Genomic DNA, 57,671 nt, shown 5'->3' with positions numbered 1-57,671 from the left:
TGACCAAATTATCTGCCGATGTTTTCCAGGCGAACTGGCTTGAATTCTATGGCTTACCGTCACCCGGGAATCTTGGGAACGCTTTTCGATTGGAAGAAGGGGGCGAGATAGGCAATTTCTTTGGTAAACGTTTTGCCGGGCTTACGGATAATGGTAAATGGCTGTTTTACAAAGCGGATGGAAGCACTGGGTTGGCCGGTGAAATGAATGATAATGACCTAGCCGTAATTGGTAATGGGGTGCCAAAATACCACGCGTCGCTGAGCAACACGTTTATATACAAAAACTTCGATTTAACCATATTTTTCAGGGGTAAATTCGGGTTCGATATCCTCAATACACAGGATTTGTATTTTGGTAACAAGAAATGGCTGCCCAATAATTTGCTGCGGAGTGCCATCACGACGCATGACCAATTGGATGATGATCCCCAATACTCGGATTACTACATCGAAAAGGGCGATTTCGTGAAATTGGACAACCTGACGTTGGGGTATAATTTCAAACTGAATTCTTCCTATATCCGTAATATGCGGGTTTATGTGACCGGGAGGAACATCGCCACCATTACCGGATATAGTGGTATTGATCCCGAATTGCAGGATACTGGCTTTGAAACCGGTGTGGATGCCAGGGGTTTTTACCCTCGCACACAATCGTGGGCCATTGGATTGAATGTTGGATTCTAAAAAAAATTGAAGATGAAAAGTTACATAAAGAAAGTATTGTACATCACCGCTGCCGGCGTACTGGCAAGTGGAATAAATGCCTGTACAAACTTGGATGAGTCCCTGTACAGCGAATTGAATAAAGATAGCTTCTACAGCTCAAAGCTTGAAGTAATGCAGGCTGCCCTCCGGCCCTTTACGCATATGCAGGCCTGGATGGCGCCAACGGGGGGAAATGGATATTATTATCATGCCGAACTCTCTTCCGATCAGCTGGCATGGCCTCAAAAGGGGCGGCATGGGTATGACGGCGGTGATCATTTCCGGCAACATTACCATACATGGACGGATAATGAAGGCCGGATGCGAACAGCTTGGACGCTGATATGGACAGGGATTGGCTATATCAATTCGGCAATAGCCGACTTGGCGGAAGTGGAGTACGCGTCGTTGGACATTAGTGATGCAGAGATGGCCGCCATATTGGCGGAACTACATGTACTACGGGCCTTCCATTACATGAAAATCATGGAACTATGGGGGAATGTGCCGATTTCCACTGAGGTGGCATCCGAACCGACCAACCCGCCTACGCAACCCCGTGCAGAAGTCTTTGAATTCGTAAAATCGGAATTGGAAACTTATGTACCCCAATTATTGCCGTATGCTACGGAGTTGGTGGGGCGTGTATCAGCCACCGCTGGATATGCCATGTTGGCCGAACTATACCTCAATGCGGAGTACTTCATAGGTACACCGATGTGGGATGAGTGTATCGCAGCCTGTGATATGATTATCAGTGGAGAGGCTGGAGGACTGCAGGGGACCCCCCAGTTGGCCAGTAACCTGACAGAAACCTTTAGTAATACCAACAAAAATGCGTCTGAGTCCCTATTCCAATTTGCGTATAGCCGACAGGGCGGTTTCGTTTTTGACTGGGGCGGTTTTTTCATGGGATATGATTACATGAGGGAGGTGTTGGACGTAGGGTATGGGGGATGGAATGCCTTCGTTGTTGTCCCTTCTGCTTTTGATGCCTATGCGGAGAACGATCTGCGCAAAGAAGAATGGTTCTTGTTTGGTTCACAATATAGATATGGAACAACAACTCCGGTATTGGGTTCAGAGGAGTGGAGCGGCAAACCCATCGTGTTTGTCAATTCGATCCGCAGGGAGAGTGAGGGTGACCTCACCGGGCCCGGAAGTATGGCCGAAGGTGAGGAGAATAGTGGGGCCAGGTTCAATAAATACAAGAGCGGACGGCTAAATGATGTTAATTACCGAGAAAACCATTATATTCTCTATCGGCTCACGGAAATTTATTTCAACAAAGCCGAGGCCATCATGCGCAAGAACGGAGGCACAGCTACCCAAGAAGCTGTTGACTTGATTAATGCCAGCCGTGAACGGGCATTTAGTCTTGCCGACTGGCCAGCAGCACGGTACACCACAGCCACGTTGACTATGGATGAGCTGTTGGAAGAACGTGGCCGCGAGTTTATTTTCGAAGGGAAGCGACGTACGGACCTTATCCGGTTTGGCAAATTCATCAACGGTACATGGTGGGATCATGAGCCTACCAACGACCCGAATAAGGAGCTATATCCGATACCACATACACAGATTGCTATTAACCCTAATCTTACTCAAAATCCGGGGTATTGATATTTCATGCCGGCAGGGATATGCCTGCCGGCAATTATTTGTATATTAGCACTGTAAAATGAATCAACATATAAACAGCAATGAAGGATAATAAAAACAAAATTGGATCGTCCCGTAGGGAATTTATCAAAACCGGTGCCGCAGCGGCAGCTGGTTTTATGGTTGTACCACGGCATGTATTGGGTGGTGCGGGCTTTATTGCCCCTAGCGACAAATTGGTTGTCGCGGGTATCGGCGTGGGAGGCAAAGGTGAATCCGACCTTAGAAGCTTCTATGATAGTGGCAAGGCGGAGATTGCTTATCTATGTGATGTAGACGATCGCCGTGCGGCAGGTTCAGTAAAACGTTTCCCCAAAGCAAAATATTACAAAGATTTTAGGGAAATGTTGGATAAGGAACACAAGCATATCGATGCCGTGTCTGTCTCGGGGCCCGACCACAACCATGCCATCCATGCACTTCCTGCCATGCAGCTGGGCAAGCATGTATATGTGCAAAAACCATTGACCCATGATGTGTATGAAGCGCGTGTACTCACAGAGGCAGCCAAAAAATATAAAGTAATAACCCAAATGGGCAATCAAGGGGCATCAGGAGATGGTGTACGCATCTTACGCGAGTGGTTTGATGCAGGCCTGATTGGCGATGTGCATACCATTTACACTTGGACGAATAGGCCGGTGTGGCCACAGGGAATCCAATGGCCCGAACAAAAAGCCGATATCCCGAAAGAGTTGGATTGGGACCTTTGGTTGGGCACAGCTCCTTATAAGGATTATGTCGATAAACTGGTGCCTTTCAACTGGCGTGGATGGTGGGATTATGGTACGGGTGCCCTTGGTGATATGGGGTGCCACATCATGGAAGCACCGTTCAGTATATTGGGACTCCAATACGTGAAGGATGTGCAGGCCAGTGTAGGTTCGGTATATGTTGATGAATTCAAACGCGGGTATTTCCCGGAAAGCTGTCCCCCTTCGAGCTATGCCGTGCTGACTTTCCCGAAATCTGCCAAAACCAGTGGCGACGTAACCATCCATTGGATGGATGGTGGGATTCAGCCCCAACGACCTGAGGAATTAGGCCCCAATGAGATGTTTGGCGATGGCGGTAATGGTATTCTCTTCATTGGCTCGAAAGGTAAGATGATGGCAGATACGTATGCTGAAAATCCTCGGTTGTTGCCTACCTCTTTGACCGAACAGCATAAGCTACCTGTGAAATACGAGCGTGTACCCAGTAGTGCATCGGGGCACTATGCCCAATGGGTAGAGGCTTGTATCGCCGGGTATGGCAATAAGGAAGTAAGTGCCCCTTTTGAAATATCAGGCCCATTGACAGAGGCCTTGTTGATGGCCAATCTGGCCATTCGTGGCTCAGATCTACGCATCGAAAACAATTATCCGGGCAGAAACCTCAAGTTGATTTGGGATAACGACAACATGAAAGTGACTAACTTTGATGAGGTCAATCAATTTGTCAAACGGCAGTACCGCCAGGGATGGGAATTAGCGGTATAAACATCATTCCTGTTGATTAAATAAAGAGAGTCAGGGCATTTCGAAAGGGATGCCCTGATTTTTTTATGATTACGCGATACCATTGTGAATCAAACGGCACGGTACATGAAGATGCCAAAAAAACACCCAGCCAACCAAGTATTACCGATGACCCGGTAGCCGTCTCCTATGCCAATACAATTGATCGTCAACGAGGAAAATTAATATTAAATAATTTAGACTTATTATAAATAAGTATATATATTTGCCTCACTTAATCTTAAATATCATGAATACATTCAAAACGATCGTAATGCTTGTGCTGTTTGCATCGCAGGCGACTCAATTATCAGCACATGCACTCTGGATAGAGACAGCGGCCTTTGGAAAGCGTGGGGTGCAGCAGCATGTCAAGGTTTACTATGGAGAACCCGGAGATGAAAAGCCAGATAAAGTGGCTGATTGGTGGTCTGATGTGAGTACGTTTACCCTATGGTTGCATCTTCCCAATGGAAGCAAGCAGGCATTGCCGGTGAATGCTGCCGATGACCATTTTACGGCAACATTTACCCCTGAGACAGATGGAGCCTATACATTGACTATTGCTCATAAGGTCAAGGATTTGGTGGATGAGACCCAATACCAGTTCAATAGTACGGCAGTTGTGCAAATAGGCAAGCCTATCCAGACTTCGGTGCCCATTGTTGATGGAGAACTACATGTGCTGCAAGAGCGCACAAGTGAGTTAAAGCGCAATAAGCCCATCGGAAATTTGGTGCTGTTCGGGCAAAAGCCATTGCCGGAGGTTCAGGTCGAAGTGTTCGCACCAAGTAGGTGGAGCCAGCATGCCGAAACCGATGAATTTGGAAAGGCTGGATTTGTTCCGGAATGGAAAGGGCGATATCTTATAGAGGTCATTCATACCGAACAAGTAAAGACTGATAACTATAAGCAAATTGTACGGATTGCAGCCACATGTTTGCGTGTTCACTAATAATAAATCCTTAAGGATAAAAGTTAAACAAACTCCAAATCTTTGAACAACTAAATGAGAATATCAATTATACTATTTTGCGAAGTGCTGTTATTAGGCCTGATGGGTTATGCAACGGCGAAGAGCCAACCTCAAACCGTAGTCAGTGGATATATTACTACAACAGATGAAATACCCGTCGAGCAGATGTCCGTGAAAGTAAAAGGAACATCGATAGGCAATAAAACAGATCAAAGGGGCTTTTACGAGCTGGTACTCCGCAGAGGAGGACAATATACAATCCAAGTTAGTGGAGTAGGCATTATGCCGCAGGAAAAAGTGATTCTAGTTTCCGAAGGCGTCAGTCAAAGCGTGAATTTCGTGGTATCCCTGACCAACCAGCAACTCGATGAAGTGCTGGTATCGGCCAATAAGGCCCGTTACAAGGTGGATACACTATCATCTAGCCTTCGGTTGGATATCCCCTTACTGGAAATCCCACAAAATATCCAAGTGGTAACGGCCAAGGCCATGGAAGACCAACAAATTATCAGCATGAGTGATGGCCTGGTGCGCAACGTCAGTGGAGCCTTGAAGTTGGAGCACTGGGATGAGCTTTATGCCCGGATCAACATGCGTGGATCGCGGGCTTCGGCCTTCCGCAATGGCATGAACGTGACCTCGCAATGGGGCCCGCTCGATGAAGACATGAGCATGGTAGAAAACATTGAGTTTGTCAAAGGTCCAGCTGGATTCATGATGTCAAATGGTGAGCCCAGCGGCATATATAACGTCGTAACTAAGAAACCTACAGGACAGACAAAAGGCGAAGCCAACATTACAATGGGAAGCTTTGATTTATATCGAGCAACATTGGACCTCGATGGAAAACTGGCATCTTCCGGAAAATTGCTTTATCGCTTCAATGTGATGGGACAACGCAAAAATTCGTTCAGAAATAACCAGTTTAATCACCGTTATAGCATTTCGCCGGCCATTCGCTATTTGATAGATGACCAAACAGTGCTCACGGCGGAATATAACTACCAGCATGCACGAATGGCTAACGTAGGATCTTCCTATACGTTCGCGCAAGATGGGTATGGCTCCTTGCCACGTGATTTTACATGGTCAGTACCTCAATTGGAGCCCACAGTAATCAAAGACCATAGCCTATTCCTCCATGTAGAACATCAATTCAATGACGACTGGAAACTAACAACACAGGCAGCGTATTTCAATTATGACCAGGTGGGTAGTTCATTCTGGATCAATGCCTATGATATAGGTGGCGGACAACGATCGGCCATCGACGACGAAGGGAACATCATACGCAATGTGAGCATTTGGGATGCCGTAAACGAGTCGACCTTCGGACAGGCTTACCTCAATGGAACGGCATACACTGGACTAGTGAGACACCGGATAATGGGAGGTATTGACCTAGGGACGAAGGACTATGCTGCCGATTGGTCACAAGGGCATGCACTGGATACGGTGGGTGGATTTTTCAATATTTATGCGCCACATTACACCCTACCTGCCAATGGCCTCCCGAATTTCGATCGCTCGATAGCGATACGTGAACGTGCTACAGTGAGTACGCTTACCCAGTCCTATGTTGGCGTATATGTACAGGATGAACTGGGATTTTGGGAGGACCGTATACGGCTCACGCTGGCTGGAAGGTATACCTACGTGCGTCAATCCAGGTATGGTACGGCCATGGATGGTAACCGTTTTACACCCCGTGTGGGCATCAGCGTATCGATAGATGAACGCACTGCGGTATATGGCTTGTTTGACCAAACCTTCGTGCCTCAAACAGGCCTGCTGCGTGGCGAAGACTTGCCCAAACCGATTACGGGCAACAATATCGAGTTTGGAGCCAAACGCAATTGGAACGATGGCAAGTGGAGTAGCGGCCTATCGGTATACCGTATATTGAAAAACAACCAATTGGTGACCGACCGCGATACCAGCGGAGGTAATAGCAATTTCATCTATTCATTGCAGTTGGGACGGACACGTACGCAAGGCGTAGAAGTTGATCTGAAAGGCGAAATCGTTGAGGGGTTCAATATCATCCTGAACTATGCCTACACGGATGCGCAGGTGAGTAAAAACCCTTATCCTGATCAGGTTGGAAATGTGGTGCCCGGATATGCCACACATGTAGGTAATGGCTGGCTGAGCTATCGTATGCAGCGTGGTCCGTTGAAGGGGGTAGGCCTGTCGGGCGGATTCTCTTATCAAAAGGATCGAAAGACCTGGGGTTGGGATACTGAAAATGAGAAAAACCTTCCCGATTATTTCCGGTTGGATGGAGGTGTTTCCTGGCAGAATAAGCGGGTAATCCTTGCCGCCAACGTATTCAATATCTTGAATGAATACCTCTATTCTGGATCGCCTTACAGCGATTTTTATTATTGGCAATCGGAGCCACCACGCAATTTCAGAGTGAGCTTAGGTTATCGGTTTTAATAGAAGCGTGGCGTTTTCCACGACGGAAAACGCCACGCTTCTCATTTAAAGAACCATGCTGGTATCCATCACAAAATCCTCATCCCTCAGGTGTACAATTCCAGTAGACTTCTCATAGTTGGTTGANACCCCCCCCCAAACCCCCCACGCTTCTCATTTAAAGAACCATGCTGGTATCCATCACAAAATCCTCATCCCTCAGGTGTACAATTCCAGTAGACTTCTCATAGTTGGTTGATTTCTTGGAAAAGAAATCATGTTGTGTTGTTTCTACGTTAAGACCATTCAATACAATGGGATTTACATTCTTGACTTCAAAGATCGGTTCGAAACCAAGATTCATTAAGGCTTTGTTGGCATTATACCGTACATATTCCTTCACTTCAGAAGTAAGCCCCACATCCGTGTATATCTCCTCCGTATATTTCAATTCATTTTCGTATAATTCATTGAGCAATGCAAGGAGTTTTTCTTTGCTTTTCTCGGGTTTCTGTAATTTTTTGTAAACATTTTGGGCCAATAATCCTACAAACACACCGTGGATGGATTCATCGGCTACGATTTTCTTGATGATATCGGCACTGGCCACCATGTGTCCCTGTCCACACAACCATAAAGGGATGAAAAAGCCACTGTAAAATAAGAATGATTCCAAAAGCACCGAGGCGGCCAAAGCCATGAAAAGCTCTTCCTTACTGATGTTGGCCTTATCGATGGCACGGTAATATTTGTCGATGGTGGATGCCTTGAATTGCAAGTATTTGTTTTGTTGAACCCAAGCAAAAATATCATCGATGTCTTGGGTTGTGGCCACCGTCGTGAAAATGGTAGAATATGACTTAGCATGTATGGCTTCCATCATGCACATATAAGAAAGTACCGCCTTATTCTGCAGGGAATCGATGTGGTCGATAATTTTGGGCATCCCGGTATGGCTTTGCAGGGTATCAAGCAAGGTAAGCCCACCCAACGCCTTTTTATAGCATTCGCGCATCTCCGGGGAGAGGGCTTTCCAACTATCTATATCCTTGGAGGGGATGTATTCGGTATCAATCCAAAACTGCTTGATATTTTGTTCCCAAAACATCAAAGCATAATCGTTATCCGGGGTGTTCCAGTTTACTGCACTATATTGCTTCATTGTCCACTAAGATTAAATGGTATTTACTATGTTCTTTTAGACAAGAATACGAAGCGATTCTTGGTATCCCAAGTATGCGCTTCGCATTCGCATCTCGTATGCTAACCTAATTGCTGGCAGCTGACTTTTTTAAGCCGAGCACGACACGCATTCGTCTATGGTCGATTTGCGTGTACGGGTATAATACAGGGATTTCAATCCCATTTTATGTGCGAAGATGTAATACTTCGCTAAATCACGAGTAGAATCTTTCGAGTTGGTATGCAGTATGGTGGATATTCCCTGGTCTACATGCCGTTGGATGACCGATACAAGGCGCAACACTTTCATCTGGTCCATGTCATATGCCGATTTGTAGTAGAAGTAGTTGTCATTGGTGAGGTATGGCATGGGGTAGTAGGTCGTGCTGTCACCATATTCACGCACTTCGATGATATCCACGATAGGCATTACGGAAGCCGTGGCGTTCATGATGTATGAAGTGGATTGGTTTGGTGCGATGGCTTGGCGATACGCATGGTACACCCCGTGTTCCTTCACTTGGTTTTTGAGTTCTTCCCAATCGGCACGAGTTGGTATCCGGACACCTTCAAACAGCTCAGCTACTTTGTCATATACGGGCAAGTAATCTTTATCCAGATACTTGTCGAAGTAAGAACCGTCTGCATATGCAGATTTTTCAAAGCCCAAGAATGTGGTTTTCCGTTCACGTGCAATTTCCATGGAAGCCTGCAGCGAGTAAAAGTTGACCATCATGAAGAATACATTGGCAAAATCGAGCGCTTCGTCACTCTCATACATGATGAAATTCTTGGCAAGGTACCCATGTAAGTTCATGGCACCCAAGCCCACGCTGTGCAGTTCGCGGTTGGCTTTTTGGATCGAGGGTACCATGGCAATGTTCGTCACGTCCGATACCATCGTCAGGGCACGCATAGCCGTTTTAACAGCTTGTTCCACCCTTTTGTTATCCATTACGGTGGCGATGTTGAGCGATCCCAAGTTACAGGAGATACCATAGCGTATGGTATCTTCCTGACCGTAAATATTAATGTCAGACACTTCGGAAACCTGCATGATTTCCGTACATAAGTTGGAAAATTTGACTTGACCGATGCCATTTAGCGCATGCTCGCGGTTGGCATTTTCCTTGAAAAAGATATAAGGATATCCACTTTCCTTCTGCGTCTGTGCGATTTTGACCAACAGATGGCGGGCATTGATTTTTTTCTTCTTGATTTTGGGATTAGTAATCAGTTCATCATACATCGCATCCATATCCACTTCATCGAGGTACTTGCCGTATTCCTGCATCACCGTATGTGGGTGGATAAGGAAACAAGGTTCGTCGTTCATGGCCAGCTCCATGAATTTATCGGGAATAATCACGCCTATCGAGAGCGACTTGATGCGGACTTTTTCATCCACATTGATTTTCTTACAATCCAAAAACTCCTCGATATCCGAGTGGAAGATATTGAGGTATACCGCACCGGCTCCTGGGCGTTGGCCAAGCTGGTTGGCATAGGAGAATGTATCTTCGAGGATTTTCATGATGGGAAGCACCCCGCCAGCGCGTCCTTCTACACCTTTGATGGCTTCGCCACGGGCACGGATTTTGGAGATGTTGAAAGATACTCCACCACCGATTGACGACAGTTTCATGGCTGAGTCTATGGCATAGCCGATACCATTGAGGTTGTCCCCGATTTCGTCAAGGAAGCAGGAGACCAATTCTCCCGAGCGCTTTTTCCCTGCATTGAGGAATGTAGGTGTAGCGGGCTGATACTCTTGGTTAATCAACAATTCGGCATATTGAAAAGCTTTGTCAATGCCCTCATGGCGAGCAAGAAACAATGACACGGCAACCACACGGTCTTCGTAACGTTCCAAAAACTTTTCACCAGAGTCATCGCGAAGTGCATAGCTTTGAAAAAACTTGAATGCACTCATGAATGAGGAGAAACGGAATTTTTTAGCAAATACATAGTTATACACCTGCTCCATTTCCTCAAATGTGAACCATTCGTAGAAATTGATGTAGTAATTATGTTCAACGAGGTAATCGACTTTTTCTTTTAAGGTATAGAAGAAAACCGTGTTTTTATTCACATAATCCAAAAAATAAGAGCGCACGGCTTCTTTGTCCTTATGCAGGCTATATTCGTCATCATGTTTGGTCATGATTTCGTTATTGAGCAAAATCCAGCTCTTTGCTACCTCGTTCGTTACCATAATATTTTTTTGCTGTTATAATATCTATAAATTCTTTTACATCCTCCATGGTGCCGGAGAGTTCAAACTTCAATGCCAAAGGCAAGCCGTATTCCGATGCAATCTTGTCTCCAGCCAAGGCGAAATTTCTTCCCCAATTGCGGTTTCCACTCGAAGATACTGAGTGGAGGTATGAACTTGCATATTGCAGGAAGTTTTTCGTTGTTTCCGGTATCTCGCCAAACCGGGTGGTAAATGTCACCAAATGGCCATCATGTCCTACCTTCATCCCCGGTTGGATTTTTCGAACTGCCCATCCCGTCAAATCCGCCACCTTCTGCATGAATCGCTCCACGTTGCCCGTTTTGCTATCGTAATAAATCCATTCCATGCCTGTGTCCTTTTTAGCTGATGAACCCCCAAATATTGGGGCCTCCAATTTTTTCTTTTTTCTTTTGAAGTTTAGTTTTTGTTTTCGACTTTACTGTACGATCAATGCCGATAGCTCTTCCGGTTTGAAACCAATGATGCGCTGGGTTTCCTGATTTTGGTTCAATACAATGACCGTAGGTACGGTACGAACTTTGAATTGAATGGCCAACTCCGGTTTGTCAAAAGGATTCACTTTTTCATAGTCGATGCCCTTGCGGTCGAGGAATTCAGATACTTGATTGCAAGGAGCGCAATCGTTTTTTTCGAATTTTATGATTCTGGTCATGTGTAGTAAGATTTTAATGTTCAACAATAATTGGATTCCCAATGTTTTCCGGTAGATTTCCCGGTAATTTTTGTTGTTGGGGCCGGTGATTTTCGGCCTTGAACAAATATCAGCTATTTACTTTGAGTGCGGTAGTAATTGTTATCAACAGATGTTGAATTATTCACAATGTGAATAAGTTTTGTGAGGTATTTAATGTTTAAAATACTGAATATAAATACTTTGTAAGGTTGTTAATATTTTCTTAACGTATAAATGTTGATAATATCGGGGTTATTTCGGTACACTTATTGTATGCGGCAGCCTTGCTACAAAGTGGGGATTGAGGCCGGGGGGATGCATTGGATTTCAATAAAGGGATTACCTAATCAAATTAGGTATTCAAATAACGTTTGGTCACTATTTACTTCTTTAAAATCAAAGCGGTGCTGCCGCATACGATCCACCAATGCGGTATAATCTGAGGCCTTCTGCAATTCAATGCCTACCAGGGCTGGTCCTCGTTCGCGTTGCGTCTTTTTAATAAAATCGAAGCGGGTGATATCATCATGTGGCCCCAATACTTCATTAACAAATAATTTGAGGGCGCCGGGACGTTGGGGGAAACGAACAATGAAATAATGCTTTAGGCCTTCATAAAGTAAGGAAAGCTCCTTGATTTCGCCCATGCGGTCGATATCGTTATTACCACCACTAAGGATGCACACTACCTTTTTGCCCTTGATTTCATCCTGGTAGAAATCGAGGGCAGCCACCGCCAGCGCTCCCGCGGGTTCAGCCACAATAGCGTCTTTATTATACAGTTCGAGGATAGTCGTACATATTTTGCCCTCAGGAATGAGCCGCATATCGTTCAATAGGGGGCTGCAAAGGCTATAGGTGAGATCGCCTACGCGTTTCACGGCGGCACCATCCACAAACCGGTTGATGTTAGTTAACGTAACGGGTCCGCTTTGCTCCAACGCAGTTTTCATGGACGGTGCGCCCGCTGGCTCTACACCATAAAGCATGATTTCGGGTTTGACCGCTCGGAGATATGTTCCTGTTCCTGCAGCCAGTCCACCACCACCTATGGGTATGATCACCATATCTATATCGGGTTCATCCTGCAGGATTTCTACCCCCACGGTACCCTGTCCCTCGATAATGTCGCGGTCGTCAAATGGGTGTATGAATGCCATGTCCCGTTCGGCGGAATAAGCCAATGCCGCATGTTGGCAATCATCAAATGTATCCCCTGTGAGGATAATTTCAATATGGCCATTGCCAAACATTTCCGTTTGGCTGATTTTCTGCTTGGGCGTGGGCTCTGGCATAAATATCACCCCTTTAATGCCAAGTTTTTTGCATGAAAAGGCCACCCCTTGAGCGTGGTTCCCGGCACTTGCACAAACCACGCCTTTTCCTCGTTCGGCTTCGGTGAGTTTGCTGATTTTATTAAAAGCGCCGCGCAATTTGTACGAACGTACCACCTGTAAATCCTCCCTTTTGAGGTATACAGTTGCACCATACATTTTCGAAAGCCTTTCGCTGTATTGCAAGGGCGTATGGTTGGTTACCCCTTTCAGGCGGTCAGCGGCAGCAAGGATGGCCCGCTCCATGTGCTAACTAACAATCAAGTCCGGGAGCCCGATGTTGGCTACCAACCAATCGCCCACCTCGCTGGTTTTATATGCTTTATTGCTTCCTGCCAAGTCTTCGGTCACGATTCCTTCGGTCAATGATTTGTTTACAATCGCCCTGATGAGGGCCGCTTCTTCCTTGAGGCCGAAAGCATCTTCAAACATCATTGCGGCCGAAAGCACGGTTGCCAACGGGTTGGCGATGTCTTTTCCGGCTGCCTGTGGATATGAACCGTGTATGGGCTCGAACAGGGAGGTATGGATACCAATAGAAGCGGAAGGCATCAGTCCCATGGAGCCGGAAATAACGGAAGCTTCATCCGTGAGGATATCACCAAAAAGATTTTCAGTGATAAGCACGTCATAGGAGCTGGGCCATTGCACCAAGCGCATGGCCACGGCATCCACAAACTCATAGCTTACTTCCACTTCAGGGAAGTCCTTTTCCATGTCTTGGACGGTTTCACGCCACAGGCGTGAACTCTCCAACACATTGGCCTTATCCACACAGCAAAGTTTCTTGCGTCTGCTCATGGCCATTTCAAATCCGAGCTTGGCTAAGCGTTGCACTTCCTCACGGGTATACGTACAGGTGTCAAAAGCGGTTTCCCCATTGTCTTTTCTTCCCCTTTCACCAAAATAAATACCTCCGGTCAGCTCTCGGAGAATGATTAGGTCGGTCCCTTCAATCCGCTCCCTTTTTAAGGGAGAGTTGTCTATCAAAGAAGGAAACGTAAAGGTAGGGCGTACGTTGGCAAAAAGACCCAGTTTCTTGCGCATCTTCAACAATCCCTGCTCGGGGCGTACCGGGGCTTTGGGGTCGTTGTCATAACGAGGATGACCGATAGCCCCAAAAAGTATCGCATCGGCCGCCATGCAAATGGCATGGGTCGATTCAGGATAAGGATCGCCCACAGCGTCAATTGCGGCAGCACCTGTTAATGCCGATGTCCAATTTACTTGATGGCCGAATTTCTCCGATATGGCATCCACAACTTTTACGGCTTGGTCAATGACTTCAGGTCCAATTCCATCGCCGGGTAAAAGCGCTATATTTAATTCCATGATGATATACGTTTTTATTGATAAATTACTCTGTAATAGATGCCGCTTCCAATTGGTCTACATTTAACAAAATATTCAGCATGCGTTGGGTGGCTTTTATTGCACTGACGGTTTGATCGGAATCCAACCCCCGAGTCAGAAATGTCTTGTTGTCCGTTTCCCAAGTGATGGTGGTTTCGCATAATGCATCGGTGTTGCTACCGGGCGCAATCCGTACGCTATAATCAACCAATTTGGGCAATTTGATTTTATTTTTGGTGTAGGCCCTTTTCAGCGCAATCATAAAGGCATCAAACTGCCCATCACCCTGCGCATGTTCTTCAAATAGTGCGCCATTTATCCATACCGCAACGGTGGCAGAAGGGCGCAAACCCTTTGAATGGGTCAATACATAAGATTCCACTAAGATTTTTTCTTGAAGCGCTTTGGTTGTCAGTACATCGGAGATGATATAAGGGAGATCCTCTTTCGTAACGGTTTCTTTCTTGTCACCGAGCTCAATCACCCGTTGTGTCACTTTCCTTAGGTCCTCCTCATTCAGTTTCAATCCTAGTTCTTGCAGATTTTTCTCAATGTTTGCCTTTCCTGAAGTTTTTCCGAGGGCATATTTGCGTTTCCGGCCAAACCGTTCGGGGAGGAGGTCGTTATAGTACAGGTTGTTTTTATTGTCGCCATCCGCGTGGATACCGGCAGTTTGGGTAAATACATTGTCGCCCACAACCGGTTTGTTGGCGGGTATCCGCACGCCCGAAAACGTTTCTACCAATTTACTTATGGTATAGATATAGGATTCTTTCACCTTGATTTCCACTTCGGGCAGAAAGTCGTTGATTACGGCTACCGCACTGGCCAGCGGGGCATTTCCTGCCCGTTCGCCCATACCATTCACGGTCAAATGCAGTCCGTTTACACCGGCTTTTACCGCCTCTACCACATTTGCTGTGCCCAGGTCATAATCATTATGTGCATGGAAATCAATATGGGTTTTCGGATAGCGAATCCTTAACGCTGAAATATATTCAAGTGTTTCAGAGGGGGTAAGTATGCCGAGCGTATCGGGGAGCAGGATTCGTTTTATGGGTTGGGTTGCCAAAAAATCCAGGTATTGCAATACGTAATCTGGTGAATGGCGCATGCCATTACTCCAGTCTTCTAAATAAACATTGGTAGCAATCCCATTTCCCTCAGCCAGTTCAATGACAGCGGCTACTTCATCGAAATGCTGTTGCGGTGTTTTCCGCAGTTGGTGAGTCAGGTGGTTTAGCGATCCTTTGGTCAATAGGTTCTGCACCTGTACACCAGCTCGTTGCATCCATGCTATGGATGTGCCATTATCGACGAAAGAAAGCACTTCAACGCGATTTAAACACGAATGGTTGTCCGCCCATTTCGTAATGGCCTTCACTGCTTCAAATTCTCCTTGGGAAACGCGGGCAGAAGCTACCTCCACCCGGTCTACGTGAAGTTCTTCCAGCAGCAATTGTGCTATGGTGAGCTTCTCTGAAACCGAGAACGACACGCCCGAGGTTTGTTCACCGTCGCGCAATGTCGTATCCATGATTTCTATTCTCCTTCTTTTCATTAAAATAAATTGTTCTTTAACGGCAATGAAGCTTGCATGAGCTGTCTTATTTATGTCCTTTTTTGAGCGGTAGCTCATGCAGGTTTCATCAGCTATAAAGGGAGCTTCTTCGCAAATTCCTCAATATCGGATTGTATATTGAGCAAGTAATCGATATCATCAAAGCCGTTCAACATATTGCTTTTTTTATAGCTATTGATATCAAACGACTCCTTGTCTCCAGTTGACAGTATCGAGATGGTCTGCTCGGGCAAATTTACTTCCAACTCGGTGTCGGGGTCGTGGTAAATTGCCGCAAATATTTTTTCCAGGAAACCGGCACTTACCTGCACAGGCAATACACCAATATTCAGGCAGTTGTTCCTGAAGATATCGGCAAAAAAGCTGGATACTACACATCTGAAGCCATAGTCATAGATGGCCCATGCCGCATGTTCCCTGGATGAGCCGGAGCCAAAATTCTTACCGCCTACAAGGATTTTTCCTTTATATACCGGATTGTTCAGTACAAAATCCCCTTTTGGTGTACTGTCCGGATTATACCGCCAGTCGCGGAAAAGATTATCGCCAAATCCGACGCGTTCGGTGGCTTTCAGGAATCGGGCAGGTATAATCTGGTCCGTATCCACATTTTCGATGGTAAGCGGAACCGCTGTACTTTTTAATATATTGAAGCTATCGTATGCCATGTCAAAATTATTGAATGAGTGTTCTTGGATCGGTTACTTTACCGGTTATGGCCGCCGCCGCGGCAACCAGCGGACTGGCCAGCAATGTCCGGGAACCCGGACCCTGTCTTCCTTCGAAATTCCGATTGGATGTACTCACCGCGTATTTGCCGGCCGGTATCTTGTCGTCATTCATGGCTAAGCAGGCTGAGCAACCGGGTTGGCGAAGTGTGAAACCTGCTTCTGTCAGGATGTTAAGCAATCCTTCTTCCTTGATCTGTTGTTCAACAATATGCGATCCCGGCACCAGCCAAACGATTACGTCTTCCGCTTTCCGCTTGCCTTTTACCAAGGAGGCGAAAGCCCGGAAATCCTCTATACGGCCATTGGTGCAGCTCCCCAAAAATACATAGTCGATTTTTTTTCCAATCATTTGGTCTCCCTCATGGAAGCCCATGTAGCCAAGTGATTTTTCATAGGTGGCCACACCACCTTCCACTTGTTTGGCATCTGGAATCTCATGGGTAATGCCTATACCCATACCCGGATTGGTACCATAGGTAATCATCGGCTCGATTTCAGATCCGTCAAAGGAAAGTTCCTTGTCGAAAACAGCGTCATCGTCTGTTTTCAGGGTTTTCCAATAAGCCATGACGTTGTCCCAATCTGCTCCTTTAGGGCTAAACTCACGTCCTTGGATATAATCGAATGTGGTTTGGTCGGGAGCAATCATCCCGCCACGGGCTCCCATTTCGATGCTCAGGTTACACACAGTCATGCGGCCCTCCATGCTCATCTGTTCAAACACGCTACCGGCATATTCCACGAAATAACCCGTGGCACCAGAAGTCGTTAGTTTGGATATGATAAACAAGGCTACATCTTTGGGCAACACGCCTTTACCCAATGAACCATTGATGGTAATGCGCATCTTTTTGGCTTTTGGCTGCATGATGCACTGCGTGGAGAGCACCATTTCCACTTCCGATGTACCGATTCCAAAGGCAATGGCCCCGAAGGCACCATGTGTTGACGTATGTGAATCGCCGCAAACGATGGTGGCACCGGGTTGCGTGATGCCATTTTCAGGACCGATTACATGCACAATACCGTTTTTATTATGGCCCAATCCCCAATGCCTGATGCCATAGGCTGCAGTGTTTTGCTCCAGAGCCTTCAATTGGTTGGCCGACAACGGATCCTCCACGGGTAGGTGCTGGTTGATAGTTGGTGTATTATGGTCGGCAGTAGCAAATGTACGTTCAGGGTATAAAACCTTGATCCCACGGTTCCTTAATCCCAAAAAAGCCACGGGGCTGGTTACCTCATGGATTAAATGCCGATCAATAAATAACACATCAGGCCCTCCTTCAATCTTATGCACCACGTGTGCATCCCATACCTTGTCAAATAATGTCTTACTCATTTTTATAGTTGTTGTTTCGTTTTTTGCTGATTCGTTATTTCGCTTCCGACTTCCGGACTTCGAACTTTCGGACTACTCAAATAAACTTATTCAACGCATCCAGATAAGCGTTGGCAGAGGCCCTTACGATATCGGTGCTGAAGCCATAACCCATGTAGGATTTGTCTTCATACACTACCCGCATATCCACCTTGCTCACGTCGTCACTTCCACCATGGATGGAATGGATATTGAATTCCTTGATTTCAATTTGTTTCCCAATGATACCTTGTATTGCTTTAATGGTGGCACTCACCGGGCCGTTGCCTGAGGCAGTGGCCTCATGTGCTACGCCGTTATAGCTAAGCTTAACGGTAGCTTCCGGCGCTTCTTGGTCGCCTGTGGTCACCTGCAGCGCGTTGATTGCCAATCCGTTTTTGAAGTTTTCTTCGATTTTGGCTCCCATCAGTTGCAAAAGGTCATCGTCTTTCAGCTCTTTTTTGGCATCGGCCAACTCCAGAAAACGTTGGTATACTTGATCCAAATCAATACGTTCCATGGTGTAGCCCAAACGTTCCAAATGGTGTTTCAGCGCATGTCTACCACTTCGGGCGGTCAGTATGATTTCCGATTGGTCAATCCCTACATCTTCGGGATTCATGATTTCGTAATTTTCGCGATGCTTGAGCACACCATCTTGATGGATGCCCGAACTATGCGCAAATGCATTCCTTCCTACGATAGCTTTGTTGGCCTGTACGGGCATACGCATCATGCGACTTACCATGCCACTTAAAGGATACAATTGTTTGGTGTTTATGTTCGTATGTAAGTCCAAGGATTGGTGTGTTTTCAAGATCATGACCACCTCCTCCAGCGACGTATTTCCCGCACGTTCGCCGATACCATTAATGGTACATTCGGCCTGTCTTGCCCCATTTTGCAAACCAGCGATGGTGTTGGCCGTGGCCAATCCAAGATCGTTGTGGCAATGCACAGAAATAATCGCTTTGTCTATGTTCTTAACATTTTCTTTCAGGAACCTGATTTTGGCACCATACTGCTCAGGTAGGCAATAGCCGTTTGTGTCCGGTATGTTCACTACGGTGGCCCCCGCCGCTATCACGGCTTCGATCATCTGGGCCAAGTATTCATTATCAGCCCTTCCGGCATCCTCCGCATAGAATTCGATGTCTTCGACAAAGGATTTGGCATATTTTACCGCTTCTACCGCACGCTCCAGAATCGCTTCACGCGTGCTGTTGAATTTGTATTTGATATGTGTGTCAGACGCACCGATGCCGGTATGGATACGTGGCTTCTTGGCATATTTCAGCGCTTCGACAGCCCGGTCTATATCCCCTTTGATTGACCGCGTGAGCGCGCATACGGTAGGGTTTTTTACTAACTTGGAGATTTCAACAACGCTGTTGAAGTCTCCGGGGCTTGAAATCGGGAAACCGGCTTCAATGACGTCCACGCCCAATGCTTCCAATGCCTCGGCAATGATCAGCTTCTCCGGGGTTGTCAATTGCGAACCGGGTACCTGTTCTCCATCCCGGAGGGTGGTATCAAAAACGTATATACGGTTTGGATCGTGCAACATAGTTAGGATCTTTTTTGTTTCTGTTTAATAAACAAGTTCTGTTATGTCTTGTATGGTTTTAACCTCACCTTTTTCCAATATCATTTTCTTTTCTAAGCAGCTGGGCAAGTGGGTTTCGTAATGGCCAACATAAATCAATGTTTTTCCAAAACCACAGAGCTCATCGACCACTGTATTGAAATGCTCGGTTTGGTCGTGGTCCAGTCCTTGGCAAGGTTCATCCAAAATGAGCAATGGCGGATTTTTGATGATAGTCCTTGCCAGTAATACTAAGCGTTGTTTTCCCAACGGCAGCGTGGTGATCACCCGGTCTTTGTATTCCGTCAGGTCAAAAAATTCCAGCAGCTGATTGACTTTTTGCTGCTTGTCATAGCTGGGTTGCCTGAACAGGCCGATACTGTCGTAGAAACCGGACGCTACGGCTTGCCATACCTTAGCCGTTTTATCAAAATACCAATGGATTTCTGGAGAAATGATGCCTAAGCGTTCCTTGATATCCCAAATGCTTTCTCCACTTCCCCGCCGTTGTCCAAAAAGGTGGATGTGATTGGCATATGCTTGCGGATGGTCTCCGTTAATCAGGCTTAATAGGGTTGATTTTCCCGAACCATTGGGCCCTTGGAGCAACCATTTCTCTCCCGCGCGGATTGTCCAGCTAATGTCCTTTAACACCACCTTGTCGCCATAGCGGACGTGGATATTCTCCATGTGGACCATGACCTCAGCAGACACGTTAGGCTTTTCTTTAAGGAACAAAGGCAACGTTTTTTGGACGCGGCCCGCATCCTTTGATAAATCCAGCACGGAGTCTAATTGTTTTAACCGTCCGTGTTCAATTTCCGCAAATCGATTGATGCAGCCCGGTAAATCCGCATCGTTCGTAATGAGCACGAGATGTACACCTGCTGCCGCCAATTTGTCAAAATAGCCGTTAAGCATTTTGCGCGACGATTTATCCAGCCCGGTGTAGGGTTCGTCAATAATCAGCAGCTGTGGTTTTAGCCACAACGCTTTGATCAATTGTAATTTTTTGTGCTCGCCACTGGAAAGTTCAATTAACTGCGTGTTTTTAAGATCGGCAAAATCAAAAAGGGCTAAGTATTGTTCTACCTCTTCTAACCATAGGTTTTTCGCTTTTGCATAATGTGCCAGTTCGGCATATACCGTCAGTGTATCGTCCTTTTGTTGTTTATTATAACGTTGCTGATAGTAGAAATTACGGTCCCCCTCCAAGTTGGTAAACTGATACCAGTTTGAAACGTATAACGCCCGCGGAGGGAGGGGAGACGTGTTGTCGAAAAATAGCTGTACGATGCCACTCGTTTTTTCAAGTCCTGCCAATGCTCTGGCCAACGCGCTTTTCCCAGAGCCGCTTTTCCCTCCGATGAGCCAATGCTCTCCCCGGTGGATTTGCCAGTTTAATCCATCCAATACGACATGATGCGCATATTGGAGGCTCAATTGGGCGATATGGACGACAGAATGGATCATTACTAGGCAAGCTGTGAAGCCATAATTAACTTGCTATGGCTTTATTAATATCGTGTTTTAATGTTATGCAAACTTATGTAAATTACGGATGATATACAATCGTACCTTACTGGCAGGAATGCTTCCGTTTTCCTAAGCCGTTTTAATGGCTTTCATGGCCGTCATGGCTGTACGGAGTACGGTGCCTACCTTTTCAACAGGATGAGTGCGGATGGCTTCGTTTACGGCAATCAGCTCTTGGTTGTCGACCGCCATGTCTTTACCCTCGTTGAAATCCTTGCCAATAATGTCCGTATCTACCGTTTTCATGAAGTCGGCCAATAATGGTTTACATGCGTGGTCAAATAAGTAACAACCGTATTCAGCCGTATCAGAAATCACACGGTTCATTTCGAACAATTTTTTACGAGCGATCGTATTGGCGATAAGCGGGGTTTCATGCAAAGACTCATAATATGCCGATTCGGGTTTAATCCCGGCCTCCACCATGGTTTCGAAAGCGAGTTCAACCCCGGCCTTAATATAAGACACCATAAATACAGCATGGTCGAAATACTCCTGCTCTCTGATCTTTACATCGCCAGCGGGTGTTTTTTCGAACGCTGTTTCACCGGTAGCCGCACGCCATTCCAATAGTTTTTTGTCTCCATTTGCCCAGTCTTCCATCATCGTACGGCTAAAATCGCCGCTCATGATGTCGTCTTGATGTTTTTGGAACAAGGGGCGCATAATCGCCTTCAGCTCTTCCGAGATTTCGAATGCCTTTATTTTGGCAACATTGCTTAGACGGTCCATCATCGCGGTAATACCGCCTTGTTTTAAGGCTTCGGTAATGACCTCAACACCATATTGAACTAATTTGGACGCATAACCTGGCTCAATACCTTTTTCGATCATTTTATCAAAGGAAAGGATGGAGCCTGTTTGCAACAGTCCACATAAAATGGTTTGTTCGCCCATTAAGTCAGATTTAACTTCTGCGACGAAAGACGAACGCAAGACACCCGCTTTGTGCCCGCCGGTGCCCACGCAATACGCTTTGGCTTCGGCCAGCCCCTTCCCTTGCGGATCGTTTTCAGGGTGAACGGCGATGAGTGTTGGCACGCCAAACCCACGTAAATATTCTGCACGTACCTCAGAGCCCGGGCATTTGGGCGCGATCATGATCACCGTGATGTCTTTACGGATCTGTTTCCCTTCTTCCACGATGTTGAAACCATGTGAATAGGAGAGGGTAGCCCCCATTTTCATTAAAGGCATCACGGCATCGATTACTGAAGAGTGCTGTTTGTCGGGAGTTAAATTACTTACGAGATCAGCCGTAGGGATCAGGTCTTCATAAGTGCCGACAGTAAAGTGATTGTCGGTAGCATTTTTCCACGAATCCCGTTTTTGTTCGATGGCTTCCTTACGGAGGGCATACGAAACATCCAGTCCGCTATCTCTTAAATTAAGTCCTTGGTTTAAGCCCTGTGCACCACAGCCCACGATGACGATTTTTTTACCTTTCAAAGCGCTTACGCCATCAGCAAATTCACTGATGTCCATAAATTCTGCAACGCTTAATTGATTTAATTGTTCTCTGAGTGGTAGGGTGTTGAAATAATTTGCCATTGTTTTTATTTATGTAATTGTCTCTTTTGTTCTTTTACTGCCTTTTTGAGTGCTGTTGCATAACCCAAATGCAAATTATCATGCATCAATGTGCAGGTGATGATCTCATGGATGTTGTTCATCTCTACACCATATGTAGATGTAGCATAAGGTGATATCTCTGCAAATACACCATCTTGGATATCGCGTTCAATCCGTTCGATGGAGGTGAAGGCTTGCGTTTTCAGTGTTTCCAGCTCTTCGGCAGCAATCCATTTTTCAGGTTTCGACCCTTTCTGGTAGGTACCGAAGAACGGAATCTCAATATCTTGCAAGACAATGCCGGTGCGCAGGTAACACAGCGCCTGCGTGCTCACCACGATATGCCCGAAATTCCAACCAATATTGTTCCTAAATCCATTCGGTACTTCATTGATTTCTTCGAGGCTCAATTCTTCCAACAGCCGGACGAATAGTTCCCTGGTACGTTTGATGTAATTAAAAACTGGACTTTGCATAGCGTTACTACCCATTATTACATCGTGAATATTTTATCCTGTTTGCCGAGATACCGATTTTCCACCACTTCGGCTATCGGTTCTGCTTCTTCAAATTCCTTGAGTTTTTTGTGGAACCCTTCGCTGTCTTTGATAATCGCGATACGGGCACTGCGCACAAATTCAATTAGGCTATATTCAGCCAATGCGGCAGTAAGCGCATCAATCTCCTCGCTGTGTCCAGCCGTTTCAAACACGGTATAATCATTGCGTATCACCACGGCACTGGCGCCGTACTGCCGTAATAGGCGCTCCACAGGGGCCTTTTCGGTGACAACTTCCGTAGGCACCTTATATAATGCCTGTTCCTGCCAGATGATCTCGTCATTGGTGTTGTAATAGGCTTTGAGTACCTCTACCAGTTTCTCTATCTGGCGGCAAAGCTTGCGCACCACTTCTTCCGTTTCATGGATGACAAGGGTGAAACGGTGGATGCCTTCCACTTCTGATGGCGAGGTATTGAGGCTTTCGATGTTGATTTTACGCCGCGAAAAGATGATGGAAATCCGACCGATCATCCCGATGGTGTTTTCCGTATAAAGTGTAATGGTATATTCCTGCTTTTCCATGTTCAATTATTTTAATCGAATTTCACTTACACTGCTTCCCTGCGGCACCATAGGGAACACGTTATTTTCCTTGCCCACCATCACTTCCAGAAGATAAGCACCATCGTGTGTGATCATTTCAGTGAGTGCTTGTTTCAAATCCTTACGTTCACAGACGCTTCGGCCCGGAATACGGTAACCTTTGGCCACCGTCACATAATCGGGGCTGGTAATGTTCACGAAGGAGTACCGCTTATCATGGAAAAGCTGCTGCCACTGGCGCACCATCCCCAGGAATTCATTGTTGAGGATGAGTATCTTCACTTTGGCACCAAACTGCATGATGGTCCCCAATTCCTGTATGGTCATTTGGATCCCGCCGTCACCAATGATGGCTACTACAGTTCGTTCAGGTGCACCATACCAGGCTCCAATCGCCGCCGGTAAGCCGAAGCCCATGGTGCCTAATCCACCCGAGGTGACGTTGCTTTTTGATTGGTTGAATTTGGCATAGCGGCAAGTCACCATCTGGTGTTGGCCCACGTCCGTCACAATCACGGCATCGCCATGGGTCAACTCGTTGAGTATATTGATGACTTCCCCCATGGTCATCACGTCAGTGGAGGGATTCAATTCTTCATTGATGACTTCTTTTATTTCAGCTTGCTCCAGTTCACGGAACTGCGCCAGCCATGTCGTGTGCTCCTTGCGCTCCACCAATTCGGTGAGTATAGGGAGGGTGTCCTTGCAATCGCCCCATACCGGTACGGTGGTTTTTACATTTTTGTCGATTTCGGCAGGGTCGATATCGAGGTGGATTACTTTGGCCTGTTTGGCATATTTATCCAACCTACCCGTCACCCGGTCGTCAAAACGCATCCCGATGGCGATGAGCACATCACACGAGTTGGTCAGCACATTGGGTGCATAGTTGCCATGCATACCCAGCATACCCATATGCAAGGGGTGGTCGGTTTCCAAGGCACTCAAGCCCATGACGGTGGAAGCGGCAGGGATTCCTGCCTTTTCGATAAACGCTTTGAGATCGGACTCCGCCTTGCCAAGGATGATGCCCTGGCCAAATATTACGAAAGGCTGTTTTGCTTCGTTGATGAGTGCCGCTGCTTGCTCAATATATTCTTTGCGCACGATGGGTTTCGGGCGGTAGCTACGAATGTGGTTGCAGGGCTTATACCCTTCATATTCAAATAGCTGTAGCTGTGCATTTTTGGTGATGTCGATCAGCACGGGTCCTGGCCTGCCAGTACGTGCCACGTGGAAAGCCTTGGCCAATGCCATCGGAATCTCACAAGCATCGGTCACCTGATAGTTCCATTTGGTCACCGGAGCCGTGATATTGATGACATCCGTTTCCTGGAAAGCATCGGTGCCCAATAAATGGGCAAACACTTGTCCCGTAATACAGACTAAGGGATTGCTGTCAATCGTGGCATCTGCCAAACCGGTAACGAGATTGGTAGCCCCAGGGCCACTGGTGGCAAAGACCACGCCGGTACGGCCCGAGGTGCGGGCGTATCCCTGTGCAGCATGGATGCCGCCTTGTTCATGGCGCACCAAGATATGTTTTAGCCTATCATTGTAATCATACAAGGCGTCATATATGGGCATAATGGCACCGCCCGGATAGCCAAAGATGGTGTCTACACCTTCTGCTAGCAGTGCTTCCAGTACCGCTTGCGAACCGCTTAATTGAATCTTTTTTGCTTCTTCCTGCAACTTGCTGGGGGTGTCTTTCATTGCTTCAAGTGTACTCATGATATTAGTTCATTTGTTCAATGGTTAATGCATTTATTTATTGGCTCAAGATTATGTTTCCACTTCACTCGTCCGTGACGCAGCCTTCCGTTGCGTCAGAAACCGTTTTTGCATATTTATACAACACCCCTTTGCTTACCTTCAATAGAGGTTGTTGCCACTTAGCACGACGTTCGGCGATGGTTTCTTCGCTCACCTGAAGGTTTATGGTGTTATTCGTCGCGTCGAGCACGATTATATCGTCATCTTCCACCAAACCGATAAGCCCACCTTCATGAGCCTCAGGAGTGATATGCCCCACCACAAATCCGTGGGTTCCACCGCTGAAGCGCCCGTCGGTGATGAGGGCTACGCTTTTCCCCAATCCTGCACCAATTAACGCAGATGTTGGTTTCAGCATTTCGGGCATGCCGGGAGCTCCTTTGGGGCCTTCGTTTTTGATGACGACAACATCGCCCGCCTTGACCCTACCAGAGGAGATGCCTTCGATGAGCTGCTTTTCGCCATCAAAGACACGGGCTGGCCCTTCGAAACGTTCGCCCTCCTTGCCCGATATTTTGGCTACGCTGCCTTTTTCAGCCAGGTTGCCATATAATATTTGGAGGTGGCCTGTAGCCTTTATTGGATTATCCAATGTATAGATGATTGCTTGGTCTATTGCATTGATGGGCGTTACATCTGATAGATTTTCCGCCAATGTCTGTCCGGTCACCGTAAGGCAATTGCCATGTAGCAGGCCTTCATTGAGCAGGTACTTCATTACGGCAGGAACCCCTCCATATAGGTGGAGGTCTTGCATCAAGTATTTGCCGCTGGGTTTCAAGTCGGCCAATACAGGCGTGGTGTTGCTCATGCGTTGGAAATCGTCTTGGGTAATCTGAATACCTACGCTTTTGCCCATGGCGATGAAATGCAATACCGCATTGGTACTTCCTCCGAGAACGATAATCAGACGCAGGGCATTTTCAAACGCTTCACGCGTCATGATATCCGAAGGCTTGATGTCGCGTTCCAATAGGATATGGATGTATTTGCCGGCATCGAGGCATTCCTGGTGTTTTTCCTTGCTGATAGCGGGGCTGGAGGAGGAATAGGGCAATGACATACCCAAGGCCTCAATGGCCGACGCCATGGTATTGGCTGTATACATACCACCGCAAGCCCCTGCTCCCGGACACGCATTTTTGACGATTCCAAGAAAGTCTTCATCCGATAGGTTCCCGGCAATTTTCTGTCCAAGTGCTTCGAACGCGGATACGATATTCAGGTCTTGCTCTTTATAATGGCCCGGAGCGATGGTGCCTCCGTAAACCATAATGGAGGGCCTGTTGAGGCGGCCCATGGCCATGATGGACCCTGGCATGTTTTTGTCGCAACCCGGGATAGCAATAAGCCCATCGTAATACTGCCCACCACACATGGCCTCGATACTGTCGGCGATGATATCGCGACTTACCAACGAATAGCGCATGCCATCGGTACCATTGGCCATGCCGTCGCTCACGCCGATTGTATTAAATATCAACCCAACGAGATTGTTGCTCCATACACCGTCTTTCACTACTTTAGCTAGGTCATTGAGGTGCATATTGCAGGTATTGCCATCGTAACCCATGCTGGCGATACCCACTTGAGCTTTTTGCATGTCGTCATCCGTCAGCCCAATGCCGTAAAGCATAGCCTGTGCAGCGGGTTGGGTCTTGTCTTGGGTGAATACCCGGCTGTATTTGTTCAGTTCGTTTGTTTGTTTAGTCAGCATGGTTATATGATCACTTCGTAATTTTCTTTTTCCAATGTAAGATTCTTGTAAGCCCGTTGTATGGTAGAACCAAGTGTATCAGCCCATTCTTCCGAGAAAACAACATCATCTATGGCAGCAATACCCACAATACCCGTAGCCGTACCGGAGAGGAATGCGCTATCCGCTCCTTTGAATTCTTCCAAAGAGATTTGTTTCTCTACGACATCGATGTTGAGCACGTTAGCAAGTTCAAGTACCGTTTGCCGTGTAATTCCTGGAAAAATATGCCCTAAGGACGGGGTAAACAACGTGGTATCCTTTTCGATAAAGAGGTTGTTGCTGGAAGCTTGGGCTACATAGCCCTCGCTATCCAGCAAGATCGCTTCGTCAAATCCCCGTTTGATTGCCTCATTGGTGGCCATGATGGATGCTACATATTGGCCGGATACCTTAGCCTCGGGCGGCAAGGAATTGGGATTAGGCCGCTGATACGGCGATAGGGTTACCCGGATAAGATCAGTTCCCAAGAACGGTCCCCATTCCCATGCGGATATGACAATGCTGGAATCATTGGATGCTGTGAGGTACATGTTGTGGCCAGTGGTTACCAGCGGTCTGATATATGCACTTCGCAAATTGTTCTTGTCCAAAAGTTGGTAGGTCTTGTCTACAAGGAGATCCGTTTTCCATGGGAAGGCAATGCCCACAAGCTCACAGGAATGGCGGAGCCGATCATAATGCTGTTCGGCCTTGAATATGCGCGTGCCATTGTGCGTATTATAGGCCCGTATGCCTTCCAAGGCGGAATAACCGTAATGGAGCGATTGGCCAAACAGGTCAATCCCCGTGCTGTCAGCTTTGACAAACGTACCATCCAAATAAACCCATGTGTTTTTATCGAAATACTTCATGTTTCCTCACCTAAGATTCACCTATTTGCTTTTCATTGAAATGCCTGGATTCTCCCTTAAATTCCCTATAGGTTCGTTGTCTTTTATTTGACTTCATCAAGGTATGATGTTTATTCATAATTGGCAATAGCAAATGAATAGTTTTTTAAATCAGAATATAATTTTACTTTATTAATTATAAAAGAATATAATTTTATTATTATACCTTTTTATGCTGCAATATTTTATTAAATATATACCAAAACCAATTTGGGTATTCGGTTCATTTATTGATTACTGAATGCATCAGTGTCAAATTCTGCGTAAAATAGGGTGCACCGATGAAAAAGTTGACAAAAAAGAAACCCTCGCCGAGTGCTCGGTGAGGGTTTCTTTTTTGCTTATGTTAATTTTGTTGGTTAAGCTTCGAGTATTCCTTCGGCGAGCACGGTGATGTTGTCATGAATCACCTCCACGACACCTCCAATAATGCCAATAATCTCTTCACTTTTACCGTTGCGAATAATCACTTTGCCATTCTCCAATGTAGAGACAATCGGCGCGTGTTTCTCCAGTATCTCGAATGAACCAGCCGAGCCGGGCACGGTCACCGATGTAACTTCCCCATCAAAAACAGGTTTATCCGGTGTGATGATTGTGAGCTTCATTACACAGCCTCCGCTAATAATTTCTTGCCTTTTTCAATGGCTTCTTCAATGGTGCCTACCAAGTTGAAAGCCGCCTCAGGATATTCGTCCACCTCACCATCAATAATCATGTTAAAGCCTTTGATGGTCTCCTTGATATCTACCAACACACCTTTGAGGCCAGTGAACTGTTCGGCTACATGGAAGGGTTGCGATAAGAAACGTTGTACCCTGCGGGCACGACCAACTACCAACTTGTCTTCTTCCGATAGTTCATCCATACCCAAGATAGCGATGATATCCTGCAATTCCTTATAGCGCTGCAGGATTTCTTTTACGCGTTGAGCGGTATTATAGTGTTCATCACCCAAAGTTGCAGCATTCAATATCCGGGAGGTAGAATCCAACGGATCCACTGCCGGATAAATACCCAATTCGGCGATTTTACGTGAAAGTACGGTTGTGGCATCCAAGTGGGCGAACGTAGTAGCTGGGGCAGGATCCGTCAAATCATCAGCCGGCACATAAACAGCCTGTACAGATGTAATGGATCCACGTTTGGTGGAGGTAATTCGTTCTTGCATGAGCCCCATCTCTGTGGCCAAGGTAGGTTGATAACCTACTGCCGATGGCATCCGGCCCAACAAAGCGGATACTTCAGAGCCAGCTTGGGTAAACCGAAAGATATTATCGATAAAGAACAGGATATCCCGGCCAGCACCCTCGTCATCGCCATCGCGGAAATACTCGGCAATGGTCAGTCCTGAAAGGGCCACACGTGCACGCGCACCGGGAGGCTCGTTCATTTGTCCGAATACGAAGGTAGCTTTGGATTCCTTCAGTTCCTCAACATCGACTTTTTCCAAAGGCCATTCGCCTTTTTCCATGCCCTCCATGAACTCCTCACCATATTTGATGATACCGGATTCGAGCATCTCGCGAAGCAGGTCGTTACCCTCACGGGTACGTTCGCCTACACCTGCAAATACCGAAAGTCCTGAATATGCTTTTGCAATATTGTTAATCAGCTCTTGAATCAATACGGTTTTTCCTACACCAGCACCACCGAACAAACCGATTTTACCACCTTTGGCGTATGGTTCCAATAGGTCGATAACCTTGATACCAGTAAAAAGTATTTCTGTTTCGGTAGAAAGGTCTTCGAATTTTGGAGGGTTGTTGTGGATACTGCGGCCGTCGGATTTGTCGAGCTCCTTGATGCCGTCAATCGCATCGCCTACCACATTGAATACGCGCCCTTTGATACCTTCACCTATGGGCATTTTGATGGGCGCGCCTGTATCCACCACGTCCATGCCGCGCAGGAGGCCTTCTGTTGCATCCATGGCAATGGTACGTACGCGTTCCTCGCCTAGGTGCTGCTGAACCTCTAAAACGACACGTTGACCGTTTTCTTTCTCGATTTCCAGCGCATCCAAAATCTTAGGGAGTTTGGCATTTTCGGAGAAACTTACATCGACCACGGGGCCAATGATTTGGGCTATTTTTCCAATATTGGACATATTACAGGAACTAAAATTTTATAAACCAGTGTTATAAAGGCAAAAATACAGGCCTCGAATTCAGACCGCAAAAATACGCTTTAAAGAATTAAAAGCAAATATAATTTTAAGAATTGTTTTGAGCGGTTTCGATCAGCCAATACCCGCCCATTGATTCCCTGCGATGGGCGATTTTAACGTGCTGGTCAAATCAGGGATAATGCCGCCCAATCCGCTCGACGATTTCCTTGCGGAGTTTGAGCGGCTCTATAATGCCCATTTGTCGGTAAACGATTTCACCTTTCGGCGAAATCAGCACAGTATAGGGCAATGCACCCTGCCATTCCTCATCCACTGCTTCGATGAGGTCGTATTTGTTTTCATCGCCAAATAGGTAATTTCGATTGCTGGCGTATTTTTGCTGTAGGAAGGCAAGCACCTTGTCTGCTGATTTCTTTGAATCCATGGACACGGTTATGAAATCAAAATCGCGGTTCCTATACATTTTATCTGTTTCTACAAGCGCAGAAAATTCAGCAACACACGGTCCACACCACGTTGCCCAGAAATTGATCAAACGATACTTCCCCGAATCATTTTTGAGCAATGCCTTTAGCTCATCCAAGGTAACTTCTTCAAGGGCCACAGACTCCTTTTTCCAGTCTTCCGCTTCTTGGATTTTCCAATCTATTTTTGATTTCCATTTTACCGAGCACCCGAACGTCTTAGTGGTGGGGGTTGTTACAGGTTGTCCGGCTAATAATTCATCTACAGCAGCCCTTAGGTCAAATGTTTTAGCCCTGCCCATGTGTTCATCGTCATCGATGCGTCCAACATATTGTAGTATCCGCGATTCATCAAACACAAAAGCATGCGGTGTAACCGCAGGCCCATACTGCTTGGCTACTTCTTGTGTTTCGCCATCATAGAGGTACGGAAAATTATAGCCCTTGTCTTTAGAGCGTATTTTCATCTCCTCGAAGCTGTCATTCAAATCCGAATAACCCAACTCGTCAAATCTGACCGCAGCATCCGAATTTGGGCTGATGGCCACCACCTGCACGCCCGTCGGCCCGTAAGTGCTGGTGAATTCGATAATTCGATCCTCATACGCCTGGGCAGTGGGACAATGGTTGCACGTAAAAATAATGACCAATACCTTGGCCTCCTTGAAACTTTCCAAGGTGTAGGTTTTGTCATCCACACCTTTCAGGCTAAAACCAGGGGCCTTTGAACCGATGCGCAGTGGTTTGTAGTCATCTGCTAGGAGCACATTGGATAATATAAGCAATGTGGCTACTGACAATATCGTCTTTTTAAACACTTCCATTTGCCTACAAGTTTATAATCAAACAAATATAGCCTATCCAAACCGTTTATTTATCTCATCCTGCAATTGCCGCTTGAGTTTCTGCTCTTTTTCCATGGCTTTTTTACGATGTTGGTCAAATTCCATTTGGAGATCCTCGATCGCTTTTTTGGTGTCTTTGGTAACCATATGACTTTGGTTGAAACGGTAAATATAAAACGTCAGCGCAATTGCTAAGGCAAGCACCAGGCTCCACAACAGAATGCTATAAGTAGATTTGTGCATAGCCATGCCTAAAAAAGAGAAGTTATCTCTATGGTCTTTGGCGCTTTGTAGACTCTTATACACCGTTGAAAGGGAGTCACTGAGCAATTCCGTTTTAGCTTGTTGATCTCCTGTTGCTTTGGTCACCTCTATAAGTTGGCCGCGTAGGTCTGACAATGTATCGGCCACATTCTTTCTAATGCGATCCAAATGGGTGCGCCGCACGACCTTATATTCCTGATAATTGTTAGAAACCGCATTGAGGTAAATAAATTGGCTGTCTATGGAACCGCTTGTCAATGATCCTTTCGGCGGTTGCTGTTGGGATGACGGAGCTGGTTGGCAAAAGGCTTGTCCTGCCAATGAAAATGCAATACACAAAATCAAGAGTCTGGTGTTTCTCATACTTTTTAACTATTCTAATTGACGTTTTAATTTAAAGAACACGATATTACGGGATTTATTGTTTAAATAAAAATCGAATGGGAAAATAATGAATAAATGACTTCGTGTAGGTCATCTCAAAAGGTCGGCTGGGCAACACATGACAGCCCATAACAGTTCGATTTTTCATCTTTCCTATCTTGCGACGTTTTTATTAACCAGTTTAGCCATATAAATGATATGCAAGCATTAGCAGGAGTAATTTTCCATTTTATCGGGGGGTTTGCCTCCGGAAGTTTCTATGTACCTTATAAGAAAGTAAAGGGTTGGGCATGGGAGAGTTTTTGGATTATCGGAGGGTTGTTTTCATGGCTTATTGTGCCTCCACTGGCAGCCTATCTCACCATTCCCGGTTTTGCCGATATCATTCGGCAGGCTGATGTCAGCACGTTTGGTTATTCCTACTTATTTGGACTACTCTGGGGCATTGGAGGGCTTACGTATGGTTTGGGGGTAAGGTACTTGGGAGTGTCTTTGGGAAGCAGTATCATCTTAGGGTTAACTATGGTATTCGGCTCATTGGTGCCATCCATATTCTATTATTTCAATGGTACGGAAGGTAAAGATACCATCGATTTGTTTTTCACGACCACTTCGGGTATTACCGTGTTGGCAGGGTTGGCTATCTGTGTGGTGGGTATCTTTTTATGCGGCAAGGCAGGGGTATTGAAGGAAAGGGAATTGACGGGCGCCAAAGCAGATGCAAGTGGAAATCAGGATTACAAGTTTAGACTAGGGCTGGCAGTGGCCATTGTTTCGGGCGTCCTCAGCGCTTGTTTTAATTTTGGATTAGAGGCCGGAAAACCGATGGCCAATGTGGCCAACGACATTTGGAAAGCCACCAATCCCGGGGAGGGCGAGTTCCTGTTCCAAAATAACGTCACTTACGTGGTGGTGCTATGGGGTGGCCTCACCACCAATTTCCTATGGTGTATGTTCCTCAATGCCCGCAATAAGACATTCGGCGACTACGCAAATGCCAAAACTCCGCTTACTAAGAATTACCTGCTTTGTGCACTTGCAGGCACCACATGGTATTTGCAGTTCTTCTTTTATGGCATGGGTGAAAGCAGGTTAGGCAATGGTGCCAGTTCATGGATCTTGCACATGGCGTTCATCATCCTCATCGCCAATTCATGGGGCGTTATATTGAAAGAATGGAAAGGGGTAAGCAAAAGGACTTATAGAACCATTATTGCCGGAATTGCCCTTATTATCCTTTCCATTGTGCTGGTGGGACTTGCCCGAACACTGGAAGAGTAGGTTTTAAGTCGGAAGCTGGGTGCCGATAGCTGATAGTAACAAAAAAACAAAAAAGCAATATAAAAATGTCTGAGATCATTGGAAAAACATCGTTCAAGCATGTAAGCTATTTATGGAATAAGGCCAAAGCCGCCGAACTAGCGGGGGATGAAGTAGCCTTGTTGCTCTACCGTTCCAATCTATTGGGGGCTGATTTGCGCCTCACCAACTATGGAGGGGGCAATACGTCGTGCAAAGCCATTGCCAAGGACCCCCTGACCGGATTGGATACCGAAGTAATGTGGATTAAAGGATCCGGCGGGGATATCGGCACACTTAAGCGCAGTGGCTTGGCAGCGTTATATGTCGATCGCCTCAGGAGCCTTGAACATATTTACAAAGGGATTGAACAGGAAGATGAAATGGTGGAGCTTTTCAATCATTGCATCTTTGACTTGGCGTCCAAGGCGCCTTCCATCGATACACCATTACACGGATTTCTTCCGTTCAAACACATAGACCACCTGCACCCCGATGCGGCGATAGCCATTGCGGCGGCCAAAGATGGTCAGCGCATCACGCAGGAATTGTTCAACGGTGAAGTAGGGTGGGTAGCCTGGCAGCGCCCAGGATTTGACCTGGGGCTGAAACTGAGGCAATGCCTTGATGAAAACCCGGGTATCCGAGGCATCATGCTCGGTTCGCACGGGTTGTTTACCTGGGGCGATACAGCCTATGAAAGCTATGTAAATACCCTTACGGTCATTGAGAGATGTGCCGAATACCTAGAAGCAAATTATGGCAAGAAACACCCAGTTTTCGGGGGAGCGAAGATTCAGGGTATCGCCGCCGAGGGCCGGAAGAAGCAAGCTGCCGCCTTGGCACCTGTGCTCCGTGGATTTTGTTCGTCCGAACGCCATATGATAGGGCATTTCACCGATGATGAGCGGGTGTTGGAATTTATCAATTCCAACGACCTTGAACGCCTAGCCCCATTGGGTACCAGCTGCCCGGACCATTTCTTGCGCACCAAAATCAGTCCACTGGTGTTGGATTTGGCACCTGATGCTGATTTGTTTGATGTGGAGGGGCTAAAGGCCAAATTGGCACCGGCTTTTGAGGCCTATCGGCAAATGTACAAGGAATACTACGAAACCTGCAAGCACCCGAACAGTCCAGCCATGCGCGACCCCAATCCGGTGATTATTCTCTATCCCGGCATTGGCCTCTTTTCTTTCTCAAAAGACAAGCAAACCACACGCGTAGCGGCCGAATTTTACATCAATGCCATCAACGTAATGAAGGGCGCTGAGGCTATATCCGAATATACCTCCCTGCCGCGGCAGGAAGCCTTCGATATTGAATATTGGTTGCTGGAAGAGGCCAAGTTGCAGCGGATGCCAAAACCTAAGCCATTATCGGGCAAGGTAGCCTTGATTACGGGAAGTGCTGGCGGTATCGGAAAAGCGATTGCCAAGAAATTCGTGCAAGAAGGAGCTGTGGTGGTTCTCAACGACCTCCATGCAGAACGGCTAGCGGATGCCGGAGAAGAATTTAAGCGTGAATTTGGTAAAGATGCGTATGCAACAGCCTTGCTGGATGTCACAAACGAAGAACAGATCCAACACACATTTGACGAAGCGGCCCTAGCTTTCGGAGGTGTCGATATTGTCGTGAATAATGCAGGGCTGTCCATCTCAAAACCCATTGAGGGCCATACGAAGAAAGATTGGGATTTGCTTTATGATGTTTTGGTTAAAGGCCAGTTCTTCATTTCACAAGCTGCTGTAACCCTGTTAAAGAAACAACGCATAGGCGGAGACATCATCAATATCGTGAGTAAGAATGCCTTGGTAAGCGGGCCCAATAATGCCGGTTATGGCAGCGCTAAAGCGGCACAGCTGCACTTGAGCAGGCTGAATGCCGCTGAACTGGGGGCAGATAAGATTAGGGTGAATGTCGTAAATCCCGATGCGGTGATCAGCGATAGCAATATTTGGGCTGGGGGATGGGCCGAAGGGCGTGCCAAAGCATACGGCATCACCGTTGAGGAATTGCCTGCATACTATGCCAAACGCACCTTGCTCAATGAGGTCATTTTGCCGGAAGATATCGCCAACGCTTGCTTTGTGCTGGTGGGTGGCCTGATGAACAAATCCACCGGAAATGTGTTGAATGTGGATGGCGGGGTAGCCATGGCATTCGTACGTTAAATTATTCTTTTTTAGCAGAATTGTCAATTAAATCACCCCAATGAGCGCCAATTGGCAATTCTGTATTAACTTTGACAAGAGAACCGATTATGAATATCGATAAAAATCAAATAACAGCACATAACCAACAATTGGAAACGGCCCACCGTCGCAAATTTGCGCAACTGGTGGAAGACCTCCCGAACCATGAAGGGATCTTACAAAAACTGGTCGACTTCCAGGTAGCTATTCCCAGCTGGGCCTTGGGCACAGGCGGCACGCGCTTCGGTCGGTTTTCAGGCGGAGGTGAACCTGGTAACTTAGAGGAGAAAATAGCTGATATCGGCTTGCTCCATGCACTCAACCGCTCCAGCGGTGCCATATCGCTGCATATTCCTTGGGATATTCCAAAAGACTATGCGGCTATTCGGGCATTGGCAAGCCAGCATGGCTTGGTATTTGATGCCATGAATTCCAATACATTCCAAGACCAACCCGGTCAGGCGCTGAGCTACAAGTTTGGCTCCATGCAGCATGTAGATAAGGCGGTGCGCAAACAAGCCGTTGACCATAATATTGAGGTCATCAAGCACGGTGTGGAATTGGGCTCAAAATCGCTGACGGTATGGCTGTCGGATGGTTCATCTTTTCCTGGCCAGCTGAATTTCCGCCACGCATTCCAACATACATTGGAAAGCCTGCAGGAGGTATATGCTGCATTGCCGGATGACTGGAAATTATTTGTAGAATATAAAGCGTTCGAGCCCAATTTCTATTCCACCACAGTGGGCGATTGGGGGCAGTCGCTACTATATGCCAGCAAGCTTGGCGATAAAGCCTATACCTTGGTGGATCTGGGCCATCACCTGCCTAATGCCAATATCGAACAGATCGTAGCCCTATTGCTGATGGAAGGAAAACTTGGAGGATTCCATTTCAACGATTCCAAATATGGCGATGATGACCTGACCACGGGTAGCATCAAACCTTACCAACTATTTCTGATATTCAACGAATTGGTTGATGGCATGGATAATAAGGGCATGAACCATGCCCGTGATTTAGGCTGGATGATTGATGCTTCGCACAATGTCAAGGATCCCCTAGAAGACTTGTTGCAATCCGTGGAAGCCATACTCATTGCCTATGCGCAAGCATTATTGGTAGACCGCGTGGCATTGGCAGAAGCACAAGTTGGCAACGATGTTGTGCAGGCTCAGGAAATCTTGCAACGGGTTTTCCGTACGGATGTGCGTCCTTTGGTAGCCGAGGCACGGTTGCGCGCAGGAGCGGCATTAGACCCCATCCAATTGTTCAGGCAGCTGGATATGCGCGGTGAATTAATTAAGGAGCGTGGAGCAAAGACGGTGGCTACGGGGCTATAAAAGTTTACGATTTTAGATTGTAGATTTTAGATTTGTATATTATCGTCTCAATCTAAGATCGTAAATCTAAAATCGTAAATCTAAGATCGTAAATCTAAAATTATTATGCGTACGCCAGTTATAGCCATATTCGATGTCGGGAAGACCAATAAGAAACTGTTCCTTTTCAATGAGCAGTACAAGATTGTCTTTGAGCGGTCGGCAAGGTTTACGGAAACGGTGGACGAAGATGGCGATCCCTGTGAAAACCTGGAAAGCCTGCGCCTATCGGTGTTCGATTCGTTGCATGAGGTGTTCAGGAAGCCCGAGTTTGAGGTACGTGCCATTAATTTTGCAGCCTATGGCGCCAGCCTTGTCTATTTGGATGAAAATGGCAAGCCCCTCACACCGCTGTATAATTACTTGAAACCTTATCCCGAGGAATTACAGCGAAAATTCTATGAAACCTATAGTGGGGAAGAAACATTTGCTTATACAACGGCTTCCCCTGTATTAGGCAGCCTCAACTCCGGTATGCAACTGTATCGCATCAAATATGAGAATCCGGCGTTGTTTGAGCGCATCCATTATGCGCTCCATTTGCCACAGTACCTAAGTTTTCTCGTGTCGGGCCGTATGTATTCAGACATGACGAGCATTGGTTGCCATACCAATCTTTGGGACTTCACCAAAAACGATTACCACGAATGGGTTAGGCATGAAGGTATCATCAGCAAACTGGCTCCATTGGCACCAGCTGATGAAGTATTTCCTGCATCATTCCCGGGCAATGGCTACGGTGTGGGAGTGGGGTTGCATGACAGTTCATCCGCGCTGATTCCTTACCTGGTTAGTTTCCATGAGCCCTTTGTGTTGATTTCCACCGGCACGTGGTGCATCAGCCTCAATCCGTTCAATCACACGCCGCTCACCAAAGCGGAGTTGGATGCCGATTGTCTCTGCTACATGCAATACAAAGGCGCTCCGGTGAAAGCATCCCGGCTCTTTGCTGGGTATGAGCATGAGCAGCAGGTGAAACGGATATCGGAGCATTTCGGGCAATCCAGTAGTAAATACCGGAGCATTCCTTATAACAAGAATATCGTGGCCAAACTGCGAGCAGAAACCATGCACCCGAAACCGATTGGCGGCAAAGTTTCGGCATTCGCACAACGCCAACTCTCGGCTTTCGCATCCTATGAAGAAGCGTATCACCGCTTAATTATGGATTTAGTAGATTTACAGCGAATATCCACGCAATTGATCGTCACCGGTTCACAGGTAAAACGTATTTTTGTAGACGGTGGATTCAGCAAGAATACCATTTATATGAACCTCTTGGCTGAAGCTTTCCCGGAAATGGAGGTGTTTGCAGCTTCCATGGCACAAGCTACAGCAGTGGGAGCGGCGTTAGCTATTCACGGCGCTTGGAATAATCGGCCTTTGCCGAATGACCTCATCGAATTGCGATTTTATGCACATACGAGTGAAAAGGAAGGAGCCGGTTGAAGATTACAACATATACATGTCCATATAGTTCAACATTGTCATAAATGAACCCCGATTTACTGAAATACAATCCCCAATACCCATCGGTACAAGATCTTAAGAAAAAGGCCAAGCGTCGCATTCCCAAATTTGCCTTTGACTACCTCGAAGGCGGGTGCAATGATGAAGTGAACCTATTGCGCAACGAAGCTGATTTCCATGACATCCTGTTGATGCCTCAGTACCTCAAGAAACATAATGGGGTGGATATGAGCACGGAGCTTTTTGGCCATCGCTATGATGCGCCTTTTGGGATATCGCCCATCGGGCTGCAAGGGCTCATGTGGCCCAATGCCCCGGAAATATTGGCCAAAGCGGCCTTGAAGCACAATGTGCCCTATATCTTGAGCACAGTATCCACCAGTAGTATAGAGCGTATTGCTGAAGTGAGCGAATCGCGGTTTTGGTTTCAATTGTACCATCCTACCGAAAATAAACTGCGGGATGACATCTTACGCCGGCTCGAAGCCGTACAATGTCCTGTACTGGTTGTACTGGTGGATGTGCCTTCTTTTGGACTGCGTTACCGTGAAATCAAAGCCGGGCTTTCCATGCCTCCCAAACAGAATATCCGTAATTTTATACAGGCAGCCATGCGGCCGGCTTGGGCTTTGGAGACACTCCGGGTAGGTATACCTGAATTTGCAACCTTGAAACCATACATGGCAAAAGGATTGGATATGAGTCAATTGGGTAAATTTATGAATGCAACCTTCACCGGACGTGTAGATATAGATAAGATCACAGCCATCCGCGACCTTTGGAAAGGCAAGCTGGTCATCAAGGGAGTGGTGAGTGAGGAAGATACAGAAGCAGCCATCCGTTTGGGGGTAGATGGTATTATTGTATCCAACCACGGCGGCCGTCAAATCGATGCCGGTGAGTCGACCATTAAACCGTTGAAAGGATTGGCAGACAAGTATGGCGATCAATTGAAGGTGATGATCGATAGTGGGCTGCGGTCGGGACCAGATATCGGACGAGCCTTAGCCTGTGGCGCCGATTTTACGTTCATGGGCCGCCCATTCATGTATGGTGTAGCCGCATTGGGCAAAAAAGGTGGTGATCATACCATAGCGATGATGAAAGCCCAATTTAAGCAAGTAATGGAGCAGGTATGCTGTGAAAAAGTGTCTGATTTCCCCAGCACGCTCATCCAATCCCGTTGATCATTATTTTCGGACGCACTAACTAAGATAACCAACATGCTATTCATAAGTCACTTTTCATGCCGAGCCATATTAACTATCCTAACCATGGGATGTGGTATCGCTGTGCATGCTCAATCTGATATAGGCAGCTACGATCTGCGCTGCGAATACCTCGTTAACCCCATGGGCATTGATGTCGAAGCACCCCGCCTCACTTGGAAAATATCCGACACTAGCCAAGGTGCCAAGCAAACCGCATACCGTGTGCTAGTAGGCACGGATTCCATGGCGGTAGCACAAGGCAAAGGCGAAAATTGGGACACGGGCGAAGTACCTTCAGATGCAAATTTGGTGGTTTATAAGGGGACACCACTAAAACCATTTACACGTTATTTCTGGAAGGTGGAAAGTAAGGGGGTGGAAGGGAAAACTTACCAGCCTCGCGAAATAGCCGCCTTCGAAACCGGGATGATGGGTATGGAAAATTGGCAGGGCGCTTGGATTTCAGATAATAGTGATGTGGACCTCAAACCAGCCCCTTACTTCAGGAAGGCATTTGAAATGCCCAAAAAAATAAAATCGGCCCGCGCCTATATCGCTGTAGGTGGGTTGTATGAATTGTATATCAATGGCGAAAAAGTAGGCAACCATCGGTTAGATCCTGTATATACCCGTTATGATCGGCGCACCATATACATTACACATGATGTGACTTCCTATTTGGCCGAAGGCAACAATGCCATCGGCGTGTTGCTGGGCAATGGATGGTACAACCACCAATCTACGGCCGTGTGGAATTTTCATAAAGCCCCATGGCGCAATCGTCCCGTTTTTTGCCTCGATTTACGGATTACCTATGAAGACGGCACAGTAAAAACTATTACTTCCGGAAAGGATTGGAAGACCAGTTTAAGCCCGGTTATATTCAACAGCATCTATACCGCAGAACATTACGATGCCCGATTGGAGCAGCCCGGATGGAATACGGCAGGCTTTGCCGACAGCGCTTGGAAAGAGGTGTATTATCGGTCGGCGCCTTCACGGCATATTGTAGCTCAAGCCATGCACCCCATTCGCAACGTCTTGGAGATACCGGCTATATCGATGAGCAAACCGAACGACAGCACCTATGTATTTGACCTTGGCCGCAACATCTCTGGGGTTAGCCGGATTCGGGTGCGAGGCGAGGCAGGCACGGTGCTTCGGCTCAAGCATGGCGAACGGCTGTATGACAACGGCCATGTCGATCTATCGAACATTGATTACCACTACCGACCCACTGATGATTCCGATCCTTTCCAAACGGATATTTTGATACTGAAAGGGCAGGGAGAAGAAGAATTTATGCCCCATTTCAATTACAAGGGGTTCCAATATGTAGAAGTGACCAGCAGCAAGCCGATAACGCTGGCCAAAGAAAGCCTCACTGGCTATTTTATGCACAGCGATGTGCCGGCCATCGGTAAAATAGCTTCTTCCAATCCCGTATTGGATAAGATTTGGTGGGCCACCAACAATGCCTACCTATCCAACCTGTTTGGCTATCCTACTGATTGCCCGCAACGCGAAAAGAATGGTTGGACCGGCGACGCGCATATTGCTATAGAAACCGGGCTGTACAATTTCGATGGCATCACCGTATATGAAAAATGGCTGGCCGACCACCGCGATGAGCAACAACCCAACGGCGTGCTGCCCGCCATTATACCCACAGGGGGCTGGGGCTATGAATGGGCCAATGGGCCCGATTGGACCAGCACCATTGCCATTATCCCATGGAATATCTATCGCTTTTATGGCGATAGCAAGCTACTTGCCGATTGTTACGATAACATAAAACGCTATGTAGATTATATCGAAAGCATTAGCCCCGAAGGGCTGACCACTTGGGGCCTTGGCGACTGGGTGCCTGTAAAATCCAAATCGCCCGTAGAGCTTACCTCCTCGGTTTATTATTATACCGATGCATTGATATTGGCCAAAGCAGCCAAATTATTTGGCAAGCAGGGTGATTACGAGAAATATACGGCCTTGTCTGCCAAAATCAAGGATGCCATCAATGCCAAATACCTGAACCGAGAAACAGGGATATACAGCAAAGGATTGCAGACGGAATTGAGTGTGCCGTTGTATTGGGGAGTTGTGCCTGATGAACTGGTCAGCAAGGTGGCGACCAACTTGGCTAAACGTGTCGAAGCAGATGGCTTTCATCTGGATGTTGGGCTGTTGGGTACCAAAGCCATCCTTAATGCATTGAGTGAAAATGGCTATGCCGATGTGGCGTATAAAGTGGCGGCGCAGGAAACCTACCCCTCATGGGGCTGGTGGATTGTAAATGGAGCCACCACGCTGTATGAAAACTGGCGCATCGATGCCAAGCGGGATATATCCTTAAATCACATCATGTTCGGCGAAATCGGCGCATGGTATTATAAGGCATTAGGGGGTATCCAGCCTGATGAGGCGCAACCCGGTTTCAAACATTTTATTCTTGAGCCCCACATCGTTGAAGGGCTGGAGCAGTTCGATGTGTCATTTAATGGGCCTTATGGAGCGATACGTTCTTCATGGCAGAAAACCGGTAAACGGGTCAAGCTTTCCGTCACTGTACCACCCAATAGCCAATGCACGTTCCGTTGGGATCGGGATAAATGGGCAAAGGCATCCATCGGCAAGCAGGCAAGCCAAGGGGAAACCATTGAACTTGCGGCTGGCCACCATGAGATTGTATTGCAGTAAAAAGATGTGCTAGCAGTTAATTCGCCGACAACACCATTTCCAGCATGAGTTTCAGTTTGGGTTCAAGGGCTTCCCCTTCAAACCCTTCGCTATGGAAACGAATCTTGAGGTCCCTGTCAATGACAAAGGTAGCAGGAATCATGCTTACACCGAGTTTTCCCGCCATATCGGGGTCGGCATTATAGTAAATAGGAAAATCATAAGTTGCTTGGTTTTTCCATTTTCTGGCGTCATCCAATGTATTCCTTGCACCGGTATTCAAGACCATAAATACGACCGCTTCATTATCCCTGTATTGATCATACACCCGTTGCAGATAAGGAAAAGACTGTAGGCACGGCACGCACCAAGTGGCCCATAGATCAATGACCAACACCTTTCCTTTTAAGTCGGCAAAATTTACTGGATTTCCCTCCAAGTCGGTGATTTTATCCAATGCAGGTAGGGTTTTATCGATCATGAGCGGGCGTAGTTCGTCCTTCATTTTAGTTTGCCACTGCTGATCCAGCTGTTCAAGATAAGCTTGGTACCCTTCGATAGATCCGTTCTTTTCTAGATAGACCGCCTTCAATGTGCTTTTTATCGTATCATCCATGGGAGACTCCACATAACTTTTGGTATACAGATCGAAGGCTTTGTCAAACGATGCCGTCTTCCGGTAATATGCCGCGATATCGAGTATCGTGTTTTTTGATGTAGCCCATCGCGCTGCTTCTTCCATGGCTTCAGCCGCTGCTTTCTTCCGGTCCATTTGATACAATATATCGCCGATCAATGCTTTGATGTCCCCTTTTGTTGATTGTATTTTCTCCGCTTTATCTGGTACATGTGAAGGAATATATCCGGTTTCTGGAAAATACCGTATGATACCTAAAGGGTATTCCGCTGCTTGGGCATATGCCTGCGTTGCATAAACCAACGCCGTATCAAGCCCGAACGCATGATCGGCCAACTGCTGTGCCACGGTCACCAAGGTCCTCGGATGATAGGGGGAGGTGTCGGCAGCGACTACCAGCGACGCAAATTCAAGGGCCTTGGTGGAGTTCTTGTTTGCTGCATAATGCTCAAAAAGCATCCGGTGGATTTGGGAATAGCCTTCGCTGTTGGCGGCTGTTTTGTCCTTCAGGGATTCCTCCAGCATGGCCAACTGTTTTTCGGGATCCTGCTCCTCGGCAATCTGCGAAGCCAGGTAACCCTTGGCAATGGCCGAATGGGGATATTCTTCCAGTATCACATTTTTTATCGAGTCTAGCCTATGCTGCTCACCGATGATGAGGTAGCCCATCGTCACCTTGTTTACATTGCCCATGAATGTTGGGTTCGAATGGAATTTTTCATCGATGACGCGATGGGCCTCCCGCAAGACGTCGTCACGTTTTTCTTGGGGTCCATGTTGCAGCTGATAGTTTAGCAACCTGACTTTGGCTTCATAGTTATCCGGATAGTGCTCCAGCTCCTTTTTGAACATGAGCGACTGTTGAGCCGGCAACGACTCCGATTTACCCATTTGCGCAGTGAGGCTGTAACCCCGGTATAGGAAGGTATTTTCTACCGGTTTGCCATCTTGGTAGACATAGATTTCATAGTGGGCCTGATCTGCTGGTTGCTCAGTAATATCGCCGCTTTTTACTACAAAGGTCGCAAACGTTGCATAGTGAAGTAGTGTGACGGTTTTTTGCCAAACCTGCCCTACTTTTTCCAAGGGTAGTTCATAAGGCAGCTCGTACAGGTTGGAATAGGTAAATTTTAGCATCACCGATGTAGCCGTGTCTGGTATTTTGGCTCCCATTGCACGGGGGTCATAGGTGATGGTTATTTTCTCGTTGCGTTCCGGTCTTTCGGGTGTTATGCGGATTCCGCCCTGCTGTTTGGCGTATACCGTGAAGCCCGCTATAACCAATAGTACGGATAATATAGCCTTCAAATAAGATTTCAATATGTCAATCATTCTGAGTAAGATTAGGATTCGTCAATATGGCTGCTAATGGAATAGGAAACAGGAGGTCTGATGCGGTAAACCCTGTTTTGATTGGAGACAATACATCCACGGCCCGTCCTGTCCGTTTCAAGTCAAACCAGCGGTGCCCCCACTCACCAAGCAGCTCTATCCTTCGTTCCTGTTCCACCGCGGCCAACACACTTGCTTGGTCAAGATTGAGCGGCAATTCTTCGACATCGGCACGTCGGCGCAGTACATTCAGATCCGCTATCGCATTTCCAAGGTCGTTTTGTTGTGCTCGGGCCTCTGCCCGGATCAGATACACTTCGGCAAAACGCAAAACCATGCTGTATTCTACTACAGGACTGGCGGTCCGCCGTTTATATTTATAGGGATAATAGAACGTTTCTGCATTCAGCTCATAGGTTGTCAAGCAATCTTCCTTTCTTTGGTCTCCGGCTTCATAGCTGTCCAAGGCCTCTTCATAGACGTTATAATTGCTCCGGGTGCCCGGGTTAAAGGGAACGATGTTAAATCCTTCCCAGGTATTTACCCCTACGGTGGAGGTATTGGCCGTTTGCAGTTGCCAGATTGCTTCTTTGCTGTCTATCAGGAATACATGATGCAAACTATCGAGGATGATATACCGGCTATCTTGGATAACCTTGGTGGCTTCCGCTTCCGCTTCGACCCATTGCTCTTGGTATAAGTAGGCCCTGGCCAGCATGGTCGAAGCCGCCTTTTTATTTGGGCGAACACGCTCTTGCCCCGTATAGGCATCATCCAGCAGCTGTTCAGCCAATACCAATTCGTCGATGATAAATTGGTTGACTTCGTCGGATGGTGAGCGAGGTAGCAAGGTGTTTTTTTGGTAGTCCGTGTCAACGACTATGGGTACACCATCGAATAGGTTGACGAGGTAGAAATAACAGAACGCCCGTATAAAATGAGCTTCACCGAGCAACTGGTTTTTCACATTTTCGGTCACGCCGTTTGAGGCTTGCAAGCCCTCGATGATTTTGTTTGCATGATTTATATAAGCATAGGGCTGGCTCCAGAACCGATCCAAAAACGATGTATTTGGGCTCAGGTTGTTATCCTTGAAGTCATCGTAGAAGTTAAACGCATAATAGAATTCATCGGCACTCATGGCCGTCAGGAAAGACAGCAGCCCGTTTGCGAACTGATTGTTGTAAGCGTTCATCTGGCTGTACATGCCCAGTACGGTAGCCGTGGCCACTTGGTCATCCGCGAATGCAACCTCTGCCGCCAATTGGTCTTTCGGTGGAGGAACATCCAGAAAACTACTACAGGAATTTAGGGAAACAATTCCGATGAATAGGACAATATATATATTAATTTTTTTCATAACTGCTAAGTGTTAATTATTATCACCAACTTATATTATAAAGCGAGCTGAAGGCCAAATGTGTACGTCCGCAAGGTAGGCAGGGCCGCCGAACGTACCGCACCAAAAGGATTTACTTGGGATACGATGCTGCGATCAAAACGCGGTGTTTCGGGATCCAACCCACGGTATTTCGTAAACGTCAGTAGATTCTGACCCTGGAAATAAATGCTCAATTGCTTGATGTTCAATTGCCTCACCAAGGACGAGATGTCGTATCTCAGCGAAAGGTTTTTCAGGCGTACATAGGAAGCATCTCCCCATACAGCACTTGAATACCGGTAATAATCTCTGAAATTCCCATAAGCATCACTGCTTGAAAGGGCTGTTGCCCGCGGTATATCCGTGATATCCCCGGGAGCCCGCCACCTGTCCAGCGCGCTCACATCCACATTGGTTAGGGCACCGTATGGAAAAGCCTGCGGCCCATAGTTGAGGTAAGGGCCTTCTTGTTTGACAAATTGAAACAGGAAGTTTAGGGAAATATTCTTGTAGCGGAGGTCGTTGCTCAAACCACCGTAGAAATTAGGCATCAGGTTCCCCAGGGTGATGTAATCGCCCGGTGCGGATAACGAACCATTGCCATCCACATCCCGATATTGGCCAATCCCCGTTTGGGGATCTACCCCAGTAAAATCGAAGCCCTTTACAATACGGATGGATTCTCCAACCGTGTAGCTGTTTGCATCCGGCGAGCTTTCGAGGTTTGGAAATTCCAACAGGACGTTTCTGGGGATGGTGAGGTTAAGTCCCGACGACCAACTGAAGTGGCCTTTCGAAAAATTGGTGGAGTTGATGTCAAACTCCCAGCCGGAGTTTTCTACCAACGCAGGCTGGTTGGCAATATATGAGGTAAATCCGGTTTGCGGGGCAAGGCTTACCCCCACCAATTGGTTGTCTGATCGGTTGTTGTAATATCCGGTGTTGACAAGCAAACGGTCATTGAAAAAGCCCAGTTCTAAAGCGGCTTCAAATTTTCTGTTTTCTTCCCATCCATAGTCTGGGTTGTACACCCGCGCTGGATATTGCCCACTGATTCCTTGGTAGGCAAATCCCGAACTCCACGTATCCAAATATTGATAGTTCCCGATCTGATCATTGCCCGTGATGCCATAGCTTGTCCGCAATTTTCCAAAGCTGAGGAATGGCAGGTGGTCAGTAGCAAAGTCTTCACTTGAAAATACCCAAGCAAGGCCCAGTGATCCAAAGTTGCCATAGCGTCTTCCCGGGCCGAAACGTGAGGATCCGTCCCTCCGCAAATTGATGTTGGCCAAATATTTATCGGCTAAGTTGTAGTTTATCCTGCCAAAGATCGCTTGATATCGGTAATCTGAGGCGTTGAAATTCCTTACTATCAAACTACCTGCAGCCTGCATGTTGTCCAGCTGCGCATCACTGGCATACGATGTGCCATATAAATAATGCCCTTCATTGACACTTTGCTGCCATGTGCCGCCCAGCAAAAATTTGAATGTGCTCCGGTTGACGTTTACGAGGTAATTCAGCTGTGGTTCTACAATGTATGACTGCATGTCCGAAAAACCATAGGATCCCGAGCTACCTGGGTATGTTACTGGGTTAAATGACGGCTTAGGTAAGGTCTCTATTTGATCCATCCCCCGCTTGGTGTACCCAAGGCTAGTCTTGATGTCAAGATTGCGGAATAGTTCATATTCCAGCACCGCATTACTTATCAAGTTGCTGGTTTTGGAGTTGCTTGAGCGATGCTCAAATGCAAAAGGGTTTTGCATGGATGTGCCAAACCAATAGAGCTCCCCGCTCTCCGTATAGATGGGATAATTGGGTACTTGGTTATAATATTGCGACAGATCGGTCGTGATGGAATTATTATGGTCAGCAGCATAGTTTACAGATGCATTGATGGTAAATTTACCATCTTCTGAACGGTGGTTGATATTGAGGTGCGAAGAGCCTCGCTGGTACGTCAGGCTACCCGGCATCACATTACCTTGGTTCAGGTAATTGCCGCTGATGAGAAAACGTGTACGTTCATTTCCTCCCGAGAAAGATAGCTGCGCCTGCGTCATCGGAGCGGAATGCCCCATGAGTTCCTTTTGCCAATCCGTGCTGGCCTGTTGGTCCCACAGCAGCAGATCGGGCGCGTTATTTTCGGTCGGCTCAGCGCCATCATTGGCAAAGGCTTCCCGGCGAAGTTCCAAGTATTGGTCGGTGCTGAGCATATCCAACGCATCTGCCGCCTTGGTCCATCCGGAGTAGAGGTTGAAATCAACAGTCATTTTGCCCGGTGTGCCTTTTTTCGTGGTGATCAGGATTACACCGTTGGCACCGCGTGAACCGTAGATGGCGGTGGCATCTGCGTCTTTGAGCACATCTATCCGTTCGATATCGGCGGGATTGATACTGTTTAGTGGGTTTTGTCTGCCACTGGCTCCGTTAAACTGGTTCAAGGGTTCATCGGAAAACGGGACCCCATCAATGATAAACAACGGATTGTTTCCGGATTTTATCGAGTTCTCACCACGCAATTGCACATTGAAGGAAGCTCCCGGCATCCCACTCATCGATGAGATCATCAAGCCGGAGACCCGTCCTTGAAGTGCTGCCAACGGATTAACGATCGGTTGGTTGGCAATGTCGGTGCCGGTGATGCTGGCGACTGATCCCGTATTAAGCCGTTGGGTAGTCGTGCCATATCCGATGACAACTACTTCATCCAAATTGCCAAGGTCTTGAACCATTTGGATCCGCATGAAGGTAGTTGAAGACAGCAACTCCTGTGTTTTTAAACCCAAAAAAGAAAACTGTAAGGGTAGCGGCCCCCCGGTTATGGTCAACTTGAACCGCCCATCTTGGCCGGTTACTGTGGTGGTATTCCTACCTTTCACAGACACATTCACCCCGGGCAATGGATTGCCGTTTTCGTCACGTACTTCGCCCGTGATGACGTCCTGCTGTTGGTTGGTCTTGGAGGCTTGTTTGTCCAGCTTTCTGATGACGATGGTTTGTTGGAAAATCTTGTAGGAAAACGGTTTGTCTCCAAATAAATCGTCCAGCACCTTTTTGATGGAAGCATTTCGCATATTGACAGTCAGTTTCCCCATCTCGACGATTTCTTCGCCATCGTATACGAAGTGAAAGTCCGTCTGATTTTCTATCGACTTCAGTACTTCTTCGACCCCTACATCCTTCTGGTTCAGATTTATACGCTGGCTATATACACTTGCACTTACTTGCACAAAACATACAATCAGCAATAGGGTAGTCAATTTCATGATTAAGAGTAGTTTGGGTGGCAATAGTGGCACGCCATAGGGCGTTCTTGCATAGAACGTATTAATTTTCATACATTTGTTGTGATTGGGTTAATAAAATTTATCCATTAAAACTTCCAGACCTTAGTTGGTCTGGGTTAACCTGATTTTAGCCGGGCAAGTGGAGCGAACACTTCCCGGTTTTTAGTTTTTTATATATCCGTTATATTGCTACATGGGCATTCGTTAGTTATGTTGGTCCTGTGGATAGATAAGCAGTTCTTTCCCTTTCAACTCATAGGCTACTCCTGCATATTTCAAGATATTCAGTACCTCTTCAAAATGGTTGGATCGGGGTATTTTACCGGTAAGCCGTTTGCTGGGTTTGCCGGATACGTATACGATTTCCACTTGGTACCACCTGGCTATCGGAGCAAGAATTTCATCGATTGCGTCATTTTTGAATTCGAAAAATCCATCTTTCCAAGCAGTTACTTTTCCGGGGTCTACCGTATTGTTTATCTGTATGTCTTTTGAGATATCCTGCACGATGGCCTGCTGGCCGGGGCTCAGGACTTTTTCATTGCCACCCTTACTGATTTTGATCGACCCTTCTATTAAGGTGGTTTTCGCCTCCTGGTCTTCCGGATAAGACGTCACATTAAAATGCGTGCCAAGCACTTCGATTTCGAGCTCGTTTACGGTTACAATGAAAGGCTTTTCCGGGTCTTTTGCCACCTCAAAATAAGCCTCGCCCATTAAGTCAACATGGCGGTCGTTTTTGTTGAACGTGGGTGTGAGCGATAAGCTAGATTCCGCATTTAGCCATACCCTTGTTCCATCGGCGAGCATCACGTCGTATTCGCCACCCTTTGGCGTAGCGATATGATACTGCCCTTCCTCGCCCAAGGGATGTTGCTGGTTCCTGGCTGTGCTGTCTAACGGTAGCTGGCTGCCATCATCCAGTATGAGCATGGCTTTCTTGCTCCCCGGCAGGATGGCATGTGCCGTCAAGGTCTGTCCTGTGCGATCGGATTGAGTCACGAGATAAACGTAGCTGGCAATGGACAACGCAATAGCGATTGAAGCCGCAATCCTAAGCAGATATCGGCCTTTCCGGTCTTTGCGTGCTGTTTTTTCGAGTAGCAATTGCCAGATTTCAGCTTTCGCTTCGTCTTTGCTATCCTGATTTCCTTTGTGTTTAGGCGCGGTAGATGCAACGTATAGATACCAGGATTCGACAAGGCGCTGCTCGTCGGCCGTACAATCGCCATTAAGGTATTTCCTGATTAATTTTTTCGTAACGTTCTTTTCCATACGACCGCTTTAGGCAAGAGCCCTGTTGTTTGACTATACTATTAAGACAGGTAGCCTAGGGAATAGTAGTAGGCCGAACGGAAAAAAATCAACCGATAAAAAAAATAGATAGGGACAACAGGAGGGAGCCGAGTTTCATCCGGAGGACTTTCAACGCATTGCTCACCTGTTTTTTAACTGTTTTTTCAGAGATTTCCAGCTTATGCGCGATTTGCTTATAGCTCTGATCTTCCTCTCTGCTGAGCTGGAAAACCACGCGCATTTTGGCGGGTAGGTTATTTACCTCCGCTTCGATCAAGCGCTGGAGCTCCTTTGCGCGGACATCGTCTTCTGTGATGCAATGGTAGGCTGAGGAAGAAGCTTCCAAATAGGTCCGGTAGCTGTTTCTTGTCTGATTTTTCTCAATAAGGTTCAGTACCCTATTGCGCACGGCAGTATACAAATATGCGGATAGTGAAGTATGCAATTCCAGTTGTGGGGCTTTGTTCCATAGGGATAGAAAAACCTCTTGAATGATGTCTTTTACTTCCTCTTCATCGCCAATCATACGCATGGCATGCCTATATAGCAGCTCCCAATAGCGATCATATACCGCTTTGAACGCGGCATGGTCTTTATTCCGTATCATGCGGAAAAGATTGTGGTCGGTTATTTCAGTATGGTGGGGCATGTGTATACTTCCAAGACGAAGATACTACAAAAAACGAAGTCTACCATGCAGTTTTTGTATTTTCATCCTTTCAATCCCTCACTCTATGTTCCAGCTTGCTAAACCTTTACTCCCATATCAGCCGTATAAATTTCGGAGCAAACGTGTCTGGCTCCTCACTGAAATCCTTCAGGAAGTCAAAGGAGTTTACATGGTAGCTGATGAGCAATTCTCCTTTTTTGGAGAGATGTGGATGCGCCTTGGCATTATAGGCAAACAACGTTTTCTTACGTGCCGGTTCCGGGCATTCAAATACCGGAATGATTGGCCCGAAAGGACCAATGGGGCTTTCTCCCACCCGCAGCCCGATGAGCGGTTCAATGCCATTTTTTTGGAATATAAGTGCAAAGCGACCATCGGGAAGCGGTGTTATGCTCAGCTCATTGGAAACATTGGAAGTCAACTTAGCCGCATGCTGTATGTTTTTATCCCAGTCCTTTCCATTCCAATAGGCCCACTGCTCAAAATCTTCCATTTCGCTGGGCAACACCCTCGCCACCAGTAAATCTTTGGCCCCGCCCCGCACCCCATAGACGTATACATAGCCATCGGGGTTGGGAGCACCAGCCCATGCCGTGTTTACCAAAATGCCAGCACCGAAAGAATAGGCCTCCTGATTTGCGGATTCCTCCGCAAACAAAGGGGTCTCAAGCTGTCGATGTCGCGCAAAGGGCGGCCTATCGTTTTCGTCAACGGCGATTAATACATTTCCACATTCCTTGAACCCAAAGACTTTGGCGCCTGTATTTTTCATGCGGTATGCAAAGAGGTAGGTCGTGTTGCCTTTTTCCCGGTTTACAAACCCATCCCCAAGCCAATAGTAGTTTCCCGTTTCAGCCGACGGCGTGGAGGGCGTAAAAACGGCCGTTCGTTGTGAATCGGCATCATGGGCACTGTAAAATTTGATAGTCTCCTTGTCAACCGTACCGCTTGGGATGAGCGCAACCACGTTGTTGGTCATTCGGCCTCCCGAAGCTATTTTTCCATTGGCCTTGCTTCCCCAAAAACTATCGCTAAACACCAAGAGCGTTTCCGTATGTCGCATGGATTCTACGGTATCCACGCCATTTAGTGGGATGGAAAACAACCCATCTCCACCAATCCATCCGGAGTCGCGATTGAATAGCTGCGTCCATTCCGGGGCCTCCACTACGCGAAAGTCAAGCATGTCGTTTTGCTGTCCATAGCTGTTGGTTATCAACATCAACATACAAAAGACGGCGCTTAACCGCTTCACTAAGTAATTAATTACCAACGCTGCGTGATTCATAATGGTTTCCTTACTTTTATTAACGCTGGCATTAGCGCTTTATGTTAACCCTCTTACATCAATCCCAAATGCGCCAACGCTTCGCGCGTTACCTTCATGCGTCCCGGGATGAACTTGGATAGGTCTTCCTGGTTGACCGGCTCGGCATTCGTAGCGAAATAATACACTTCTCCGCCTGTTTCCAGATAGCCGACAAACCACCCGTTGTTTTCATTATTATCGATGCTCCAGCCCGTCTTGCCGCTAAGTCGATAGCTATCCGTTTCCACTATTTTGAATATATCCAGCATACGCTCATAGGTTGAATCGCTAATGGGCAATTGCTTGGTATAAAAACGTTCTAAAAAGTCAATCTCCTCCATGGGGGATAGCTGGGAAGAGCCTGTCAACCAAAAGTTATCGAGCGTTGCGGAATCGACCAGCATACCCGGGTAATTTAAGGTATCGAGGTAATGTAACATGGTGGCCAACCCCACGTTGCGGGCCACTTCCCGATAGCAGTCTACGCAAGATGCCTGAAAGGCTTCCTTCAAGGTAAAGTCTTTTTCCCAAGATGAAAAGGCACGGGGTTGGCCATCCCAAAAGAATACCGTACTATCTGGGTCTACAACATTGGTTTCCAAAGCGATTAGCGTATTGGGGATCTTAAATGTAGAGGCCGGTAAAAACTTGTTCGTTGCCCATTCAAAATCATTGGAGTAGTACTGCTTATTTTGGGCATCGTAAATCACGATGGTGCCGTCAAGCTCGTGCTGGGCCAATAAGCTGTCAAAGGCGGCAACCGTTTCTTCTTTTCTTTCGTCGGCTTGTGTTTGGGTACGTTCATTACAGCCGGTCAGGGTCGTTATCAATGCCACGCCTATTGGCAGCAAGGCTTTTATATCCATGTGTTTATGATTATATGGTAAATAGTTTGTTTTGTAGTGCGAATCTAAGGAAAAAAGATGCAAAATGGAGCGATTGAGGTCGACGCTTGGTTTTCCAAAACCTTTCGCCTTTGGTTGTGTTGCTTTCTATGAACACACAATCAAAAAAACAGGCCATGGCAAAAAACGTTGCGCATCAAATCATTTCCATTTTAGAAGAAGCGGGTATCAAACGGATTTATGCTGTGACGGGCGATAGCCTCAACCACCTCAACATCGCCGTGCGAAACAGTAAGAACATCGATTGGATCCATGTGCGGCACGAGGAAGCGGGGGCCTATGCTGCGGCGGCTGAAGCCGAGTTGGATGGGTTTGCCTGTTGTGCGGGGAGTAGTGGCCCCGGGCATGTACACCTCATCAACGGCGCCTACGAGGCACAGCGTTCGCACCTGCCGATGCTGGTCATCGCGTCGACGATAGGCACCAACGAAATGGGCTTGGATTACTTCCAGGCGACCGACACGATGAAGCTGTTTGATGACTGCAGCGTATACAACCAGCTCATCACCCGGCCCGAACAGGTAGAGCGAATCGTGCATACGGCCATCCAACATGCCTTTGCCAAGAAAGGTGTGGCAGTAGTAGGCCTGCCGGGCGACATTTCGGAGATGGGCGCCGTCTCCACAGGCCAAACGCTCAAGGCATTCCGTACCCGGCCGATCATCCGGCCTGCCGACGACGAGCTCACCGCATTGGCCAGCTTGGTGAACGCCCATCAAAAGATCATGATTTTCTGTGGCATCGGCGCCAGTGAGGCCAGGCAGCAAGTGGTAGCCCTCGCCCGCAAGCTGAATGCACCCGTGGGCTATTCCTTTCGGGGCAAAATGGCCATCCAACCGAACAACCCCTTTGAAGTGGGCATGACAGGGCTTTTGGGGCAGGCGGCGGCATACCATGCCATGCATGAGGCAGACTTGCTGCTGTTGCTAGGCACCGACTTCCCTTACGAAGCGTTCATGCCGACAAAAAATACGATCGTGCAAATCGACGAAGCGCCGGAGCACCTCGGGCGACGAGCAAGGCTGGAGATGGGGCTATGCGGCGATGTAAAAGATACCATCGAGGCCCTGCTGCCCCTGCTCGACATGAAGGACGATGCCGGCTTCCTGCAGCAACAACTGCTGCGGTATACGAAAGTGAAAGAACAAAACCACATCTATATCGACGACAACGGCAGCGAAGACAACATCCAGCCGGAATACTTGACGCATGTCATCGATAAGGCCACGTCACATGATGCGATATACACGGTCGATACGGGTATGGTCTGCGTATGGGGGGCGCGGTTCATCACCGCCACGGGCGACCGGAAGATGCTGGGATCATTCAACCACGGTTCGATGGCCAATGCCATGCCCATGGCTATCGGTGCGGCCCTAGCCTACCCGGAGCGGCAGGTCATCGCCATGTGCGGCGACGGGGGCCTTTCCATGATGATGGGCGACCTGGCCACCATCCAGCAATACCAGCTACCCATCACCATCATCGTTTACAACAACCGGTCGTTGGGCATGGTAAAGCTCGAGATGCTGGTAGAAGGGATGGAAGACAACGAGACCGACATGCTAAATCCCGATTTTGCGCTCATCGCCCAGGCGATGGGTTTCCCCGGCGAAAATATCCACCAACCCGAAGACGTCCCTTTGGCAGTCCAGCGCGCATTGGCCCACCGCGGTCCTTACCTGCTCAACGTCTTCACCAATCCGAATGCGTTGGCCATGCCACCAAAGGTGGAGCTGGAACAAATGGTGGGTATGGCAAAATCCATGGGCAAGCTCATGCTCAGTGGAAAGATAGGCGAAGTGATGGACACGGTGAAAAGCAACATCAAGCACCTGAAAGAAAAGTTGTGATTGCTGCACTTCCATGTTTCTTTCATTGGTGGCTGATGCATGGTTCCTCCGTTAATCTAATACGTTTTCAACGGCGAGCATACTATTTCCTACCTACCTCCCCTATTTGCGGTTTCGATTGTTTCCTCGCTTGTAAAATTCCTTTAACTCATCGGGCAGTGATGCTAAATAACCTGCTATGCCAATATTGGCGGTCAGTGCTGAGATTAGACGTGTGGAAGAAATCGCTGAAATCTACCGGTTGATGATGAGATTGGTTTCCTTCGGAGCTGCTTCGCGGTCGCTCCAAATCGCTTTCTGGCGCTCTTGCTCGCAATGACGCTGGGTAGTTTTTTAAAAGCGAAATCCCTGAAAAAGGAGGCTCTTTGTTGTTCTAATCGGGTGATTAACTTGGAGGCCGTCAAAAGGTGATGAGTGGGAAGTAAGAAGCCAACCTGCTTGACGTCCGCTGCGTAAAAAAAAAGAGAAATCTGTATACCCAATCAAAAATAGCGCAGTATATTTTTTTATATATTTACAGCCGTCCATGATATCTTAAGCTATGAAGAAACTATTGATAATTGCGTTTATTCTTTTTAACCTCACTTCGTTGACCGCCCAAATGGCAGCGCTCCAATACACCGATGCCCAAAACCTGACATTGATTGGCAAAGCCTTGCCTGATGGCCCCAGTTACCACCGGCTGGATACCGCATCTTTTCCAGCGATCCCTCCGACTGTCAAAAACTTGCTCACGCATTCGGCGGGACTGGCTGTAAGTTTCAGTACCAACAGTACCCAAATTGGGGTGAAGTGGTGCACAAGTCCACGAGCTCCGGGCAATAACATGACGGCCATTGCCTATGAGGGAATGGATTTATACATCAAGCGTAATGGCCAGTGGCAATATGCAGGTGTAGCTCGGCCAAGGACAAATGAATGTAATGAATTTATGGTGCTGGAGAACATGGCACCAGGCGATAAGGAATGCCTACTATACCTGCCACTGTATGATGAGACCCTTTCTTTGCAAATCGGCGTGGAACCGGAGGCTAATCTTATTGCGAAGCCAAATCCCTTTCAAAAAAACATTTTGTTATATGGCTCCAGTATCGTACATGGCGCATCAGCCAGCCGGCCAGGGCTTGCATACCCGGCCAGGCTTTCGCGTGAAACGGGGTACAACGTAATCAATTTGGGCGTGAGCGGCAATGCACGAATGGAACCTGCCGTAGCCGAAATGATTGCTACTATGCAAATGGATGCCTTCATTCTTGACTGTGTGCCCAATTCATCGCCGGAGCAGGTCACTGAGCGTACGGCAAATCTGGTGAAGACCATCCGCGCGCAACATCCCGAGGTACCCATCATTGCCATTCAGAGTATTGTACGCGAAGGAGGTAATTTCAATCGCTCCATCGCCGAACGGGTAGCTGCCCAAAATGCAAATTTCCTGCGCGAAATCAGCCAACTACAGCAGACCGATCGCCACCTCTATCTCATTACCGCAGAGGGATTATTGGGCGACGACCATGAAGGTACCACAGATGGTACGCATCCCAATGATTTGGGCTTTGATCGCATGCTGCAAAAGATAAAACCAGCTATGCAAGACATTCTGGAAAAGTATTCCGGTTTTGAATAATACGGAAGAGGGAGGAACAATCAATTACAATGAGCTTTCAGAACCCCCAGGAAGTGGAGATAGTGCACTTTTTATCAAGAGGACTGAAAGCCTTGTATGTTGAAGTCATTTGTCAGACTTCAAGACTTTTTTCATCATGATATCAGTCTGTTCGTCGTCGCCTAATTTGAAAACATGCTTGTCAAACGCTACAAAGCCATTCTTCTTGTAAAAACTGATTGCTCGCGGGTTTTCCTCCCAAACGCCCAACCAAATGTATTGGGCGCTTTTCTGCTTTGCGATTTCCATTGCCTTTTCATAAAGTGCCTGCCCAACTTTTTTGCCGTGAAACTCTTTTAGCACGTAAATCCTCTCAATTTCAAGAGCCAAATCATTTTTTATTTCCGTTTGCGATTGCCCAACATTCAGTTTTAAATAACCGGTTACCTTATCATCAATCAAGGCAAAATAAAATTCTGAATTTTCGGTGTTGAGTTCGGCAGTCAATTTCTCCATGGAAAAGCCCTCGTCTAAATACGTTGCCATGTTTTCTTTGGTGTTCCCCGCCGAAAAAGTTTCGTAAAATGTTTGCCTACCTATCGTTTGTAACTGCTCAATGTCGTTTAGCGTTACTTTTTCGGTTTTTATACGCACCATATTTTTTCACTATTGGATGGTCTTCAATCCCGCCGCACCAATTCCTGTCCACACGGCATAAGCAAGTCTATTATCCTTTTTGCATCAAAATTACGTTAAATTGGATTGTATTTGTAATCCAATCTCAACAAAATGGATAATCCAATTTAGGGGGCGGCGTATGCCACCCCCTGTTTTTATTATTTCCGCCGCTGCCAGCGTTGCAACAGCAGGCTTACGCCGAAACTCACCACCGCACCGATGGCTGCCAGCACGGCGGTTTTCAGTACATCGTGCAGGCCCAACTGGCCTAGTATGCCCAGCAACGTACCGCCGGTGGTGCCGATACTAACCTGTTGGTTCGCTTTCATCGTCGCCCCCTTCCTTGGCGGCGCTTTCCACCGCTTCCAATACGCCCAATGCGAGGGCGAGGTACTTGGCCACCGCCACCACTTTGGGCGGCAGTTTC

The 57,671-nt window shown here is 47.2% G+C and carries 44 protein-coding genes (1 of these 44 running past the window's edge); 14 read left to right on the top strand and 30 right to left on the bottom strand.

Annotated elements, in window-relative coordinates; all coding sequences use genetic code 11:
• The 5 genes from NF543_RS15285 to NF543_RS15265 form a co-directional block, all read left to right on the top strand.
• Positions 1–689, top strand: the end of a protein-coding gene (locus tag NF543_RS15285; protein ID WP_257668910.1) for a SusC/RagA family TonB-linked outer membrane protein. The gene continues 2,398 nt to the left of window position 1, outside the view; the window shows 689 of its 3,087 coding nt (coding positions 2,399–3,087); its start codon lies off the left edge, out of view; its stop codon occupies positions 687–689.
• 12 nt (positions 690–701) lie between these two features.
• Complete coding sequence (locus NF543_RS15280) at positions 702–2,333, top strand: RagB/SusD family nutrient uptake outer membrane protein (RefSeq protein ID WP_257668911.1); 1,632 nt, start codon at positions 702–704, stop codon at positions 2,331–2,333.
• Between the two features lie 80 nt (positions 2,334–2,413).
• The gene (locus NF543_RS15275) at positions 2,414–3,853 is read left to right on the top strand and encodes a Gfo/Idh/MocA family protein (RefSeq protein WP_257668912.1); all 1,440 of its coding nucleotides are present in this window, start codon (positions 2,414–2,416) and stop codon (positions 3,851–3,853) included.
• 268 nt (positions 3,854–4,121) lie between these two features.
• Complete coding sequence (locus NF543_RS15270) at positions 4,122–4,826, top strand: DUF4198 domain-containing protein (RefSeq protein WP_257668913.1); 705 nt, start codon at positions 4,122–4,124, stop codon at positions 4,824–4,826.
• Between the two features lie 54 nt (positions 4,827–4,880).
• Complete coding sequence (locus tag NF543_RS15265) at positions 4,881–7,289, top strand: TonB-dependent receptor (protein ID WP_257668914.1); 2,409 nt, start codon at positions 4,881–4,883, stop codon at positions 7,287–7,289.
• 157 nt (positions 7,290–7,446) lie between these two features.
• Here NF543_RS15265 and nrdF read toward each other — a convergent pair whose 3' ends face one another.
• The 21 genes from nrdF to NF543_RS15160 all read right to left on the bottom strand — a co-directional run bounded on the left by nrdF (position 7,447) and on the right by NF543_RS15160 (position 32,033).
• Entirely contained in the window at positions 7,447–8,430 is a 984-nt protein-coding gene (nrdF, locus tag NF543_RS15260; RefSeq protein ID WP_257668915.1) for a class 1b ribonucleoside-diphosphate reductase subunit beta, read from the bottom strand.
• Positions 8,431–8,559: 129 nt separating this feature from the next.
• Entirely contained in the window at positions 8,560–10,665 is a 2,106-nt protein-coding gene (gene nrdE, locus NF543_RS15255) for a class 1b ribonucleoside-diphosphate reductase subunit alpha (protein ID WP_257668916.1), read from the bottom strand.
• Positions 10,622–11,035 (bottom strand): class Ib ribonucleoside-diphosphate reductase assembly flavoprotein NrdI, encoded by a 414-nt coding sequence (gene nrdI / locus NF543_RS15250; protein WP_257668917.1) that lies wholly within the window; start codon positions 11,033–11,035, stop codon positions 10,622–10,624. Before nrdI ends, nrdE begins: the two co-directional genes overlap by 44 nt.
• Before the next feature lie 90 nt (positions 11,036–11,125).
• On the bottom strand, positions 11,126–11,362 hold the full coding sequence (locus NF543_RS15245) for a glutaredoxin family protein (RefSeq protein ID WP_257668918.1): 237 nt from the start codon (positions 11,360–11,362) through the stop codon (positions 11,126–11,128).
• Between the two features lie 368 nt (positions 11,363–11,730).
• Positions 11,731–12,963, bottom strand: a complete 1,233-nt coding sequence (gene ilvA / locus NF543_RS15240) for a threonine ammonia-lyase IlvA (RefSeq protein WP_257668919.1) — start codon at positions 12,961–12,963, stop codon at positions 11,731–11,733.
• A gap of 3 nt (positions 12,964–12,966) precedes the next feature.
• On the bottom strand, positions 12,967–14,049 hold the full coding sequence (gene leuB, locus NF543_RS15235; RefSeq protein WP_257668920.1) for a 3-isopropylmalate dehydrogenase: 1,083 nt from the start codon (positions 14,047–14,049) through the stop codon (positions 12,967–12,969).
• A 25-nt stretch (positions 14,050–14,074) separates the two neighbouring features.
• Positions 14,075–15,631, bottom strand: coding sequence for a hydroxymethylglutaryl-CoA lyase-like TIM-barrel protein (locus NF543_RS15230; RefSeq protein WP_257668921.1), 1,557 nt, complete (start codon positions 15,629–15,631; stop codon positions 14,075–14,077).
• Between the two features lie 92 nt (positions 15,632–15,723).
• The gene (gene leuD, locus NF543_RS15225) at positions 15,724–16,320 is read right to left on the bottom strand and encodes a 3-isopropylmalate dehydratase small subunit (protein WP_257668922.1); all 597 of its coding nucleotides are present in this window, start codon (positions 16,318–16,320) and stop codon (positions 15,724–15,726) included.
• 7 nt (positions 16,321–16,327) lie between these two features.
• Positions 16,328–17,725 (bottom strand): 3-isopropylmalate dehydratase large subunit, encoded by a 1,398-nt coding sequence (leuC, locus tag NF543_RS15220; RefSeq protein ID WP_257668923.1) that lies wholly within the window; start codon positions 17,723–17,725, stop codon positions 16,328–16,330.
• 76 nt (positions 17,726–17,801) lie between these two features.
• Positions 17,802–19,310: a 2-isopropylmalate synthase gene (locus NF543_RS15215; protein ID WP_257668924.1), complete on the bottom strand. Its 1,509-nt coding sequence runs from the start codon at positions 19,308–19,310 to the stop codon at positions 17,802–17,804.
• A gap of 24 nt (positions 19,311–19,334) precedes the next feature.
• Complete coding sequence (locus NF543_RS15210; RefSeq protein ID WP_257668925.1) at positions 19,335–20,801, bottom strand: ATP-binding cassette domain-containing protein; 1,467 nt, start codon at positions 20,799–20,801, stop codon at positions 19,335–19,337.
• Positions 20,802–20,933: 132 nt separating this feature from the next.
• On the bottom strand, positions 20,934–22,415 hold the full coding sequence (ilvC, locus tag NF543_RS15205) for a ketol-acid reductoisomerase (protein ID WP_257668926.1): 1,482 nt from the start codon (positions 22,413–22,415) through the stop codon (positions 20,934–20,936).
• 5 nt (positions 22,416–22,420) lie between these two features.
• Complete coding sequence (locus tag NF543_RS15200; RefSeq protein ID WP_257668927.1) at positions 22,421–22,912, bottom strand: DinB family protein; 492 nt, start codon at positions 22,910–22,912, stop codon at positions 22,421–22,423.
• A 17-nt stretch (positions 22,913–22,929) separates the two neighbouring features.
• A complete protein-coding gene (gene ilvN / locus NF543_RS15195; RefSeq protein WP_257668928.1) occupies positions 22,930–23,520 on the bottom strand; it encodes an acetolactate synthase small subunit in 591 nt (196 codons plus the stop codon).
• 6 nt (positions 23,521–23,526) lie between these two features.
• Positions 23,527–25,257 carry a biosynthetic-type acetolactate synthase large subunit gene (ilvB, locus tag NF543_RS15190; RefSeq protein ID WP_373275010.1) on the bottom strand — a complete coding sequence of 577 codons (1,731 nt, stop codon included), beginning with the start codon at positions 25,255–25,257 and terminating at the stop codon, positions 23,527–23,529.
• An 82-nt stretch (positions 25,258–25,339) separates the two neighbouring features.
• A complete protein-coding gene (gene ilvD / locus NF543_RS15185) occupies positions 25,340–27,034 on the bottom strand; it encodes a dihydroxy-acid dehydratase (protein ID WP_257668930.1) in 1,695 nt (564 codons plus the stop codon).
• 2 nt (positions 27,035–27,036) lie between these two features.
• Positions 27,037–27,927, bottom strand: a complete 891-nt coding sequence (gene ilvE / locus NF543_RS15180) for a branched-chain-amino-acid transaminase (protein WP_257668931.1) — start codon at positions 27,925–27,927, stop codon at positions 27,037–27,039.
• A gap of 398 nt (positions 27,928–28,325) precedes the next feature.
• Complete coding sequence (gene atpC / locus NF543_RS15175; RefSeq protein WP_257668932.1) at positions 28,326–28,574, bottom strand: ATP synthase F1 subunit epsilon; 249 nt, start codon at positions 28,572–28,574, stop codon at positions 28,326–28,328.
• Complete coding sequence (gene atpD, locus NF543_RS15170; RefSeq protein ID WP_257668933.1) at positions 28,574–30,076, bottom strand: F0F1 ATP synthase subunit beta; 1,503 nt, start codon at positions 30,074–30,076, stop codon at positions 28,574–28,576. Before atpD ends, atpC begins: the two co-directional genes overlap by 1 nt.
• A 190-nt stretch (positions 30,077–30,266) precedes the next feature.
• Complete coding sequence (locus NF543_RS15165; protein ID WP_257668934.1) at positions 30,267–31,385, bottom strand: redoxin family protein; 1,119 nt, start codon at positions 31,383–31,385, stop codon at positions 30,267–30,269.
• A 33-nt stretch (positions 31,386–31,418) separates the two neighbouring features.
• Positions 31,419–32,033, bottom strand: coding sequence for a hypothetical protein (locus tag NF543_RS15160; RefSeq protein ID WP_257668935.1), 615 nt, complete (start codon positions 32,031–32,033; stop codon positions 31,419–31,421).
• 219 nt (positions 32,034–32,252) lie between these two features.
• On the opposite strand from NF543_RS15160, the gene rhaT reads away from it, so the two are divergent.
• The 6 genes from rhaT (at position 32,253) to NF543_RS15130 (ending at position 42,308) form a co-directional block, all read left to right on the top strand.
• On the top strand, positions 32,253–33,335 hold the full coding sequence (gene rhaT, locus NF543_RS15155; protein WP_257668936.1) for an L-rhamnose/proton symporter RhaT: 1,083 nt from the start codon (positions 32,253–32,255) through the stop codon (positions 33,333–33,335).
• A gap of 65 nt (positions 33,336–33,400) precedes the next feature.
• Positions 33,401–35,527: a bifunctional aldolase/short-chain dehydrogenase gene (locus NF543_RS15150; RefSeq protein ID WP_257668937.1), complete on the top strand. Its 2,127-nt coding sequence runs from the start codon at positions 33,401–33,403 to the stop codon at positions 35,525–35,527.
• 89 nt (positions 35,528–35,616) lie between these two features.
• Positions 35,617–36,891 carry a sugar isomerase gene (locus NF543_RS15145; protein ID WP_257668938.1) on the top strand — a complete coding sequence of 425 codons (1,275 nt, stop codon included), beginning with the start codon at positions 35,617–35,619 and terminating at the stop codon, positions 36,889–36,891.
• A 105-nt stretch (positions 36,892–36,996) separates the two neighbouring features.
• Positions 36,997–38,379: an FGGY-family carbohydrate kinase gene (locus NF543_RS15140; protein ID WP_257668939.1), complete on the top strand. Its 1,383-nt coding sequence runs from the start codon at positions 36,997–36,999 to the stop codon at positions 38,377–38,379.
• A 44-nt stretch (positions 38,380–38,423) separates the two neighbouring features.
• The gene (locus NF543_RS15135; protein WP_257668940.1) at positions 38,424–39,587 is read left to right on the top strand and encodes an alpha-hydroxy acid oxidase; all 1,164 of its coding nucleotides are present in this window, start codon (positions 38,424–38,426) and stop codon (positions 39,585–39,587) included.
• Between the two features lie 36 nt (positions 39,588–39,623).
• On the top strand, positions 39,624–42,308 hold the full coding sequence (locus NF543_RS15130) for an alpha-L-rhamnosidase (protein WP_257668941.1): 2,685 nt from the start codon (positions 39,624–39,626) through the stop codon (positions 42,306–42,308).
• Positions 42,309–42,324: 16 nt separating this feature from the next.
• On the opposite strand, the gene NF543_RS15125 is transcribed toward NF543_RS15130, so the two are convergent.
• The 7 genes from NF543_RS15125 to blaOXA form a co-directional block, all read right to left on the bottom strand.
• A complete protein-coding gene (locus tag NF543_RS15125; RefSeq protein ID WP_257668942.1) occupies positions 42,325–44,256 on the bottom strand; it encodes a TlpA family protein disulfide reductase in 1,932 nt (643 codons plus the stop codon).
• Positions 44,249–45,616 carry a RagB/SusD family nutrient uptake outer membrane protein gene (locus tag NF543_RS15120; RefSeq protein WP_257668943.1) on the bottom strand — a complete coding sequence of 456 codons (1,368 nt, stop codon included), beginning with the start codon at positions 45,614–45,616 and terminating at the stop codon, positions 44,249–44,251. Before NF543_RS15120 ends, NF543_RS15125 begins: the two co-directional genes overlap by 8 nt.
• A 35-nt stretch (positions 45,617–45,651) precedes the next feature.
• Positions 45,652–48,981 carry a TonB-dependent receptor gene (locus NF543_RS15115; protein WP_257668944.1) on the bottom strand — a complete coding sequence of 1,110 codons (3,330 nt, stop codon included), beginning with the start codon at positions 48,979–48,981 and terminating at the stop codon, positions 45,652–45,654.
• Positions 48,982–49,134: 153 nt separating this feature from the next.
• Positions 49,135–50,205, bottom strand: a complete 1,071-nt coding sequence (locus NF543_RS15110; RefSeq protein WP_257668945.1) for a FecR family protein — start codon at positions 50,203–50,205, stop codon at positions 49,135–49,137.
• Between the two features lie 88 nt (positions 50,206–50,293).
• A complete protein-coding gene (locus NF543_RS15105) occupies positions 50,294–50,833 on the bottom strand; it encodes an RNA polymerase sigma-70 factor (protein ID WP_257668946.1) in 540 nt (179 codons plus the stop codon).
• Positions 50,834–50,981: 148 nt separating this feature from the next.
• Positions 50,982–52,184, bottom strand: a complete 1,203-nt coding sequence (locus tag NF543_RS15100; RefSeq protein ID WP_257668947.1) for a DUF5005 domain-containing protein — start codon at positions 52,182–52,184, stop codon at positions 50,982–50,984.
• Positions 52,185–52,237: 53 nt separating this feature from the next.
• Positions 52,238–53,071, bottom strand: coding sequence for a class D beta-lactamase (blaOXA, locus tag NF543_RS15095; RefSeq protein ID WP_257668948.1), 834 nt, complete (start codon positions 53,069–53,071; stop codon positions 52,238–52,240).
• Between the two features lie 155 nt (positions 53,072–53,226).
• Between blaOXA and NF543_RS15090 the strand changes: the two genes are divergently transcribed.
• The 3 genes from NF543_RS15090 to NF543_RS15080 all read left to right on the top strand — a co-directional run bounded on the left by NF543_RS15090 (position 53,227) and on the right by NF543_RS15080 (position 56,587).
• On the top strand, positions 53,227–54,963 hold the full coding sequence (locus NF543_RS15090; RefSeq protein ID WP_257668949.1) for a thiamine pyrophosphate-dependent enzyme: 1,737 nt from the start codon (positions 53,227–53,229) through the stop codon (positions 54,961–54,963).
• A gap of 178 nt (positions 54,964–55,141) precedes the next feature.
• Positions 55,142–55,282 (top strand): hypothetical protein, encoded by a 141-nt coding sequence (locus NF543_RS15085; RefSeq protein ID WP_257668950.1) that lies wholly within the window; start codon positions 55,142–55,144, stop codon positions 55,280–55,282.
• A gap of 222 nt (positions 55,283–55,504) precedes the next feature.
• Positions 55,505–56,587 (top strand): SGNH/GDSL hydrolase family protein, encoded by a 1,083-nt coding sequence (locus tag NF543_RS15080; RefSeq protein WP_257668951.1) that lies wholly within the window; start codon positions 55,505–55,507, stop codon positions 56,585–56,587.
• Between the two features lie 105 nt (positions 56,588–56,692).
• On the opposite strand, the gene NF543_RS15075 is transcribed toward NF543_RS15080, so the two are convergent.
• Positions 56,693–57,223, bottom strand: a complete 531-nt coding sequence (locus NF543_RS15075) for a GNAT family N-acetyltransferase (protein ID WP_257668952.1) — start codon at positions 57,221–57,223, stop codon at positions 56,693–56,695.
• 179 nt (positions 57,224–57,402) lie between these two features.
• On the bottom strand, positions 57,403–57,573 hold the full coding sequence (locus NF543_RS15070; RefSeq protein WP_257668953.1) for a hypothetical protein: 171 nt from the start codon (positions 57,571–57,573) through the stop codon (positions 57,403–57,405).
• Positions 57,574–57,671 lie beyond the last annotated feature (98 nt).

This window comes from Parapedobacter tibetensis, from assembly GCF_024704835.1.
Lineage (GTDB): Bacteria > Bacteroidota > Bacteroidia > Sphingobacteriales > Sphingobacteriaceae > Parapedobacter > Parapedobacter tibetensis.
The sequence above is the reverse complement of the archived record's forward strand: the minus strand, read 5'-3'. Positions and strand labels throughout refer to the sequence as shown.

Excerpts from the sequence above, each read along its gene's own strand:
- NF543_RS15280 (WP_257668911.1), top strand. The coding sequence starts at position 702 with ATGAAAAGTTACATAAAGAAAGTATTGTACATCACCGCTGCCGGCGTA.
- NF543_RS15275 (WP_257668912.1), top strand. The coding sequence starts at position 2,414 with ATGAAGGATAATAAAAACAAAATTGGATCGTCCCGTAGGGAATTTATC.
- NF543_RS15270 (WP_257668913.1), top strand. The coding sequence starts at position 4,122 with ATGAATACATTCAAAACGATCGTAATGCTTGTGCTGTTTGCATCGCAG.
- NF543_RS15265 (WP_257668914.1), top strand. The coding sequence starts at position 4,881 with ATGAGAATATCAATTATACTATTTTGCGAAGTGCTGTTATTAGGCCTG.
- nrdF (WP_257668915.1), bottom strand. The coding sequence starts at position 8,430 with ATGAAGCAATATAGTGCAGTAAACTGGAACACCCCGGATAACGATTAT.
- nrdE (WP_257668916.1), bottom strand. The coding sequence starts at position 10,665 with ATGGTAACGAACGAGGTAGCAAAGAGCTGGATTTTGCTCAATAACGAA.
- nrdI (WP_257668917.1), bottom strand. The coding sequence starts at position 11,035 with ATGGAATGGATTTATTACGATAGCAAAACGGGCAACGTGGAGCGATTC.
- NF543_RS15245 (WP_257668918.1), bottom strand. The coding sequence starts at position 11,362 with ATGACCAGAATCATAAAATTCGAAAAAAACGATTGCGCTCCTTGCAAT.
- ilvA (WP_257668919.1), bottom strand. The coding sequence starts at position 12,963 with ATGGAGCGGGCCATCCTTGCTGCCGCTGACCGCCTGAAAGGGGTAACC.
- leuB (WP_257668920.1), bottom strand. The coding sequence starts at position 14,049 with ATGGAATTAAATATAGCGCTTTTACCCGGCGATGGAATTGGACCTGAA.
- NF543_RS15230 (WP_257668921.1), bottom strand. The coding sequence starts at position 15,631 with ATGAAAAGAAGGAGAATAGAAATCATGGATACGACATTGCGCGACGGT.
- leuD (WP_257668922.1), bottom strand. The coding sequence starts at position 16,320 with ATGGCATACGATAGCTTCAATATATTAAAAAGTACAGCGGTTCCGCTT.
- leuC (WP_257668923.1), bottom strand. The coding sequence starts at position 17,725 with ATGAGTAAGACATTATTTGACAAGGTATGGGATGCACACGTGGTGCAT.
- NF543_RS15215 (WP_257668924.1), bottom strand. The coding sequence starts at position 19,310 with ATGTTGCACGATCCAAACCGTATATACGTTTTTGATACCACCCTCCGG.
- NF543_RS15210 (WP_257668925.1), bottom strand. The coding sequence starts at position 20,801 with ATGATCCATTCTGTCGTCCATATCGCCCAATTGAGCCTCCAATATGCG.
- ilvC (WP_257668926.1), bottom strand. The coding sequence starts at position 22,415 with ATGGCAAATTATTTCAACACCCTACCACTCAGAGAACAATTAAATCAA.
- NF543_RS15200 (WP_257668927.1), bottom strand. The coding sequence starts at position 22,912 with ATGCAAAGTCCAGTTTTTAATTACATCAAACGTACCAGGGAACTATTC.
- ilvN (WP_257668928.1), bottom strand. The coding sequence starts at position 23,520 with ATGGAAAAGCAGGAATATACCATTACACTTTATACGGAAAACACCATC.
- ilvB (WP_373275010.1), bottom strand. The coding sequence starts at position 25,257 with ATGAAAGACACCCCCAGCAAGTTGCAGGAAGAAGCAAAAAAGATTCAA.
- ilvD (WP_257668930.1), bottom strand. The coding sequence starts at position 27,034 with ATGCTGACTAAACAAACAAACGAACTGAACAAATACAGCCGGGTATTC.
- ilvE (WP_257668931.1), bottom strand. The coding sequence starts at position 27,927 with ATGAAGTATTTCGATAAAAACACATGGGTTTATTTGGATGGTACGTTT.
- atpC (WP_257668932.1), bottom strand. The coding sequence starts at position 28,574 with ATGAAGCTCACAATCATCACACCGGATAAACCTGTTTTTGATGGGGAA.
- atpD (WP_257668933.1), bottom strand. The coding sequence starts at position 30,076 with ATGTCCAATATTGGAAAAATAGCCCAAATCATTGGCCCCGTGGTCGAT.
- NF543_RS15165 (WP_257668934.1), bottom strand. The coding sequence starts at position 31,385 with ATGGAAGTGTTTAAAAAGACGATATTGTCAGTAGCCACATTGCTTATA.
- NF543_RS15160 (WP_257668935.1), bottom strand. The coding sequence starts at position 32,033 with ATGAGAAACACCAGACTCTTGATTTTGTGTATTGCATTTTCATTGGCA.
- rhaT (WP_257668936.1), top strand. The coding sequence starts at position 32,253 with ATGCAAGCATTAGCAGGAGTAATTTTCCATTTTATCGGGGGGTTTGCC.
- NF543_RS15150 (WP_257668937.1), top strand. The coding sequence starts at position 33,401 with ATGTCTGAGATCATTGGAAAAACATCGTTCAAGCATGTAAGCTATTTA.
- NF543_RS15145 (WP_257668938.1), top strand. The coding sequence starts at position 35,617 with ATGAATATCGATAAAAATCAAATAACAGCACATAACCAACAATTGGAA.
- NF543_RS15140 (WP_257668939.1), top strand. The coding sequence starts at position 36,997 with ATGCGTACGCCAGTTATAGCCATATTCGATGTCGGGAAGACCAATAAG.
- NF543_RS15135 (WP_257668940.1), top strand. The coding sequence starts at position 38,424 with ATGAACCCCGATTTACTGAAATACAATCCCCAATACCCATCGGTACAA.
- NF543_RS15130 (WP_257668941.1), top strand. The coding sequence starts at position 39,624 with ATGCTATTCATAAGTCACTTTTCATGCCGAGCCATATTAACTATCCTA.
- NF543_RS15125 (WP_257668942.1), bottom strand. The coding sequence starts at position 44,256 with ATGATTGACATATTGAAATCTTATTTGAAGGCTATATTATCCGTACTA.
- NF543_RS15120 (WP_257668943.1), bottom strand. The coding sequence starts at position 45,616 with ATGAAAAAAATTAATATATATATTGTCCTATTCATCGGAATTGTTTCC.
- NF543_RS15115 (WP_257668944.1), bottom strand. The coding sequence starts at position 48,981 with ATGAAAATTAATACGTTCTATGCAAGAACGCCCTATGGCGTGCCACTA.
- NF543_RS15110 (WP_257668945.1), bottom strand. The coding sequence starts at position 50,205 with ATGGAAAAGAACGTTACGAAAAAATTAATCAGGAAATACCTTAATGGC.
- NF543_RS15105 (WP_257668946.1), bottom strand. The coding sequence starts at position 50,833 with ATGATACGGAATAAAGACCATGCCGCGTTCAAAGCGGTATATGATCGC.
- NF543_RS15100 (WP_257668947.1), bottom strand. The coding sequence starts at position 52,184 with ATGAATCACGCAGCGTTGGTAATTAATTACTTAGTGAAGCGGTTAAGC.
- blaOXA (WP_257668948.1), bottom strand. The coding sequence starts at position 53,071 with ATGGATATAAAAGCCTTGCTGCCAATAGGCGTGGCATTGATAACGACC.
- NF543_RS15090 (WP_257668949.1), top strand. The coding sequence starts at position 53,227 with ATGGCAAAAAACGTTGCGCATCAAATCATTTCCATTTTAGAAGAAGCG.
- NF543_RS15085 (WP_257668950.1), top strand. The coding sequence starts at position 55,142 with ATGCCAATATTGGCGGTCAGTGCTGAGATTAGACGTGTGGAAGAAATC.
- NF543_RS15080 (WP_257668951.1), top strand. The coding sequence starts at position 55,505 with ATGAAGAAACTATTGATAATTGCGTTTATTCTTTTTAACCTCACTTCG.
- NF543_RS15075 (WP_257668952.1), bottom strand. The coding sequence starts at position 57,223 with ATGGTGCGTATAAAAACCGAAAAAGTAACGCTAAACGACATTGAGCAG.
- NF543_RS15070 (WP_257668953.1), bottom strand. The coding sequence starts at position 57,573 with ATGAAAGCGAACCAACAGGTTAGTATCGGCACCACCGGCGGTACGTTG.